The organism is Caulobacter endophyticus, from assembly GCF_003116815.1.
GTDB lineage: Bacteria > Pseudomonadota > Alphaproteobacteria > Caulobacterales > Caulobacteraceae > Caulobacter > Caulobacter endophyticus.
Window position 1 is genome coordinate 1 of sequence record NZ_QDKQ01000038.1, and the last position, 47,727, is coordinate 47,727.

Here is a 47,727-nt window from a genome sequence, read left to right on the forward strand (position 1 = left end):
GGGCCAAGGCCATCAAGCCCTGGACCGACGCCTACAACCTCGTGCGTCCACACTCCGGCATCAAAGGCCTCACCCCTTGGCAGCGCGTGAACAACCTTCTTGGAAACGACACCTAGAGGCCCAGCGCTTCCCGCGCCGCCGCGATCGTCGCCGCGCGCACGTCTTCGGGATAGGGGACCCCCGCGCTGTGACCCCAGACCGGACCCGGCCAGGCCGGATCGCCGGCGCGGCGGCCCAGGACGTGGACATGCAGCTGCGGGGTGACGTTGCCCAGGGCCCCGAGGTTCAGCTTGTCGACCTTCAGGCCCAGCACCCTGGCCACCGCCCGCACGGCCGCGCCGGCGGCGACGGCTTCCTCGGTCAGGGCCGCCCGGCCCTCGACCGACAGGTCCTCGATCTCCACCAGGCCATTCGCGCGGGGGATCAGCACCAGCCACGGATAGCGGGCGTCGTCGTGCAGGCGCACATGGCACAGTTCAAGCTCGCCGATCGCATGGGAACTGGCTGGGAAGGCCGGATGAAGATCGAAGTCAGCCACGCTTGGGAACCCCCGCCCAATAGTCGAAGTCGAGGATCACCGCCGGGTCGTAGGCGCCGTCGCCGTCCTTGTCGGGGAAATCCGTACACGGCCTGTCCCTGGTGGCAACCAGCCGCAATCGCAGGGCGCCGAGCGTTCCCCCAGACCCAGGCAGGTCCGCCTTGTCGAGCACCTCGCTCCAGGCGAACATGGTCGAGCCGGCGAAGAACGGGGCCACGTGCCGGCCGCCGTTGATCCCCAGGATCAGCCCGGCGTTCTGCAGGCCGTTGAACGACAGGGCCTTGGCCGTCGAGATCACCACCCCGCCATAGACCAGGCGCCGGCCCGACGGGTCTTTCGCGCGCTCGAACTGGTTGAAGTGGACCTTGGCGGTGTTCTGCCACAGGCGGGTGGCCATCTGGGCCTCGGCCTCCTCCACCGCCATGCCGTCGACATGGTCGATCTTCTCGCCGACCGCATAGTCCTCGAAGGCGTGCGGCGCGCCGGCCAGGGCGAAGTCGTAGTCCGAGAAGTCCAGGCCCGGCGGAACAACCAGGTCTTCAGGCGAGACCGCCCTGGCCAGGTCCGGAACCGACTGTCCCTCGACCACGGCGGCCGGGTCGCGCTTTCGCACCATCACCCAGCGCACGTAACTCAGCACCGGCTCGCCGCGCTGGTTGGTTCCGGTGGTGCGCACATAGACGACGCCGGTCCTGCCGTTGGAGTTCTCCTTGACCCCGATCACCTCCGACGTCGCCGCCAGGGTGTCGCCGGCGAACACCGGCGCCAGGAAGCGGCCCTCGGCGTAGCCCAGGTTGGCCACCGCGTTCAGGCTGATGTCCGGTACGGTCTTGCCGAACACCACATGGAAGGCGACCAGCGGGTCGACCGGGGCGGCGGCCAGGCCGCTGGCGCGCGCGAACTCGTCCGACGAGAAGAGAGAAAATCGTGGTCCGTAAAGCGCCGTGTACAGCGCGACGTCGCCCGCGCTCACCGTGCGCGGCGTGGCGTGGACCAGCACCCGACCGACGTGGAAGTCCTCGAAAAAGCTCCCCGGATCGGTCTTGCTCACGGCGCCTCTCCTTGTGTTTGTTGTGATCGTTTTGCCGCAGCGCAGCGAAACGGGAAAGGGGGCTTGAGACTGAGCCGCGAGGGGCGTAGACCGCGCCCCGACATTTCCTGTCCACAGCCTGATGGAGACCCCATGGCTCGCGCGAAGATCGCCCTTATCGGCGCCGGCATGATCGGCGGCACCCTGGCCCACATCGCCGCTCGCGAAGAGCTGGGCGACGTGATCCTGTTCGACATCGCCGAAGGCACCCCGCAGGGCAAGGCGCTCGACATCGCCGAAGCCTCGGCCGTGTTCGGCAAGGACGTGGCCCTGAAGGGCGCCAACGACTACGCCGACATCGCCGGCGCCGACGTCTGCATCGTGACCGCCGGCGTGCCGCGCAAGCCGGGCATGAGCCGCGACGACCTGCTGGGCATCAACCTGAAGGTCATGAAGGCCGTCGGCGAAGGCATCAAGGCCCACGCCCCGAACGCCTTCGTCATCTGCATCACCAACCCGCTCGACGCGATGGTCTGGGCCCTGCAGCAGTTCTCGGGCCTGCCGAAGGAAAAGGTCATCGGCATGGCCGGCGTCCTGGACTCGGCGCGCTTCGCCTACTTCCTGGCCGAAAAGACTGGCGTGTCGGTCGAGGACATCCACGCCTGGACCCTGGGCGGCCACGGCGACGACATGGTCCCGATGGTCCGTCACTCGACCGTCGGCGGCCTGCCGCTGCCGGACGCCGTGAAGGCCGGCTTCCTGACCCAGGAAGAGCTGGACGCCATCGTCGAGCGCACCCGCAAGGGCGGCGGCGAGATCGTCGCCCTGCTGAAGACCGGCTCGGCCTTCTACGCCCCGGCTGAATCGGCCATCGCCATGGCCACGTCCTACCTGAAGGACAAGAAGCGCGTCCTGCCGTGCGCCACCTTCCTGAACGGCGAGTACGGCCTGTCGGGCCTGTACGTCGGCGTGCCGGTGGTCATCGGCGCCGCCGGCGCCGAGAAGATCGTCGAGTTCGAAACCAACGACGCCGAGAAGGCGATGTTCGCCAAGTCGGTGGAGTCGGTTCAGGGCCTGATGGAAGCCTGCAAGGCCATCGACCCGACCCTGGTCTAAGACCGGTTCGATTGCTCGATACGACGAAGGGCGGCCCCTCGCGGGGCCGCCCTTTTTCTTTTTCCCCTCTCCCGGAGGGGAGAGGGAGGGGCCCAAGCGTGGCTTGGGAGGGTGAGGGGTGACGGCGTCAACCGGCCTGCCGGCACGCCGTCAGGCCTCGTAACCCCTCATCCGGCGCTTCGCGCCACCTTCTCCCTCTGGGAGAAGGGGACCAGATCAGTGCGCCGCCTCGCCGGGCTCCTGCGAGATCTCCTCCAGCGTCTTGCCGACCTGCTTGGCGCCGTAGTCCTTGGCCACGTCGCCCAGCGACAGGATGCCGGTCAGGCGGCCGGTGTCGTTGAGCACCACCAGGCGGCGGACCTGGTTGTTGGCCATCTTGGCGGTGGCGTCGGCCAGGATGTCGTCTTCCTTCACCGACAGCACTTCGCCGTCGCTCATCACTTCGGAGACAGGGCTGTCGAAGCTGCGGCCCTCGGCGACCACGCGCAGGACGATGTCGCGGTCGGTGACCAGGCCCAGCACCTTGCCGTCGTCGACGATCGGCACCACGCCGCTGTCGACCTTGGCCATAACCTCGGCGACCTTGCGGATGCTGTCGCTGGGACGGGCGACCGAGACCTGGCTGGTCATGGCGTCGCTGACTTTCATGGGTCTTCCTCCTGAGGGGGGAGTGGAATTGGACCCGCTAGAAACCCCGCGACGCCTAAGACTGTTCCGCTTGGCCGTCGGTGATGACCGCATGGCGACCCTCGGCGCAGAGCCCAGGAAGGCGCCCACCAGGAACCTCCCCCTGTTCCTGGTTATGGGGATAGAGCAGCGTGGATCCCCGGCGTTCGCCGAAAAGTTCTGAAGGTGATCAATCACTTGCAACTTTCTCAGTCTCGCCAATCAGACGCGCTGAAACCCGCCGCATAATCATTGGGTCCCGTCGCAGGGAGAGGGCGCAAGGATCCGGCCCGAAGCGTGCGACGTGGATGCGATCGAGCGGGGCTGAAGGAGCGGCGTGAGCCGGGCCTGAAGGCTTAAATGAGGATGGGGGACGTAAACCCATCCATCGGGAGCTTGCCTGACTAGGCTCCCGCCCGTCCAAGGGTTCGCGCCGCCATGCACGCCTGGCCGCCAAGAAACGGGGCGCACTGCATGGGGAAGGGGCACAGGGCGGAAGAGGCCCGCGCGCCTCGGCCTGAGGACAAACGATCGCGCGGGGCGTTCAAGCTTCGTCGAAACGGTACTTCAAACTCACACATCCGGGCGAAGCCCGGACGCCCCGCGCCCTCTCCACAAGCTCAGCGCAATCGCGCGAGAGGCGGAAGTCGCGCGCCCAAGATCCTCCCCCTGAAGGGGGAGGTGGCCCGAAGGGCCGGAGGGGGAAGTGACTGATGAGGTCAGTGCTCCCCCACGCCAGCAATCCCTTCCCCCTCAGTCGCTCCGCGACAGCTCCCCCTTCAGGGGGAGCATTTGATTGGCGAGGCGCCGGACAAGATCCTCCCCCTCTGGGGGAGGTGGCTCGGAGGGCCGGAGGGGGGCCGTTTTCAGCCGCCGCGACGTCGGAAAGTCATCACCCACTCCCCCACCGATCGCTCCGTGACGCCACAGGGCTGCGCTTGCCGCCGAACCACCCTACATCCAGCCCGCAAGCCTCACCGGAGCCCCCATGACCATCACCGCCCACCGCGTCAGCGTTCCCGTCTTCGTCCAGGGGCTGAAGGGCCTGTCGGGCGTGCTGGCCAAGGCCGCCGCCCACGTCGAGGAGCGCAAGCTCGACCCCGAGGCCCTGCTGAAGGCGCGGCTCTATCCCGACATGTTCCCGCTGATCCGCCAGGTGCAGATCGCCACCGACTTCGCCAAGGGCGCCAGCGCCCGCCTGGCCCAGGTCGAGGTTCCGGCCTGGGACGACAACGAGACCAGTTTCGAGGATCTGTCGGCCCGCGTCGATCGCGCTATCGCCTATGTCGAAGGCCTGGATCCGGCCGCCTTCGAGGGCGCCGAGGACCGCACCGTGGCCCTGACCCGTCGCGGCGAGACCACCGAGCACAACGCGCTCGACTACCTGACCACCCAGGCCCTGCCGAACTTCTACTTCCACCTGTCCACCGCCTACGCGATCCTGCGCGAGAACGGCGTCGTGCTGGGCAAGCGCGACTTCCTCGGCACGGCCTGAGGCCGACAAGGCGGCGGCCTCCTGCATCAGGGCCGCCGCCTGAACGCCCATACCAAGCCCGCCAGCGCGGTCAGCACCCCGCCCGCCGCCGACAGCACGACGGCCAGTTCCTTCAAAACCTCCGGTTCCATTCGCTCCACCCGTTACTCGCCCCGCATCGCGGTTACGGGTCAGCTTGGCGCAAGCCGACGTCGGGTTCGGACGTATGTTCTCTTTTTGTTCTCATTTGGCGAAGCGGCTCACGCCACCTCGCGGGTCGCCACGGCTTCGAGGCCCAGGATCGCGGCCTTGCGGGCCAGGCCCCAGTGATAGCCGGTGAGCCGGCCGTCCCTGGCGATGGCGCGGTGGCAGGGGATCAGCAGCGAGATCGGGTTGGCGCCGATGGCCCCGCCGGTGGCCTGGAAGGCCTTGGGCTTGCCGGCCCAGGCCGCGACCTGGCCGTAGGTGGCGGTTCCGCCGGCCGGGATGCGCAGCAGCGCCTTCCACACCTGCACCTGGTAGGGCGAGCCGATCAGCACCACGGGCAGGGGGCCTTCGCCGGCGCTGAACGCCTTCAGGGCCATGTCCTGCGCGGCCATGTCGTCGCGCACCCAGTCCGCGCCCGGCCAGCGGCGGTGCATGTCGGCGAAGCTGAAGTCGTCGTCGCCGTCCGAGAAGGCCAGTCCCGCCAGGCCGCGCTCGGCCAGCACGAACAGCCCGCGCCCGAACGGGGTGGGGGCCCAGCCCCAGCGCAGGGTCATGCCCGCCCCGCGCCGGCGCACGTCGCCCGGGGTGGCCGCCTCCTGGGCGATGAACAGGTCGTGCAGCCGCGAGGGTCCCGACAGGCCTGCGTCATAGGCCGCGTCGAGCACGCTGGCCCCGGCCTCCAGCGAGCGGCGGGCCTCGGCGTGGGCGATGGCGGCCACGAAGGTCTTAGGGCTCACCCCAGCCCAGCGGGTGAAGATCCGCTGGAAGTGGAACGGCGACAGGCCCACGGCGTCGGCGGCCTCGTCCAGCGACGGCCGGTCCATCCAGCGCTGGGCCAGCCAGTCCAGGGCCGTGGCCATGCGGTGGTAGTCGGCCGAGCGCTCGGCCAGGCGCGCCAGGATTTCGGACGCGGAAGGTTCGGACTGGACGAGATCGAGGGCCATCAGCGCACTCTACGCCGGCCGGGGCGGGGCGTCCGCCCGGTTCTTGCGCCGCCTGTTCTGGCTCAGGCGTGGCGTTCGGCCCGCGCCGCCTTGATCGCCCGCTCCAGCGCGCGGGCGAAAGCCACCCGCTCGTCGGGGCTGAGCGCCCGGGCCAGGGTCAGGCGGCGGCGCGACATGAACAGGCGCACGCGGCTCTCGTGCTCGCCTGGCTGGTCGAGGTCGACCCGGGTGAAGGCCGTGGGCGAGGTCCAGACCACCCTGGCGCCGCGTTCGTCCTCGCGGCTGACGACGATCGCCTCGGCCGTGACCTTCACCCGTTCCGAACGCGACAGGGCGCGGTTGCTGGCGCGCAGGGCCAGCCACAGGGCCAGGACGTCCAGGCCCAGGAACGGCAGCACCGGCGGCGCGCCGACCACCAGCAGGAACACCGCGACCATCAGGTTGAAGCCGATGGCCACGCCCAGCACCACGGCCATGCCGGCGCGGCTCAGCGACCGGTTGGGCCGGATGACGGCGTCCATGTAGAGGGCTGCGGCCATGCGAAAGCTCTACGCCCCTCGCGCCGCCTTGGCGAGCGGGCCGCATCACGGCATGGTCGCCGCCGATGGCCGCCCCCCAAAAGACCTCTAGATCCCTCGTCAAGAAACGCCCCGCCGGCAAGCGGATCACCGCCGCCGAGCGCGAGCGCGTGCGCATCCTGTTCGAGCGTTTCGAGAGCCTGGAACTGCGTCCCAAGACCGAGCTGAACTACTCAAACCCCTATGAGCTGGTCACCGCCGTCGCCCTGTCGGCCCAGGCTACCGACGTGCAGGTCAACAAGGCCACCGGCCCGCTGTTCCAGGTCGCCGACAGCGCCGAGAAGATGCTGGAGCTGGGCGAGGACGGCCTGATCTCCTACATTGCCTCGATCGGCCTCTTCCGCACCAAGGCCAAGAACGTCATCGCCGCCGCCCATATTCTGATGGAGCGCTACGGCGGGCAGGTGCCGCTCAATCGCGAGGCGCTGGAAAGCCTGCCGGGCGTGGGCCGCAAGACCGCCAGCGTGGTGCTGAACGAGCTGGACGTCGAGCCGGCCATCGCCGTCGACACCCACGTCTTCCGCGTCTCGCATCGCCTCAAGCTGTCGGCCGGCAAGACGCCCGACGCGGTCGAGGACGACCTGATGCGCGTGGTGCCCGGCCCTTACCAGACCCGCGCGCACCACTGGCTGATCCTGCACGGCCGCTATGTCTGCGTGGCGCGCAAGCCTAAGTGCGAGATCTGCAAGATCGCCGACCTCTGCCCGTCGCTGGGGCTGTTCTAGAGGCTCAGACCCGCGCGCCGGGCTTGAAGCGCGCGGCCATCGCCAGCATGGCCGCCACGCCGACGGCCATCAGCAGCCAGGCTGCCGAAAGGTCGGACGAGGCGTCGCGCACCCAGCCGGCGAAGAACGGCATGACGCTGGCCATGACGTAGCCGCCGCCCTGGACGAAGGCCATCAGGTCGCCGGCGCTTTCAGGATCGCTGGCGTGGTCCAGAGTGACGATCAGCGACAGCGGGAAGATCGCGCCGATGCCCGCGCCCAGCAGGCAGACGGTCGGCAGAACCAGCCACGGGGCCAGCAGCAGGCAGGCGATGCCGGCCAGCAGCGAGGCCAGGGCCGCCGCCAGCAGCGGACGGCGGTCGGGGCGGCGTGCGATGGCGGCCGAGACGGCAAGGCCCGCCAGGACCTCGCAGACGGTCAGGGCCGACAGGGCGTAGCCGGCCTGGTCGGCGGTCAGGCCCCGGCTGGCGTAGAACGGCGGGAACCAGGCCAGCACCAGGGTGTAGGCCCCGGTGCCGATGCCGAAGAAGGTCAGCAGCAGCCAGGCGCGCGGGTTCTTCCACAATGACGGGCGGCGCAGGACGACGGGACCGCCGGCCGGCGCGGCGGTCTCGCCCTTGGCGGCGCGCATCCACAGCAGCAGGGCCAGGATCGCGGGCGCGGCCCACAGGCCGAACATCACCTGCCAGCCGGCCAGACGGGTGAGGCCCGTGGCCATGGCGGCGGCCACGGCGGCGCCGGCCATGATGCCGGTGGTGTAGAGGCCCATCATCCGCGGCGCGCCGGCGCCGGAGGTCCGCTTGATGAAACCGGGCATCAGGGCTTGCACGGCCGCGACCCCGACGCCGACGACGGCGGCGCTGGCCAGCAGGCCCGCGGTGGTCGGCCAGATCGCGCGCAGGCCGCAGGCGACCGCGATGGCCAGGAGGCCCAGGGCCACGCCCATGCGCTCGCCCAGGCAGCGGCGCAGCGGCGCGGCCAGAAGGGCGCCCAGGCCCATCAGCAGGATCGGCAGGGTGGTCAAGAGGCCCGCCGCCGCCGAGGAGGCGCCGGTGGCGGCCTTCACCTGGTCGAGCACCGGTCCCAGCGCGGCCAGGGCCGGGCGCAGATTCAAGGCCGCCACGACGATCGCCGCGATGGTGAGCACGGCGCCGCTTTTGGCGGCACGGGCGGAAAGTGACGCGCTTTTACGCGCCTTGGCGTCTTCTTCGTAGGCGAGGACCACGATATATCTCGTCGCAAAGTATCTTGATGGCGAGATATATCCGATGGCGGCGAAAGCCAAGCGTCATGACCGCGCAGGTGCGGCCTCGATCCAGTGGCGGCGCGAGCGGCCGGACCTGGATCCGTTCCCGATGGAGCTGGTCGGCCGGCTCTGCGAGGTGGCCGAGATCGTGCTCAAGGACCGCTTGGCGCCGCTGTTTGCGGCCCACGGCCTGCAGCGAGGCGAGTTCGACGTGCTGGCCACCCTGCGACGGGCGGGGGAGCCCTACGCCCTGACCCCGACCGACCTCTACGAGACGGCCATGGTCTCATCGGGCGGCATGACCGCGCGGATAGACCGCCTGGAGAAGATGGATCTCGTCGAGCGCCGCCCGCATCCGTCCGATCGACGGGGCACGCTGGTGGCGCTGACGGAGGAGGGCAGGGGCCTGCTGGACAAGATCCTGCCCCTGCACATCGACAACGAGCGGGCGCTGCTGGCGTCCCTGGACGCCGACGAGCAGCAGGCGCTCAGCGGCTTGCTCGCCAAGCTGCTGGCGGGCCTGGAGCCGGCCTAGGGCGAAACCTCGCCCTTCGACAGGCTCAAGGTGAGGTTTTCCTCAGCCCGAAGCCTTGCCCTGGTCCTCATCCTGAGTTCGTCGAAGGACGAGGACCACGCAGGGGCGGCTGGGAGGGCGGAAGGCTTAAACCCCCAGTCCCAGGCCGCCGCGCGCTTTGGGCGGGTCGATGTGACCGGCCTCGCGGGTGCGGGTCCAGTTCAGCTTCTCGACGCCTTCACGGAAGGCGAAGCGCAGGATGTGGTCGGCGACCACCTGCTCCAGCCTGGCGAGGGCTTCGAGATCCCCGGCCTCGACGGTCATGTCCAGGCCTTCGGCGTCGGCGGTCATCCGGCACGGGCCCAGCGGCAGCGGGAAGAGGGCCGTCGTCTCGGTCAGTTCGACCTCGAACTTGTGGCCCCAGTGCTTGGCCAGCTGGGTCATGTAGCGAGCGGCCTTGTCGGTGACGAGGCGAGCGTGGCTCTGCATGATGGTGCTCCTCTGTTCCGGCCCGGTTCAGACAGCTTCGATCTGCGTTGCGGCGTCGTCCAAGGCCTTGGCGATGGCGGCGATCTGCTCGGAGCTTAGGCTTCCCGCGTGCAGTTTCAACCGCAGGGCCGTCTTCAGATTCTCGCGGGCCCGCAGGATCTGCGGCGCGAAGGCGGCGCTGCGCGAGGCGGCTTCGGCCATGCGCTCGAACAGGCCGCTCACCGGCTGGGCGTTGGTTTCCAGGAAGGCCTGGCCTTCGTCGGTGATCGTGTAGAGCTTCTTGCCGCCGCCGGCGTCGGTCGCGGCCACGTAGCCGAGTTCTTCCAGCAGGGTCAGGGTCGGGTAGATGACGCCGGGGCTAGGGCTGTAGGCGCCGCCGGCCGCGGTCTCGACCGCCTTGATCAGCTCGTAGCCGTGGCTGGGCTTGTCGGCGATCAGCTTCAGAACGACCAGGCGCAGGTCGCCATGGTCGAAGAAGCGGCCGCGCGGGCCGCCGCGGCCGAAGCCCCGTCCGCCCATGCCGCCGTGTTCGCGGCCGTCGAAGCCGAACGGATGGCGGCTGTGATGACCGCCGTGGCGGCCGTGGTGATGATGATGACGTCCAAACATGTGTGCTCTTTCGATGCAGTTTCGTTATATCGAAACGATAGATATATCGAAACCCGTCGGCGTCAAGAGCTATTTAGATATATCTGATGCTATCGGGATGCGACGGCCGCCGGAAAGGCCTGGGCGCACAGCTCCTCGCCAAAGGCGTCGCTGAGCTGTTCCTCGGCCTCGCCCATCTTGATGACCGCCAGGCGCGAGCCGACGATGGTCTTGCCGATGGCATAGTCGCCGACCGTCTTGCCGGTGCGCACGTCGACCAGCCGCGCCTGGCTGCGCAGCACGTTGGCGCCGCCGACCAGGGCGGTCATGGCCGGATTGGCCTTGTCGAAGCGATCCAGCTTCACCTCCAGCCGCAGCGGCCGCTGGCCCTTGGCGCAGCCGTCGAGCTTGGCCTGCACGCGTTGCTTGAACAGGGCGTCGAAGCCGTCGGTGACCTTAAGGTCGCCGCGCGTCAGCCGCACGTCGGCGACGCGGGCCTCTGTTTTCCAGTCCTTCGGCAGGTCCTCGACCGCGGCGCTGCGCGAAAGGCTGACACAGCCGGTCGCCATCGTCGCCAGGCCCAGCAGGGCCGCCATCTTCGCCACGTTCATCGCATCGTTCTCCCAATCCCCGGCCTCAACGCGCCGACAGGGAGAATGGTCGCAAAATCGCAGAACGACGGTATTGAAGGAAAGCGCTCAGGCCGCGCGCAGGGTCTCGGCCAGCAGGCGGCCCTCGGCGGCGCGGCTGGAGCCCGCCCGCCAGGCCACGACGATCTCGCGGCTGGACTGGGCGGTGGCCAGCGGGCGCACGGTCACCGGCGCGTTCTCGGCCAGGCCCGCCTGCACGGCCATGGCCGGCAGGAAGGATACGCCCAGCCCCGAGCCGATCATCTGCACCAGGGTCGGCAGCGAGGTCGCTGCGAAGCTCTCCTCCTCGCCCAGGCTCTTTGGCGGCTCCAGGCCGCAGGCGGCCAGGGCATGGTCGCGCAGGCAGTGGCCGTCCTCCAGCAGGATGACGTCCTGGCCGTCAAGGCTGGCCGGATCGACCCTGTCCTGCATGGCCATCGGATGGTTGGCGGGCGCGGCCGCCAGCAGCTCGTCGTGCTCCACATGGGCCCAGTCCAGGCCCGTCATGTCGTAGGGCAAGGCGATCAGGGCCGCGTCCAGCGAGCCGGCCTTCAGAGAGGCGATCAGCCGCTGGGTCAGGTCCTCGCGGAGGAACAGGCGCAGCTTGGGGAACTGGTCGCGCAGCAGCGGCAGGGCGCGCGGCAGCAGGTAGGGCGCTACGGTGGGGATCACCCCCAGCCGGAAGCGCCCGGCCAGCGGCTGGCCCGCCCCCCGCGCGGCCTGCACCAGGTCTTCGGTCTGGGCCAGGATCGAGGTGGCGCGGCGCACGGCCTCCTGGCCGGCGGCGGTCAGGATCACGCCCGAGCGGGCCCGGTCGACCACCGGCGCGCCGAGGATCTTCTCCAGTTCCTGGATCCCGGCCGACAGCGTGGGCTGGGTGACGTAGCAGGCCTCGGCCGCCCGGCTGAACGAGCCGTGCTCGGACAGGAGCTTCAGGTACTGCATCTGGCGAAGGGTCGGGAGCATGGGCCCGATATAGGCCGCCTCTATCGAAAATCCAAAAGCAATCGAGCAGGCCTCGATGGCGCCCGCGCTCTTGCCTCCGACCCTAGAGCGCCGCCTTCACCGCCGCCGCGAACGCCGCGCCGTGGTCGTGGGCGTGCTGCAGGAAGAGATCGGGCTCGATGATCTCCAGCTCCATCAGCTGCGGGGTGTGGTCGAGGCCCCGGATCAGGTCGATGCGGGCGTAGGTCAGCGGCTGGTCCAGCGCGTCCAGCACCATGCGGGCGGCATGCAGCGCCTCGGGCTCGGGCGCGATCTCGCTGACCTTGCCGCCGTACTGCGGCTGCACCCGGAAGTCGCCCGGCACGGCCACCTTCGTCACCGCGTGGCTGAAGGCGCCGTCGAAGAAGAACAGCGACAGCTCGCCCTCCTCGCCCACCGCCGGCAGGAACGGCTGGATCAGCGCCGGACCCGTCGGGGCGTGGGTCAGGTCCGGATCGCGGCCCAGTTTCACCGTCTGGTGCGAGCCGCCCGAGACCTGAGGCTTGGCGACGACCTGGTCGACCTGGAAGCGCTCGCGGGCCTCCGCGACGGCCTCGGGCGTCACCCTGTCCAGCGTGATGGTCGGCACGACCGGCGCGCCCTTGGCGGCCAGTTCCGACAGGTAGGTCTTGGCGGTGTTCCAGCGCAGCAGGCCCGGCGGATTGGCGGTGCGCATGCCGGCCGTTTCCAGGGCGTCCAGGCGGCGGTACCACTCCGGCTCGCGGTGGTGATAGCCCCAGCTGAGCAGCGGCAGAACGATCCCCTGCTCGCCGGCCGAGACCGGGTCGGTCCATGCGCGCGAGGCCACGGTCAGGCCAAGCGCCCGCAGCGGCGCGGCCAGGCGCTCGAACAGGGGCGGCCAGCTCTGCGCGAAGCGCGGCTCGTCGGCGGCGGGAACCAGGATCAGGACGTCGGGCCGGTGCGTGCTCATGCCCCTGGCGGTAGACCCGCGGCGCGCCAGCGGCAAGGCCTGCGTTGCCAGCGCCCTCCCCTTCCTTTACTTGCGGTCGGTCAATCCTCCCGGAACACACGAGCCGCCATGACCGCCCTCTACGACGTCGCCGCCATCGGTAACGCCATCGTCGACGTGATCGCCCAGTGCGACGACGCCTTCCTCGACGCCCAAGGGCTGGTCAAGGGCTCGATGGCCCTGATCGACACAACGCGCGCGGCCAGCCTGTACGACGCCATGGCGGCCGGCATCGAGGCCTCGGGCGGCAGCGCCGCCAACACCCTGGCCGGCGTGGCCAGCTTCGGCGGCAAGGCCGCCTTTATCGGCAAGGTCGCCGACGACCAGCTGGGCCGGGTGTTCACCCATGACATGCGCGCCATCGGCGGCGTCTTCACCACCCCGCCGCTGGCCGAAGGCCCGGCCACCGCCCAGTGCCTGATCAACGTCACCCCCGACGCCCAGCGCACCATGTCGACCTATCTGGGCGCCTGCGTCGAGCTGACCGCCGCCGACGTCGACCAAGCCATCATCGAGGGCGCCCAGTACGCCTATCTCGAGGGCTACCTGTTCGACCCGCTGGAAGCCCGCCGCGCCTTCGCCAAGGCCGCCGCCCTGTCGCACGGCGCCGGGCGCAAGATCGCCATCACCCTGTCGGACAGCTTCGTTGTCGACCGTCACCGCGAGGCCCTGCTGGGCTTCGTCGAGACCCAGTGCGACATCGTCTTCGCCAACGCCTCGGAAGTCTGCGCCCTGTTCCAGACCGACGACTTCGACGCCGCCGTCAAGGAACTGTCCAAGCGCGTCGAGATCGCCGCCGTCACCCGGAGCGAGAAGGGCTCGGTGGTCGCCTCCGGCGAGCGCTTCCACGAAATCTCGGCCTTCCCCGTGGAAAAAGTCGTGGACACGACGGGCGCGGGCGACCAATACGCCGCAGGTTTCCTCTACGGCCTCTCCCAGGGGCGCTCGCTGGCCGACTGCGGCAAGCTGGGCTCGCTGGCCGCCGCCGAGGTCATCGCCCACTACGGTCCGCGTCCGCAGGTCAAGCTGCGCGACCTGGCCGCCCAGAACGGACTCTAACATCCCTGGTCCCCGACCGGACCTTCAAGGACGAAGCATGGCCCGCACCGCTGAAGTGGTCCGCGAGACGAAGGAGACCCAGATCCGGGTCTGGATCGATCTTGACGGGACCGGCGCCTCGACGATCTCCACCGGCATTGGTTTCTACGACCATATGCTGGAGAGCTTCGCGCGCCACGGCGGCTTCGACCTGAAGATCGAGACCAAGGGCGACCTGCACATCGACATGCACCACACGGTGGAAGACACCGGCATCGTGCTGGGTCAGGCGATCAACAAGGCGCTGGATGGCTTCAAGGGCATCCGGCGCTTTGGCCATGCCTATATCCCGATGGACGAGACGCTGACGCGTTGCGCCATCGACCTGTCCAATCGCCCGTATCTGATCTGGAAGGTCGAGTTCAAGCGCCCCAAGGTCGGCGAGATGGACACCGAACTCTTCAAGGAGTTCCACCACGCCTTCGCCATGAACTGCGGCGCCTGCGTGCATCTGGAAACGCTCTACGGCGACAACACCCACCACGTGGCGGAAAGCGGCTTCAAGGCCCTTGCCCGCGCCCTGCGCCAGGCGGTGGAGTTCGATCCGAAGACCGGCGGCCTCGCGCCGTCGACCAAGGGCGTGCTGTAGGCTCCATGCAAACTCTCGCCCTGATCGACTACGGGTCGGGCAACCTGCGATCTGCGGAAAAGGCCTTGAACGAGGCCGCCCGCCGACGTGGCGTCGCCGCCGATATCGTCGTCACCGCCGATCCCGCCATCGTGGCCAAGGCCGACCGGGTGTTCCTGCCCGGCGTCGGCGCCTTCGCCTCGTGCCGTGCGGGCCTCGACGCCTCGGGCGTGTTCGAGGCCATGAACGAGGCCGTGCACGGGCGCGGCGCGCCGTTCATGGGCATCTGCGTCGGCCACCAGCTGCTGGCCACGGAAGGTCTGGAGTTCGGCGTCACGCCGGGTCTCGACTGGATCGGCGGCCAGGTGAAGAAGCTTGCCCCGTCCGACCCGTCGCTGACCATCCCGCACATGGGCTGGAACGCGATCGCCTTCTCGCGCGCTCACGCCCTGTTCCAGGGCATCGAGGACGGCGCCCACATGTACTACGCCAATTCATTCGCGCTCGACGCGGCCGATCGCGCCGACATCGTGGCGACCAGCGATCACGGCGGCGCGTTCGTCGCGGCTGTGGCCAAGGGGAATGTCGCGGGCGTACAATTCCACCCTGAAAAATCACAAGCCGCGGGGCTTACCCTGCTCGCCAACTTCCTGGAATGGCGCCCATGATCCTCTATCCCGCCATCGACCTGAAGGATGGCCAGTGCGTGCGCCTGCTGCACGGCGACATGGACAAGGCCACGGTCTTCAACAACAGCCCGGCCGACCAGGCCCAGCGCTTCGTCAAGGACGGCTTCTCGTGGCTGCACGTCGTTGACCTGAACGGCGCCATCGAGGGCAAGTCGGTCAACACCGCCGCCGTGCAGTCGATCCTGGAGTCGATCTCGATCCCGGTGCAGCTGGGCGGCGGCATCCGCACGCTCGAAGGCATCGAAGCCTGGATCGAGGCCGGCGTGTCGCGCGTCATCCTCGGCACCGTCGCCGTCCACGACCCGGAACTGGTCCGCAAGGCCGCCCGCCTGTGGCCCGAGCAGATCGCCGTGGCCGTCGACGTGCGTGACGGCAAGGTCGCCATCGACGGCTGGACCGGTCTGTCCGACATCGACGCCATCACGCTTGGCAAGCGCTTCGAGGACGTGGGCGTGGCCGCCCTGATCGTCACCGACATCAGCCGCGACGGCGCCCTCACCGGCGTCAATGTCGAGGGCGTGGGCGAACTGGCCGACGCCGTCTCGATTCCCGTGATCGCCTCGGGCGGCGTTGCGGCGGTGGCCGACATCGAGCGCCTGAAGGCTCGCAAGGGCGTCGAGATCGCCGGCGCCATCCTGGGCCGCTCGCTCTACGCCGGCACGATCAAGCCGGCCGAAGCGCTGGTCGCGGCGGCCGCCTGATGCTGAAGACCCGGATCATCCCTTGCCTCGACGTCAAGGACGGCCGGGTCGTCAAGGGCGTCAACTTCGTCGACCTGCGCGACGCCGGTGATCCGGTCGAACAGGCCGCCGCCTATGACGCGGCCGGCGCCGACGAGCTGATGTTCCTCGACATCACCGCGTCCAGCGAGGGCCGCGGCCTGATCCTGGACGTGATCTCGCGCACCGCCGAGGTCTGCTTCATGCCCGTCTCGGTGGGCGGCGGCGTGCGCCAGGTGGCCGACATGCGCCGCCTGCTGCTGGCCGGGGCCGACAAGGTCTCGACCAACACCGCCGCCGTCGAGAACCCCGACCTGATCGCCGCCGGCGCCGATGCTTTCGGGGCCCAGTGCGTGGTGGTGGCCATCGACGCCAAGGCCCGCCCCGACGGCTCGGGCTGGAACGTCTGGACCTATGGCGGCCGCAAGGACACCGGCCTCGACGTCGTCGACTGGGCCGCCAAGGTGGTCGAGCGCGGCGCGGGCGAGATCCTGCTGACCTCGATGGACCGCGACGGCGCCAAGATCGGCTACGACATCCCCCTCCTCCAGGCGGTGACGGGCGCGGTCAACGTGCCGGTGATCGCCTCGGGCGGCGCGGGCAAGACCGAACATCTGGTGGAAGCCGCCCGCGACGGCCACGCCGCCGCCGTTCTGGCCGCCTCGATCTTCCACTTCGGCGAGATCTCGATCGGTGAGGCCAAGTCCGCCATGGCCGCCGCCGGCGTGCCGGTGCGCCTGGATCCCGCGAAGGCCGTCGCATGAGCCGCCTGTTCGAGGTCCTCGAGCGCCTGGCCGCCACGGTCGAGAGCCGCAAGGGCGGCGATCCGTGCGCGTCCTACACCGCCAAGCTGCTGAGCGATCCGGCCCTGGCCGCCAAGAAGCTGGGCGAGGAAGCTGTCGAGACGGTCATCGCCGCCGTGGCGCAGGGTCCGGAAGCGCTGGCGTCCGAGAGCGCAGACCTGCTCTATCACTGGCTGGCCCTGATGGCCGCGACAGGCGTGTCGCTGGACGCCGTGGCCGAGAAGCTGGAGGCCCGCGAGGGAACGTCCGGCCACGCCGAGAAGGCTTCGCGGGGCGGCTGATCCTGATCCCCTCTCCCAAAGGGAGAGGGAGGGGCCCGCCGCGAAGCGGTGGGAGGGTGAGGGGTTACGAGGTCGGACGGCGTGCCGGCGCTCCGTCAAACGCCGTAACCCCTCACCCCAACCCTCTCCCTATGGGAGAGGGAGCATTCCGAACTACCCCTTCCGCTTCAGCGCCACGTAGAGCGCCCCCTCGCCGCCGTGCCGCTGGTCGGCGGTCGAGACCCCCGCGATTATCTCGCGCAGCGCCGGATCGGCCAGCCATTCGGGGGTGCGCTGGCGCAGGACGCCGTGGCCGACCTTGCCCTTGCCGGTGATCACCAGCACCGCGCGGTGACCCTCGTCCCAGGCGCGGCTGATGAAGCGCTCCAGCGTGGCGCGGGCCTGGTCCTGGTCGAGGCCGTGCATGTCCAGCCGCGCGCCGATCGGGTCATGGGCCTTGACGATGCGGCGGCGACGGTTGGGCTCGATGCCCTCGGGCGGCGGCTTGGGCGCGGGCTTGGGCTTGAGGGCCGGAATCTCGTTGGGATCGATGCGCAGCGGGGCCACCGAGGCCAGGTGCGTGGGCGGCTCGACGTCGGCGGCATGGGCCAGCAGGTCGGCTTTGCCGGGACGGATGCGGGCCTTGTCGCGCATCTTCAGCGCCTTTTCGGGCGCGCGACCCGTCACCGTCGAGGCCACCAGTCGCCAGAGGCGCTGGCCATCGTCTTCCGGCGGCCGCCGCTTGCTCATCGGATCAGGGCTGGAGCTGGGGGACCAGCCGCCACAGGCGCAGGTCGTGGCGCACGCGGCCGGCCTCGGTTCCGGCCGTCTGGCCGGTTCCCATATAGAGGTCGGCGCGCACCTGGCCCTTGATCGCCCCGCCGGTGTCCAGCGCCACCACGGCGCGGCGATAGGTCGGGAAGGCGCCGGCCAGCTTGGGAGCGCTGGCGTCGATCCAGAAGAGGCCGCCCATGGCGTGCTGGCTGGGGTCGACGGCGATGGCGCGGCCGGCCGGCAGCGGCACGTTGGCCGCGCCCGTGGCCTGGCGGCCGTCGTCCGGCAGGGTCTGGAAGAACACGTAGCGCGGGTTCAGCTGCATGATCCCGTCGGCCCTGGGCCCGCGATTGGCCGCCAGCCAGCTACGGATCGCCTCGCCCGAGGTGTTGCCGTCGGCCAGCAGGCCCTGGTCGCGCATGACGGTGGCGATGCCGACGAAGGTCTTGCCGTTGTGGGCGGCGAAGGCGGCGCGCACGCGGCGGCCGTCCGGCAGGGTCAGCATGCCCGACCCCTGGATCTGCAGGAAGAACAGGTCCTCGGGCCGCATCCAGGCCAGGGGGCGATCCAGCGGCGAGGCCTCGATGGCGGCGCGGTCGTCATAGGGCACGAAGCCGCCGCCAGCGACGCGGCCGACCACGGTCTTGCCCTTCAAGCTCGGGTCGAAGGCGCCGAGATCGAGCATGGCCAAGTCGGCCGGCCGACCGCGCATCGGCGCGCTGAATTCGGCCGACCGCGACATCCGCGCCTCGTATTCGGGGGCGAAATAGGCGGTCAGCAGGCCCTGGCCGGGGACGACCTCGGGGCGGAAGTTGGTTTCCAGGAACTGGCGGGCCCGTGCGTCGTCCACGGGACCGGCGGTCTTGGCCCGGCGGCAGACCTCGGCCGTGGCCGGGTCCTTGGCGACGCCGCAGGTCTCGCGGAAGGCCTGCAGGGCGGCGGCGTGGTCTTCCTCGTTCCAGCCCTGCAGCGCCGAGAAGCTGGCCGGCGACGGGGTGGCTGGGGTCGTGGGGCGCGGCGGCGCCGGGTCGGTCGGCGGCGCCGGCGTGGTCGGCGTGACCGGAGGCGGCGGCGCGGTCGTCGTACAGGCGGCCAGCACCAGGGCGGCCGCCGCGATCGTCAGGACGGAACGCAGCATCAGGCTTCGGCGACCGCGACGCGCACCAGGGTCCAGTTGGGGTCGCGGCTCTTGAGGTCGCGCTCGAAGGTCCACAGGTCGGCCGTGCGGCGGTCGTCGACCGCCTCGCCGGCGGCGCTGGTCGAGCGCGTGCGCACCTCGGCCAGGATCCGCACCACGGCGCGGGCGGTGTCGCCCTGCACCTCGGCGCTGTCGAGATCCATGCGGGGGGCGGCCAGCAGTTCGACGCTCTCGGTGCGTCCTTCGGCCTCGCGAGCGGCCATGGCGCCTTCGAAATTGGCCATCACGTCGGCGGCCAGCAGCGGCTTCAGGGTTTCGCGATCACCCGCGGCGAAGGCCTTGAGGATCATCTCGTAGGCGTAGCGGGCGCCCGACAGGAAGCGGGCCGGGTCGAAGTCGGGCTGGCGCGCGCGCAGGGCGGCCAGGCCGGTGGCGTTGACCGGAATCGCCGTCTCGGCGTTCTCGGGCTGGCGGGCTCCGGCCGGTGCGGCCACGGGGGCGGGCGTATCCTCGGGCTGACGCCCCACCCGGCGACCGAGAGTGGCGTAGAGCTGGTAGAGGACGACGGCGGCGAGCACCGCGAAGACGATCAGTTCAAGCACGACAAGTTCCGCATCGGGGCCGTCGATTGAGACGACAGCCTTCCTATATAGGCCAAGCGACCGCCCGCGTCAGGCGCCTGACGTTGCACGGCGTTCTCCCGCATGTTAGCAGCGCCGCTCACGCCTAACGGCCGATATGCCGCGCCGAGTATGGAAAAACCCTTCATGACCGATACCAACGGCGCTCCGCCCGCCGCCCAGGACGACAACGAAGCGGCCGCCACTGGCATCCGCATCGTCGCCCAGTTCGTTCGCGACCTCTCGTTCGAAAACCCGCTGGCGCCGGACTCGCTCCGCGCGGCCGCCGAACAACCGGCGATCGACATGGGCGTCGAGATGAACGCCCGCGGCCGCAACGACGGCCTGTTCGAGGTGGACCTGAAGCTGTCGGCCCGCGCCACGCGCGGCGACCAGGCCGTGTTCCACGTCGAAGTCGTCTATGGCGGCCTGTTCCACATCGCCGGCGTGCCGGAAGAGGCCCTCGAGCAGGTGCTGCTGATCGAGTGCCCGCGCTTCCTGTTCCCGTTCGCCCGTCGCCTGATCGCCGACGTCACCAGCGAAGGCGGCTTCCCGCCCTTCCTGATCGACCCGATCGACTTCGCCGGCGTCTACGCCGCGCGCAAGGCCCAGGCCGAAGGCGCGACGATCGGCAACGCCTGATCCCAGGTCGACCACCCGAAAACGAAGAAGGCCCGGGGCAGCGATGCCCCGGGCCTTTCTTTTTGTTCTTCCGGGCTGGCTAAGGCTGCAGCCGGTAGCCGCCCGCCTCGGTGATCAGGATCCGCGCCGTGGCCGGATCGGGCTCGATCTTCTGGCGCAGGCGATAGACGTGGGTCTCCAGCGTGTGGGTGGTGACGCCGGCGTTGTAGCCCCAGACCTCGGTCAGCAGCTCCTCGCGCGACACCGGCTTGGAGCCGGCGCGGTAGAGGTACTTGAGGATGTTGGTTTCCTTCTCGGTCAGCCGCACCTTCTTCTGCTTGTCGTCGACGAGCAGCTTGGCCGAGGGGCGGAACTCGTAGGGACCGATGCGGAACAGCGCGTCTTCCGAGGCCTCGTAGCTGCGCAGCTGGGCACGGATGCGGGCCAGCAGCACGCCGAAGCGGAAGGGCTTGGTGACGTAGTCGTTGGCGCCCGATTCCAGGCCCAGGATCGTGTCGCTGTCGCTGGCGGCGGCCGTGAGCATGATCACCGGCGCGGTGACGCCGTTCTTGCGCATCAGCCGGCAGGCCTCGCGGCCGTCCATGTCGGGCAGGTCGACGTCGAGCAGGATCAGGTCCGGCTTGATCTCGCGGGCCTGGCGCACGCCCTCGCCCGCGGTCGGGCACTCAGCCACGGCGAATTCCTCGTGCAGGGCCAGCTGTTCGGCCAAGGCGCCGCGCAGGTCGTCGTCGTCGTCGATGAGAAGCAGGGTCTTGCGTTGCGCCATGAGGCGGAACATGACCGCTACGAGGCCCGGCGCCAAGGGGCGCGGCTTGCGGGAGCGGGGTTTGCGATGATCTTCCAGGCGCATTCTGACGGAACCATCGACCTGGGCGACGGCCGGATCGTGCGCTGCGCCCTGGGCAAGGCCGGCGTCGTCGCCGCCGCCGACAAGCGCGAGGGCGACAACCGGAGCCCTCTGGGGGCCTGGGCGATCCGCCAGGTGCTCTATCGCCCCGAGGTCTATCCGAACGGGCCGAAGACGGCCCTGCCGACCGCTCCGATCGCCCCCGACGACGGCTGGTGCGACGCCCCGGGCGATGCGAACTACAATCGCCCCGTGAAGCTGCCCTATCCGGCCAGCGCCGAGCGCATGTGGCGCGACGACGGCGTCTACGACCTCGTCGGGATCCTGGCCCACAACGACGACCCGCCGGTCCCGGGTCTGGGCTCGGCGATCTTTTTGCACCTGGCGCGGGAGGGCTATCCCGGCACCGAGGGCTGCGTGGCCTTGGCGCGGGCCGATATCGAGGCCCTGCTGGAGAAGGCCCGGCCCGGGGATGCGATCGGGATCGCCGAGGTCTGACTTTCTCCCGACCTCCAAGATGCTCCCCCTGAAGGGGGAGCTGTCGCGAAGCGACTGAGGGGGAAGTATCCGCTTACCTCGGTGACGGCTTGAAAGTCATCAGGACCTTCCCCCTCCGGCCCTCCGGGCCACCTCCCCCTTCAGGGGGAGGATCTTGGGGCGCCCTCTCAAGCGGCTACCGCGCCCCGAACAGCGCCGAGCCCACCCTCACCGAGGTCGCGCCGCACGCGATGGCCGTCTCGAAGTCGTCGCTCATGCCCATCGACAACCTCGCCACGCCATTGCGGGCGGCGATATCGGCCAGCAGGCGGAAGTGCGGCGCGGGGTCCTTGTCGGCGGGCGGGATGCACATCAGGCCCTCGATGGTCAGGCCGTAGGTTCCCCGGCACGTCGCCACGAAGGCGTCGGCCTCGCCCGGCGTCACCCCGGCCTTCTGGGGCTCCTCGCCCGTATTGACCTGGACGTAGAGGCGCGGAGCCTTCCCCAGCGCCTGGATCTCGTCGGCCAGCACCCTGGCCAGCTTCTCGCGGTCGAGGGTCTCGATCACGTCGAAGAGGCCCGCCGCGTCGCGAGCCTTGTTGGTCTGCAGCGGCCCGATCAGCCGCAGTTCGATCTGCTCGCGCAGCGGCGTCCAGCGCTCCTTGGCTTCCTGCACGCGGTTCTCGCCGAAAACCCGCTGGCCTGCGTCGAACACAGGGGCGATATGCTCCCAGGGCTGCAGCTTCGACACCGCCACCAGCTGGACGGCGTCGGCGGGGCGGCCGGCGGCCTCCACGGCGGCGGCGATGCGGGAACGGATGGAGTTCAGGGCTTCGGACATGGCGAACCAGGAAACAGGCAGTCTGGAAGCCCTCTCTAGAACGGCCGCGCGGCTTCGCCCATGGGCCTTTCCGGGCGAACCCCTGCCGCGCCTGCTGTTTTTCACCGATCCGGTCCGGGTTCCCGATCCCGAAGCTGTCGCCGAGCGCCTGCCGGCCGGCGCGGGGATCGTCTACCGCCCCTTCGATGCGCGCGATGCGGTCGAGCGCGGCCTGCGCCTGGCGCGGATCGCTCACCGTCGCGGCCTGCTGCTGCTGGCGGGCGCAGATCCGCTCCTGGCCGAGGCGATCGGCGCGGGCGGCGTCCACCTGCCCCAGCGCCTGGCGCCCGGCGCGCCCGGCATTCGCAGCGCCCACTCCTCATGGCGGATCACGGCGGCGGCGCACGATGAAGAGGCGGTGCGGGCGGCGGAAGTCGCCGGAGTCGAGGCGGTGGTCGTCTCGCCGGCTTTTCCCAGCAGCAGCCCCTCGGCCGGCGCGCCGCTGGGCGTGGCGGGGCTGGCCGCGATCACGGCGGGCGCCGCCCTGCCCGTCTACGCCTTGGGCGGCGTCAACGCGAAAACCGCCGACGCGCTGATCGGCGCGGGCGTCTATGGCCTGGCGGGGATCGAGGGGTTCGGCGCCTGAGCCCGAGGATCAGAACTTGAACGCCGTTTCCAGCTTCACGCGCGGGGCGGGCTCGCGGGTTTCGTTCTTGCGGGCGGCGGCGACCGGATTGTTCTCGCCCAGGGCCACGGCGCCGCCGACGCGGATCGACGGGGTGACCTTGTAGTAGGCCCCGGCCTGGACGTCCTTCAGCTCCATCTCGCGGCCAACCGGCTGGTCGAGGTCGAGCTTGAGGCCCCACTTGCCCTTGCGGGCGTCGAATTCGAGGGTCTTCTTGGGGTTCTGCGGGCTGAACGGCGCGCCCTGTGAGGCGGTGAAGTCGTTCTTGACGGTGAAGTCGGCGGTGGCCGGCGCGGTGCGTGTCTTGGTCTGGGCGTGAGCCATCGAGGCCGATCCGGTAAGGATCAGCGCGGCGGCGCCCGCCAAGACGAAATGCGTCGCGACCTTCGTCACTCGACACCTATTCCCCAAAATATCCCCTGCCCGAACCTGATATAGGTACGGACACCCTGAAAGCCGAATAAAGGCCTTGGTGCAACGCGGTCAACAGGGCTTGGATCACGCTGATCGTCGCAGGTTACGATTCAAGCGGCGCCTGTGGCGGTCATGTCACGCGATTCCTGTTTTGACGCAGCGCGGCCATGCTATAGACGCGTTCCGGCTGCGGGGGCGCGCCTGGGCTGCGCGCACGCGCCGGCAGATTTTTGGAGCGAGGTACTATGGCGTTTGAGCGTGGGTCCATGTTGCGCGGCGTCGCCGCCGGCGTGCTGGCGCTGTCGGTTCTCGGCGTGGGCGCGTGCAGCAGCAACAAGCCGCCCAAGACCTTCACCAGCCAGAGCGAAGAGCCCGGTTTCCGACCCTTCGGCCTGTTCAAGAAGGCCCCGAAGGCGGCCGCGAGCGAAGGTTCGATCGGCGTCAACGGCTTCCTGTGGCGCGCGTCGCTGGACACCCTGGCCTTCATGCCGCTGGCCTCGGCCGACCCGTACGGCGGCGTGATCGTCACCGACTGGTACATCAACCCGGAAAAGCCGGACGAGCGCTTCAAGGCCACCGTCTACATCCTCGATACGCGCCTGCGCGCCGACGGCCTGAACGTCACGATCTTCAAGCAGGCCAAGGACGCCTCGGGCGCCTGGGCCGACGTGGCCGCCTCCGATCAGACGGCGACCGACATCGAGAACGCCATCCTGACCCGCGCGCGTCAGCTTCGCCTCTCGAACATCCGGAACTAAGGGCTCCAGTCCCGTAGGATCCGCGCGGGAGCCCCTCGTCTGGCGACAAGGGGCTCCCGTTCGCATATTTAGACGCGCCCCGGCCGCGAAACCGCTTATGCATTGCGGAACGCGCCCATTTTGTTGGAGCGCGCCCGGGCGGGTTGACCGCTCACACTTAACCCTGGCGCGCTCTCGCGCATCGACCGCAAGCACCTGTCTGGTTTCCATGGCCCGCTACAACCCCAAAGACACCGAGCCGAAGTGGCGCGCCGCCTGGGCGAACGCCAACACCTTCCTGACGCCGATCGCCCCCGACGCGCGTCCGAAGTACTACGTGCTCGAGATGTTCCCCTATCCGTCGGGGCGCATCCACATGGGCCATGTGCGCAACTACGCCATGGGCGACGTCGTGGCCCGCTACAAGCGCGCCCAAGGCTTCAACGTGCTGCACCCGATGGGCTGGGACGCCTTTGGCATGCCCGCCGAGAACGCGGCCATGGAGCGCGGCGTCCACCCCAAGGGCTGGACCTACGACAACATCGCCGCCATGCGCGAGCAGCTGAAGGCCCTGGGCCTGTCGGTCGACTGGTCGCGCGAGTTCGCCACCTGCGACCCGGAATACTATGGCAAGCAGCAGGCCTGGTTCCTGCGCCTGCTGAAGCGCGGCCTGGTCTATCGCAAGGAAGCCTCGGTCAACTGGGACCCGGTCGACATGACCGTCCTGGCCAACGAGCAGGTCATCGACGGCAAGGGCTGGCGCTCGGGCGCGGTCGTGGAGAAGCGCAAGCTGACCCAGTGGTTCCTACGAATCACCGACTACGCCGACGCCCTGATCGACGGCCTGAAGACCCTGGATCGCTGGCCCGAGAAGGTCCGCATCATGCAGGAGAACTGGATCGGCCGGTCCACGGGCCTGCGGTTCAAGTTCCAGTTCGACGGCGAGGCGCCTGACGGCCTGGCCGATGGGCTGGAGGTCTACACCACCCGTCCCGACACCCTGTTCGGCGCCAGCTTCGTGGGCATCGCCCCCGAGCACCCGCTGGCCGAGCAGCTGGCGGTCGAGAACCCCGACCTGCAGGCCTTCATCGCCGAATGCCGCAAGGGCGGCACCTCGGAGGCCGATATCGAGGGCGCCGAGAAGCTGGGCCGCGACACCGGCCTGCGCGTGAAGCACCCGCTGGACCCGTCGATCACCCTGCCGGTGTGGATCGCAAACTTCATCCTGATGGACTACGGCACGGGCGCGATCTTCGCCTGTCCGGCCCACGATCAGCGCGACCTGGACTTCGCCCGCAAGTACGACCTGCCGGTCAAGCCGGTGGTGCTGCCCAATGGCGAGGATCCGGCGACCTTCACGATCGGCAAGGACGCCTATGTCGGCCCCGGCAAGATCTTCAACTCCGAGTTCCTGGACGGGATGGAGGTCGAGGCCGCCAAGACCGAGGCCGTGGCCCGCATCGAGGCCGCCGGCCAGGGCCAGGGCGCGACCGTCTATCGCCTGCGCGACTGGGGCGTAAGCCGCCAGCGCTACTGGGGCTGCCCGATCCCGGTCATCCACTGCGAGGCCTGCGGTCCGGTCGGCGTGCCCGAGGACCAGCTGCCCGTGGTGCTGCCCGAGGACGTCACCTTCGACCCGAACAAGCCGGGCAACCCGCTGGTGCGGCACCCGACCTGGAAGCATGTCGCCTGTCCGTCCTGCGGCGCCTCGGCCGAGCGCGAGACCGACACGCTGGACACCTTCGTCGACAGCAGCTGGTACTTCGCCCGCTTCACCGACCCGACCGCCGCCGAGCCGATCGACAAGGCCTGCGCCGACCACTGGATGCCGGTCGACCAGTACATCGGCGGCGTCGAGCACGCGGTGCTGCACCTGCTGTATGCGCGCTTCATCACCAAGGCCCTGAAGGACGAGGGCCTGCTGTCGGTGGATGAGCCGTTCGCCGGCCTGTTCACGCAGGGCATGGTCACCCACGAGGCCTACAAGGACGAGGCCGGCGACTGGGTCGAGCCGTCCGACGTGGTGATCACCGCCGAAGGCAACGTCCGCAGCGCCAGGCACGCCAAGACCGGCGCGCCGATCGTCATCGGCGACATCGAGAAGATGTCGAAGTCCAAGAAGAACGTCGTCGCGCCCGAGGACATCTTCGAGGCCTACGGCGTCGACGCCGCGCGCCTGTTCGTGATGAGCGACAGCCCGCCCGAGCGCGACGTGCAGTGGAGCAACGCCGGCGTCGAGGGCTCCTGGCGCTTCACCCACCGCCTGTGGAACGAGTTCGACAGCCAGCCGGCCGGCGACTTCGCCCATGACGACGCCGACGAGGCGGCCCTGGCCCTGCGCAAGGCGGCCCACAAGCTGATCGGCTTCGTCACCGACAGCATCGAGGGTTTCCGCTTCAACAGCGGCGTGGCGCGCCTTTACGAGTTCCTGAACGCCCTGAAGGCCGCTCCGGCCGTCAATGGGGATGGGACTCCCGCGAGCCAGGGCGTGCTGGCCGCCCGCGCCGAGGCGCTGGACATCCTGGCCCGCCTGGTGGCCCCGTTCACGCCCCACCTGGCCGAAGAGGCCTGGGCGCGCCTGGGCCGCGAAGGCATGGCGGTCGATGCTCCCTGGCCCAAGGCCGATCCGGCCCTGGCCGCCGACGACGAGCGCGTGCTGCCGATCCAGATCAACGGCAAGCGCCGCGGCGAGATCAAGGTCAAGGCCGGCGCGCCGGACGACGAGGTGCAGAAAATCGCTCTGGCGGATCCCGCCGTCATGGCCCACCTTGAGGGCGTCACGGTCCGCAAGGTGATCGTGGTCAAAGACCGCATCGTCAACATCGTGGCGAACTGATCCATGAAGCGTCTCCTGGCGGCTGCCGCCGTACTCTCGACCCTGGCCCTGTCGGCCTGCGGCTTCACCCCGCTCTACGGCCAGCAGGGCGTGACCGGCGGTCTGGGCGCGATCGAGGTGGTGGCGGCCGACGGCCGCGCCGGCTACCTGCTGCGCGAGCAGCTGGAAGACGCCCTGGCGCGCAATCCCAACGTGCTGCCGTCGCACCGCCTGACCTACAAGGTCGAGGAGCGCCGCTTCGCCCGCGGCGTCCGCATCGACAACGTGGCCAACCGCTACGAGCTCAACATGAAGGTCGAGTGGAAGCTCACCGACACGACGACGGGCTCGGAAGTGCGCAAGGGCGCGGCGACGGCGGTGGTCACCTACGACTCCGCCGACCAGCCCTACGCCGCCATCTCCGCCCAGCAGGACGGCCAGGAGCGCGCCGCCGCCGAGGTGGCCCGCAAGATTCAGCTGGACCTGGCCGCGTGGCTGGCCGGCAAGGCGCCCGCCTGATCACGTGGCCATTCTTTCCAAGCGGCAGGAGGTCGAGCGGTTCCTGAAGGAGCCGACGCCCGACATCCGCGCCGTCGTCATCTATGGCAAGGACTGGGGCGTGGTGCGCGACCGCGCCCTGCAGCTCGCCCACAAGGTGGTCGAGCGGCCCGATGATCCCTTCGACACCGCTCAGCTGACCGAGGGCGACCTCGACAGCCAGCCCGGTCGGCTGGAGGAAGAACTGGCGGCCCTGTCGATGATGGGCGGCAAGCGCCTGGTGCGGCTGAGGCTGATGGGCGAGAAGGCCGGTCCCGACAAGCAGGCCGCCGAAGCCCTGACCGCCCACGTCGAGGGCCGCCTCAATCCCGAGGCCTTCTTCCTGGTCGAGGCCGGGGCTCTCGGCCGCGACTCCGCCCTGCGCAAGACGGCCGAAAAGGCCAATGGCTGCTACGTCATCCCCTGCTACGAGGACGAGGTCGGCGACATGGCGCGCCTGACCCGCGACGCCCTCTCGCGCGACGGGGTCAGCCTGAACGGCGAAGCCCTGGACCTGTTCGTCAACCGCCTGCCCAAGGAGCGCGGCGTGGCCCGCGCCGAGATCGAGCGGCTGGCGCTGTACCTCGGCCCCAACAGCGGCGTGGTGGCCACGCCTGCCGACCTCACCGACTTTCTCGGCGTCGAGCCGGAGGCCTCGCTCAGCGACGCGGCCGCCGACGCCTTTGGAGGCAAGATCGGTGCGGCCCATGCCGGCCTGCGCCGCGCGGCCCAGGAAGGCGAGGGCGGTCCCGCCGCCGTCCGGGCCATGGGCTATTATCTGGGCCGCCTGCGCCGCACCCTGACCCTGCACAAGAACGGCGTCGACCTGGGCGCGGCCGCCAAGGCCTCGGGCGTTTTCTGGAAGACCGAACGCGAATTTCTCCGCCAGGCCCGCGCCTGGACGCTCGAAACGCTGCTGATCGTCCAGCAGGACATCCTGACCGCGGACAAGGCCTGCAAGACCTCCGGCTCGCCCGACCAGCTGATCGCCGAGCGCCTGGCCCTGCAGATCGCGGGACGCGCGAGGCGGCTGGGGTTGTAGGTAAAGGCCCTCTCCCCGAAGGGGGAGGTGGACCGAACGGCCGGAGGGGGGAAGCATCCCACAATCGCGCCGGTTAGAGGGCCGTAGTCACGTCCCCCTCCGTCGGCTTCGCCGACACCTTCCCCTTGAGGGGGCGGGTCTAGAATGCACTTTCCGTCAAACCTCGGTGCAGTTCCCGCACCTCCGCTTGACGCCCTCTCGCGCAGCGCCCAGAAGCCGGACGTGACCGACACCGCCGCGCCCGAACCGACGTCCGCTCCGCCCGCCAAGAAGGGCGGGGGACTGCTCAAGTCGTCGATGATCTATTCCGGCCTGACCCTGGTCAGCCGGTTCATGGGCTTCGTGCGCGACCTGGCCATGTCGTACCGCATGGGGGCCAGCGCCACGCCGGCCGCCGACGCTTTCGCCACGGCCCTGGCCTTCCCCAACCTCTTCCGCCGCTTCTTCGCCGAAGGCGCCTTCGCGGCCGCCTTCGTGCCGGCCTACGCCAAGTCGCTGCAGGACGACGGCGAGGAGAAGGCCGATGTCATGGCCGCCGACGCCATGGCCACCCTGGCGGCGGCCACCATCATCATCACCGTGATCTGCCAGCTGGCCATGCCGTGGCTGATGATGCTGATCAGCCCCGGCTTCGCCGCCGACCCGGCCAAGTACAAGCTGGCCGTGCTTCTGACCCAGATCACCATGCCCTACCTGCCGTGCATGGCCATCGTCGCCCACCTGTCGGGCGTTCTGAACGCCCGCGACAGGTTCATCCTGTCGGCCGGCGCGCCGGTGCTGCTGAACATCGCCACCCTGGCCTTCATCCTGCCCCAGAGCGATCCGATCGATGCGGCGGTCTGGGGCTCGGCCGGCGTGGTCGTGGCGGGCGTGGCCCAGGCGGCCCTGCTCGTCTGGGGCGTCAACAAGTCCGGCGCCAAGGTCCACTGGCGGCTGCCGCGCCTGACCCCCGAGGTGAAGGCCCTGATCGGCAAGGCCATCCCCGGCGCCCTGGCGGCCAGCGCCACCCAGGTCAACATCTTCATCTCCGGCAACCTGGCCAGCCACGTTCCCGGCGGCCGCACCTGGCTCGCCACCGCCGACCGGCTGTATCAGCTGCCGCTGGGGCTGGTGGGCGTGGCCATCGGCGTGGCTTTGCTGCCGCGCCTGTCGCGCGCCGTGAACACCGGCGACGGCGACGACGCCCAGAGCGCCATGGATCAGGCCATCGCCCTTGCGCTCGCCTTCACCCTGCCGGCCGCCGCGGCCCTGGTGGCCATGCCCGGCTTCCTGTCGGACGGCCTCTACACCCGCGGCGAGTTCACCGCCTTCGACGCCAGCCAGACGGCCTCGGCTCTGTTCTTCTACGGCCTGGGCACCCCCGCCTTCGTGCTGCAGCAGCTCTATTCGCGGGCCTTCTTCGCGCGTGGCGACACCAAGACGCCGATGCGCTTCGCCCTGATCTCGGTGGCGGTGAACATCGTCTTCGGCATCGTGCTGTTCCGTATGGTGGGCGTGAAGGGCATCGCCGCGGCCACCGCCATCGCCTCTTGGCTCAATGTCGGCCAGATGGCCTTCACACTCTGGCGCAAGGGGCACTACGGCCCCTCGGGCCAGACCTGGTCGCGGGTGGCGCGCATCCTGCTGGCCAGCCTCGGCATGGGCCTGATCCTGGCGGCGGCCTCGCACTGGCGGCCGCTCATCGAGGCGCCGCTGGAGGCGATGGGCCTGCGCGGCCGCGTGATCGGGGCCAAGGAACTGGCGCTCGTCCTGACCGTCCTGGTCGGCGGCGGCCTCTATTTCCCGCTGCTGTTCCTGTTCGGCGGCGTCAAGCCCAGTGAGCTGAAGGCCGCCCTGCGGCGCGGCAAGGCAACCTAGAGCCTTGTCCGAGGCGCTCGGGGACGGTAACGAGCATGCCCATGGCTCCGATCGGTTCCCCCGCGCCGCGATGGCGCAGCTTCCGCTGAACCCGATCGCCGCGTCCCCGGACGCGGCCCGCGCTTCCGTGCGCGCCGCCATCCTGACCGTTTCCGACATCCAAGGCTGAAGCCATGACCGACCAAGCTCCCGTTCCGTACGCGGGTCCCAAGCGCATCCTGTCCGGGATCCAGGCCTCCGGGGCCCTGCACCTGGGCAACTATCTCGGCGCCCTCAAGCGCTTCGTCGACATCCAGGACGAAGAGCCCTTCATCTTCGTCGCCGACATGCACGCCATCACCGTCTGGCAGGACCCGGCGGTGCTGGCCCAGCAGACCCGCGAGATCGCCTGCGCCTACATCGCCGCGGGCCTGGATCCCAGGAAGGCGACGATCTTCCCGCAGTCGGCCGTGCCGGCCCACGCCGAGCTGGCCTGGATCTTCAACTGCGTTGCGCGTCTGGGCTGGCTCGACCGCATGACCCAGTTCAAGGAAAAGAGCGGCAAGCACAAGGAGCGCAGCTCGGTGGGCCTCTACACCTACCCGGTGCTGCAGGCGGCCGACATCCTGCTCTACAAGGCCACTCACGTGCCGGTGGGCGAGGACCAGAAGCAGCACCTGGAACTGACCCGCGACATCGCCCAGAAGTTCAACAACGACTTCGGCGCCCCGGGCGGCCAGCCGGCCTTCTTCCCGGTCACCGAGCCGGTGATCGAGGGGCCGGCCACCCGCGTCATGAGCCTGCGCGACGGCACGGCCAAGATGAGCAAGTCCGACCCGTCGGACGCCTCGCGCATCAACCTGATGGATGACGCCGACGCCATCGCCGCCAAGATCCGCAAGGCCAAGACTGATCCCGAGCCGCTGCCCGAGACCGTCGAGGGCCTGGCAGAGCGTCCGGAAGCCCGCAACCTGGTGGACATCTATGCGGCCCTGTCCAGCACCACCCGCGCCAAGGTCATCGAGGACTTCGGCGGCAAGGGCTTTGGCACGTTCAAGCCGGCCCTGGCCGAGCTGGCGGTCGAGGTCATGAGCCCGATCGGCGCGCGCATGCGCGAACTGACGGCCGATCCGGCCCAGATCGACGCCATTCTCAAGGACGGCGCCGAACGCGCCCGCGCCGTGGCGGAGCCGGTCGTGGCCGAGACCAAGAAGCTTGTCGGCTTCTGGGGCGCCTGATCCAATAGAGGGGGCGCGGCGTCGCGCCCCCTTGTTCTCCGCATCTCAAAACGCCACATCTCGCCCATGTTCATCCAGACCGAAACCACGCCCAATCCCGACGTGCTGAAGTTCCTCCCCGGCCGCGAGGTCCTGGTGGACGGCGCGCGGGAGTTCCGCACTCCCGAGGAGGGCGAGGCTTCGCCGCTGGCCGACGCCCTGTTCCGCCTCGGCGACGTCACGCGGGTGTTCTTCGGCCCGGACTTCCTGACGGTGACCAAGGGCGAGGACGCCCAGTGGCCGCACCTGAAGGCCCCGATCCTGGCGGCGATCATGGACCACTTCACCAGCGGCCGCCCGCTGCTGCTCAGCGAGGACGCCGCCGGCGGCCACGACGAGGACGGCGTCTATGACGACGAGGCCGCCCAGATCGTCTCCGAGATCAAGGAACTGCTCGACACCCGCATCCGCCCGGCCGTGGCCCAGGACGGCGGCGACATCGTCTTCAGCCGCTTCGAGCCGGCCACGGGCGTGGTCTGGCTGCACATGCGCGGCGCCTGCTCGGGCTGCCCCTCGTCCTCGGCGACGCTGAAGTCGGGCGTCGAGAACATGCTCAAGCACTATGTGCCCGAAGTGACCCGGGTCGAGCAGACGCTCTAGAAGCGACGGCTTTTTCCGGCCGGCGACCTTGCGAAACGCGGCGGGAACCCCATACTGTAACTCTATAAGTTGCTGTTATGGCTCCCTATGAGGATCGCTTGATGTCCAAGCTCGACACCGCCGCCCTGGCCCAACTGTTCACCGAGGCGCGCACGCGTAACGGCTGGAAGTCCGATCCCGTCCCGGAACCGGTGCTGCGTGAGCTCTACGACCTGGTGAAGTTCGGCCCGACCGCCGCCAACTCGACCCCGGCCCGCTTCGTCTTCGTGACCAGCCCGGAAGCCAAGGAAAAGCTGGCGGCCCTGTCGTCGGGTTCGAACGGCCCGAAGATCCTGGCCGCGCCGGTCACCGTCATCGTCGGCTACGACCTCGACTTCCCCGAGACCCTCGACAAGCTGTTCCCGCACGCCCCGGGCGCCAAGAACTGGTTCAACGACCCGGTGGCCAAGGAGTGGGGCGCGCTGCGCAACAGCTCGCTGCAGGGCGGCTATTTCATCCTGGCGGCCCGGGCGCTGGGCCTCGACACCGGCCCGATGTCGGGCTTCGACAACGCCGGCGTCGACGCTGCCTTCTTCGCGGGCACCAACATCAAGAGCAATTTCATCGCCACCATCGGCTACGGCACCGACGAGGGCCTGTTCCCGCGCAGCCCGCGCCTGGACTTCGAGGAAGCCGCCCAGATCGTCTGACGTGCGATCCAAGGTGCGAAAGTCGTACGATTGCGTGCGATTTTCGCACTTCGGCGCTAGAACATCGCACATGACCCTCCGTCTCGTGCTCCTCGCCGCGCCGCTGGCCCTGCTGGCCGCCTGCGGTCCCGCCGAAAAGACCCCCGCCCAGTCCTCGGGCAAGCCCGATGCGGCCCAGCCGGCCGCGCCGGAAGCGACCAGGCCGGCCGACGGCCACGCCGTGGTGAAGATCACCCCCTATGTCGGCGGACCGCTGCAGGTGGCCGCCGCAGGCGTCGGCCCCATCACCGCCGCCACCGCCTTCGACCAGCCGACGATCCAGGCCCTGTTCCCCAAGGCCGTGGTCAAGAGCGCCTTCATCCACGTGGGCGACGGCCCGCCCGGGCCGATCATCACCGTCGAGCAGGACAACGTCCCGCTGCTGGAGATCGGCAAGGGTCCCGACGGCGGCATCGCCGAGATCCGCCTGGCGGCCGGCGACGTGCGCGGTCCCAAGGGCGAGAGCCTGCTGGCCAAGTGGGCGGCGCTGGGCTTCACCCGCGACCAGTGCCGAGCCGGCGAGGGCCGCACCGTCAACCAGACGATCTGCGTGCGCCCCGAGGCCCCGACCGTGGCCTATGTCTTCGGCGTGCCCGGCTGGACCAAGGGCGGCATGGCCGACGAGGCGACGCTGAAAGCCAAGGGCCAGCTCAACGAGTTCGTCTGGCGCCCGGCCGAGACCGCCCAGGTCGGGGCCGCCTGATCTTGCGCATTCTTTCCGTCGACACCTGCCTGGCGGCCTCGTCGGTCGCCGTGATCGAGGACGGCCGCTGCCTGGCCGCCCGCAGCGAACCCATGACCCGCGGCCACCAGGAGCGTATCGCGCCCCTGGCCAGGGAGATCGCCGGCGAGGCCGGGATCGTCTTTTCCGTCCTCGACCGCATCGCCGTCACCGTCGGCCCCGGCTCGTTCACCGGCCTGCGGGTGGGTCTGTCCTTCGCCAAGGGCCTCGCCGAGGCCCTGTCGATCCCCTGCGTAGGGATCAACAGCCTGGAGGCCCTGGCGGCCTCCTCTGGGGCTTCCGGCTTCGTCGCCGCGGTCCTCGACGCCAAGATGGGCCAGGTCTACCTGCAGGTCTTCGACGGCGGGAAGGCCTTGATGGCCCCCGACGCCCTCGACATCGGCTCGGCGACCGCACGCCTGGCCGAACTCTATTCGGGCGGCCCGGCGACCCTCGTGGGGTCCGGGGCGGCGCTGCTCGAGGGCGTGCTGCCCGAGGCGGTCCGCGTCGATCTTTCCGTCGCCGATCCCGTCGCCGTCGCTCGCCTGGCCGCCGCGCGGCCCGCCCCGACCCATTCGCCCCGGCCGCTCTATCTGCGCGCGCCCTACGCCACGATGCCGGCCGCATGAACCTGCGTCCTGTTGGATTGGAAGCGTGCTGGGACCTGGCCGACCTGCACGAGAAGGCCTTCGACCGGCCCTGGGCCCCGACCGAGTTCGAGACCCTGCTGAACTCGCCCGGCGTCTTCGCCGTGCTCGGCTCCTCGGGCGAGCCTGACGAGGCGCGGGGCTTCATCCTGTGCCGGGCTATCGCCGGCGAGGCCGAGATCCTGACCATCGCCGTCGACCCGGCCGCCCGTCGGCGCGGCTGGGGCGCGGCCCTGGTCGAGATGGCCGCCGGGGTCGCCGCCGAGGCCAAGGCCTTCGACCTCTTCCTGGAGGTGGCGGCCGACAACGCGGCGGCCATCGGCCTCTACGGGGCGACCGGCTTTTCGCAAGTCGGTCTCAGGAAGGGCTATTATCCCCATCCGGACGGCGCGAAGGACGCCGTCGTCATGCGGCGGGCGCTTAACACTTAGGTGCCTATTGCCTATTGTGCCCGCGAATCCCCGACGGAGACGCCGCCTTGGACCGCCTCGAAAAGCTCTGCATCGAAAAAGGCATGCGCATGACCGACCAGCGTCGGGTCATCGCGCGCGTACTGTCGTCGGCCGACGACCATCCGGACGTCGAGGAGCTGCACCGTCGCGCCCACGCCATTGACCCGCACATCTCGATCGCCACGGTCTACCGCACCGTCCGCCTGTTCGAGGAAAGCGGCATCATCGAGCGCCACGACTTCCGTGACGGCCGCTCGCGCTATGAAGAGACCCCGACCCATCACCACGACCACCTGATCGACATGAAGACCGGCAAGGTCGTCGAGTTCGTGGACGAGGAGATCGAGGCCCTGCAGCACGCGATCGCCAGGAAGCTTGGCTACAAGCTGATCGATCACCGCCTGGAACTGTATGGCGTTCCGATCGAAGAGTGATTGACAGAGATCAAGACAAAGGGCGCGGGGATCACTCCCCGCGCCCTTTCTTTTTGGCCTCGCAAGGCGGCGTCAGGCCCGCACGAAGTCGAGGAACACCGGGGCGCAGTCGCCCAGCTTCTTTTCCTCGTAGCGCGTCGTGACGTGGTCGGCCGGAATGGCCTGGCGGTCGATCCCTTCCTCGGCGAAGCGGAAGGCGGGGCTGGCCAGCACCCGCTCGATCGTCCACTCGGCGTAGTCGGCCCAGTCGGTGGCGAAGCGGAAGGCCGCGCCGGGCTTCAGCACGCGGGCCAGCTCGGCCACGAACTCCGGCTGGATGATCCGGCGCTTGTTGTGCCGGGCCTTGTGCCAGGGGTCGGGGAACATCACGAAGAGGCGGTCGATGCTGGCGTCGGGCAGCCAGCCCACCACGTCGCGGGCGTCGCCCTCGTGGATGCGGACGTTCGAAAGGGCCTGTTCCTCGACGTGGCGCACGGCGCTGGCCACGCCGTTGACGAAGGGTTCGGCCCCGATCACCAGCACGTCGGGCCGGCGGCCGGCCTGGGCGGCCATGTGCTCGCCGCCGCCGAAGCCGATCTCCAGCCAGACTTCCATGGCCTGCGGCATCAGGTCGAGCGGCTGGAAGGCCTCATGCGGCACGGCGATGGTCGGCAGCAGGGTGTCGAGCAGGGCCTGCTGGCGCGGCTTCACCGGTCGCGACTTCAGGCGGCCAAACGAGCGCAGCGGCCCGTGGGGCTGTTGGGGATTGGTCATGGGGCGGGTCTTTAGCGGTGATGAGGGCCGGAAGCCAGCGGCTCGGCGGTGCGTCCTTCGAGGCTCAAAAAGGAAGGGCCCCGGCTTGCGCCGAGGCCCTTCCGAAATCCCGAAGGATGCGAGGCTTACGCCAGGCCCTTCAGCTCCGACACCAGGTCGGTCTTCTCCCACGAGAAGCCGCCTTCGTTGTCCGGCGTACGGCCGAAGTGGCCGTAGGCCGCGGTGCGGGCGTAGATCGGACGGTTCAGCTTCAGGTGCTCGCGGATGGCGCGCGGGGTGGCGCCGCCGATCAGCTGCGGCAGGGTCTTTTCCAGGATCGCCGGATCCACCTTGCCGGTGCCGTGCAGGTCGACGTGGAACGAGACCGGCTGGGCCACGCCGATCGCATAGGCGATCTGGATGGTGCAGCGCTCGGCCAGGCCCGAGGCGACGACGTTCTTGGCCAGGTAGCGGCAGGCGTAGGCGGCCGAACGGTCGACCTTGGTCGGATCCTTGCCCGAGAACGCGCCGCCGCCGTGCGGCGAAGCGCCGCCGTAGGTGTCGACGATGATCTTGCGGCCGGTCAGGCCGGCGTCGCCATCCGGGCCGCCGATCTCGAAGCGGCCGGTCGGGTTGACCAGCCACTGGGTCTTCTTGGTGATCAGGCCTTCCGGGAAGATCGGCAGGATATGCGGCTTGATCAGGTCGAGCACGCGCTTGGACGTGGCGGCCTTGCCGTCGATCTTCTTCTTGTGCTGGTGCGACACGACGATCGAGACGACGCGCTGCGGCACGCCGTTGCCGTCGTATTCCAGGGTCACCTGGCTCTTGGCGTCGGGCTCCAGCTCATGCAGCTCGCCCGAGTGGCGCAGCTCGGCCAGGCGCTTGAGGATGTTGTGGCTGTACTGCAGCGTGGCCGGCATCAGCTCCGGGGTCTCGGTGCTGGCGTAGCCGAACATGATGCCCTGGTCGCCGGCGCCTTCGTCCTTCTTGTCGTTGGCGTCCACGCCCTGGGCGATGTGAGCCGACTGGCCGTGCAGGTAGCAGGCGTACTTGGCCTTCTCCCAGTGGAAGCCCTTCTGCTCGTAGCCGATGTCCTTGATGGCCGCGCGGACCTTGGGCTCCAGGGACTTGATGATGTCCTTGGTCAGCTGCTTGTTGGCGGCCTTGTCGCCGTCCGGCTTGCCGGCGCGGACTTCGCCCGCCAGCACGATGCGGTTGGTGGTGACCAGGGTTTCGCAGGCGACCCGGGCTTCCGGATCGGCGCTCAGGAACGCGTCGACGACGGTGTCGCTGATCCGGTCGGCGACCTTGTCGGGATGGCCTTCGGAGACGCTTTCACTGGTGAAGATGTAGGACGAACGGCTCAAGTGGACGTCTCCGGCTTAGAATCCAGCGCCCACGTGGCGACCGGCCCCGCGAGCTAGGGCCGGAACATATAAAGATATGTTTATGTCCGCAAGGCGGCCGGACGCGCTTTCGCACTCTTGGCGAGAGGACGGCCCGGCCTGAAAGCCTTCGACGGTCGATTCAGACCTCTTCCTCGGCCATCGAGCGGACGAGATCGAGGATGCGGCGGCGCACGGGGGCGCGGTTCAGGCGGGGGAACAGCGAGGCCAGTTCCAGGCCCTCGGGGGTCATCAGGAACTCGTGCACCTGATGGTCGTTGCGCGGCTCGCCGTCGCCCGGCTCGGACGGATCGGCCAGGCCCTCGAAGAAGTAGGCCACGGGGGCCTGCAGGCTGCGGGCGATTTCATAGAGCTTGCTGGCGCTGACGCGGTTGGCGCCGCGCTCGTACTTCTGCACCTGCTGGAAGGTCAGGCCCAGGCTCTCGGCCAGCTTCTCCTGGCTGACGCCCAGGATCTTACGGCGCATGCGGATGCGGGCGCCGACGTGCAGGTCGACGGGGTTGGGCGAGCGCTCGATTTCGGCGGGGGATTCGATGGCGACGGTCATGCTTAGGCATAGACCTGAGATTACGGTTTTAGTTCAGCCCATATCTTTCAGGGCGGCAAACTTCTGACCCGTGATACGTGAAATCGCGATACAGATCGCCACCGAGGCGAGAAGCATGAGCATGAACGCCCAGTCTCCCACGCGAGAGGCCAGGGTCGCCGAGCCGACGGCCGGCAGGGGGGCGTCGATGACCCCGCGGGCGCCCAGGTCCAGGCGCTGGCCCGCGACCACCCGGCCCTTGGCGTCGACCATCGCCGAGACGCCAGTGGGCGTGGCGCGGATCATCGGCCGGCCGGCCTCGATGGCGCGATAGCTGGCCAGGTTCAGGTGCTGCAGGGGTCCGGAAGTCACCCCGAACCAGGCGTCGTTGGAGACGTTGACCAGCGCCCGCACGCCGGGATCGCTCCGGGCCAGGCCCGGGAACAGGCTCTCGTAGCAGATCAGCGGCTGCACCGTCAGGCCCGGCGCGACGCTCAGGGGCGCCGGGCGCGGGCCGATGGCGAAGCCGTCGCCCAGGTGGGCCATGCTCTTGAAGCCGATGGCGGTCAGGAAACCCTCGGCCGGCAGGTACTCGCCGAACGGCACCAGGCGGTGCTTGTCGTAGACCCCGACCATGACCAGGTCGCCGGGCTCGCGGCGCAGGGCGACCAGGCTGTTGTAGTAGACCGGGCGCTCGACCGCGCCCTCGTAGCGGTAGCCGCCGATCAGCAGCAGCTGGCCTGGCTGCAGCGAGTCCATGACCGCCTGCCGCACCCAGGTTCCGGGAGCCAGGTAGTCGTTGATGGCGGCGGGCAGGGCGCCTTCGGGCCAGACCACGATGTCGGCCGGCTTGCCGTCGGCGTAGGGCTGGGCGGTGAGGGCCGCATAGTCCTGGACGATCGCCTGGAAGCTGGCGGCGTCCCACTTGGCCGACTGCTTCACGTCGGCCTGGACGATCCGGACCTTGGGAGCGGAAGGCTGGACGGCCGGCGGCGGGGCGTTCAGCGCCAGCAGGCCGCCGCCATAGAGGCCGGCCAGCAGAAGCGCGGCCGCGCCGACGGCGATCCGGCCAGAGCGGCCCTGCCGCCAGACGGCCGGGGCGGCGGCGATCGCCACGGTCACGAAGGTCAGGCCGTAGGCGCCGACCACGGCGGCCGCCTGCGAGGGGGCCGAACCGGCCCGCCAGGTCTCGCCCGGCAGGTTCCACGGAAAGCCCGTCAGCACGTGGCCGCGCACCCACTCCAGCGCCGACAGGGCGGCGGCGAAGGCCAGCACGCGCACCGCGCCGGCCGGGCGGAAGCGGCGATAGAGCAGGGCGCCCGCGCCCCAGAACAGCGCCAGGCCCGCGGCCATGGCGGTCACCGCGAACGGGGCCATCCAGCCCTGGTTGGCGGCGTCGACCATGAAGGCCTCGCCAATCCACCAGGTGCCCAGGCCGAAATAGGCCAGGCCCGCCAGCCAGCCGCGCAGGAAGGTCGAGCGCATGGGCCTTGGGCCGTCGATCCCGTCCAGCAGCCATAGCAGGAGGGCGTAGCCCAGCAGGCCCGGCAGGATCCCGAACGGCGGATGGGCCAAGGCGGCGGCCAGGCCGGCGACGAGCGCCAGCACGCGGTCGCGCCAAGGCGAGACGCTGGTCAGGAAACGCAGGTTCAAGGAACGTCCACCGGGTCCAGAGAGATCTGGGCCTCGGCCGGCTCCGGCGCGCGGCGCACCCGCACCCTCAGCACCCGGCGGGCGTCGGCCTCGACCACCTCGACCTCGAACCCGGCCGGGTGGCGCACGACCTGCCCCGGCTCGGGCACCTGGCCGGCTAGGGCCGCGACGAGGCCGCCGACGGTGTCCACCTCTTCCTCGTGCTCGGGCGGGGCCAGGGTCTCGCCTAGGGCGGCCTCCAGGTCCTCCAGCGGCGTGCGACCCTCGGTCTCGAAAACGCCGCCCGGCCGGGCGATCACGGTCGCGACCTGGGCGTCGTCGTGCTCGTCGTCGATGTCGCCGACCACGCTCTCGATCAGGTCTTCCATGGTGACCAGGCCGTCGACCCCGCCGAACTCGTCGATGACCATCGCCATGTGGACGCGCTTGGTGCGCATGCGCTGCAGCAGGTCGGCGGCCCGCATCGAGGCCGGCACCAGGAACATGTCGCGGCGCAGGGTCTCCAGGACGCGGTCCTCGGGCTCGGGCCGCAGGTCGCCGTCGGCCAGCAGCCGGAAGACGTCCTTGACGTGGACCACGCCGATCGGATGGTCCAGGGCCTCGCGGTAGATCGGCATGCGCGAGTGGCCGGACTCGACGAACTGGGCCACCACAACGGCGAAGGGGGTCTCGACCTCGACCGCCACCAGGTCGGGGCGGGGGGTCATCAGGTCGCCGACCTTCAGCGTCTTGAAGGCCTCGGCCTGGTCGACGAAGTCCGGCGCGGGCGCGTGGTCGGGATCGACCGGGCGCGGGCGCTTGACCGGCGCGGCGCGGCGCAGCTCACGGAAGAACGCCCGCAGGCCCCGGCTCAATCGAGCCGGACCGGCGGGCGTGGAACTCTGGTCGTCGTCGGGCATGCCTTTAGGCCTTCACCTCTCGTCGGCGTAGGGGTCGGGCACGTCCAGCCCGGCCAGGATCTCACGTTCCAGCGCTTCCATGGCCTCGGCCTCGTCGTCGCCTTCGTGATCGTATCCTAGAAGATGCAGCACGCCGTGCGCCACAAGATGTTGCAGGTGGTGGGCCAGGGGCTTGCCCTGCTCGGCCGCCTCGCGCGCGCAGACGCCGTAAGCCAGGGCGATGTCGCCGATCTGGCCTTCCGGGTTGCTCGCCGGATCCTGGGCCGCGGGGAAGGACAGCACGTTGGTGGCGTAGTCCTTGTGGCGGAAGTCGCGATTCAGCGCCTGGACGCTGTCGTCGTCGGCCAGCAGGATGACGATGGCCTTGCCCTCGACGTCCTCGTGGGCGTCCAGCACGGCCTGGGCGGCGCGCCAGACCAAGGCTTCGGTTTCAGGCTCGGCCCTGGTCCAAGCCTCGTCCTCGATCTCGATATCGACGGTGATCATCGCGGGGTCGCCACCAGGGCCGCGTCGGCGTCGTAGGCCTTGACGATGCGCTCCACCAGCGGGTGGCGAACGACGTCGGTCGAGGTGAAGCGGGCCACGGCCACGCCCTCGACGCCGTCCAGGATCGAGACGGCGTGGGCCAGGCCCGAGTCCCGCGGGTTCAGCAGGTCGATCTGCGTCGGGTCGCCGGTGACGACCATGCGGGCGCCTTCGCCCAGGCGGGTCAGCACCATCTTCATCTGCAGGCGCGAGCAGTTCTGGGCCTCGTCGACGATGACGAAGGCGTGCGCCAGCGTGCGGCCGCGCATGAAGGCGATCGGGGCGACCTCGATCTCGCCCTTGTCGCGGCGGCGGCGCAGCTGCTCGGCGCCCATGATGTCGGTCAGGGCCTCCCAGACCGGCGCCATGTAGGGGTCGACCTTCTCGTTCAGGTCGCCCGGCAGGAAGCCGAGCTTCTCGCCGGCCTCGACGGCGGGCCGGGTGACGATCAGGCGGTCGACTTCGCCGCGCAGCAGCATGCCCGCGCCCTGGGCCACGGCCAGGAAGGTCTTGCCGGTGCCGGCCGGACCCAGGCCGAAGACCAGCGGGTGCCGGGCCATCTGCTCCATGTAGGCGGCCTGGTTCTTGGTCTTGGGCGAGACCGCGCCCCGGCGCACGGCGCGCGGCGAGGCCTGGCCGCCGGCGCTGTGGGCCTCGCCCACGGCCACGCGGATGTCGGCCTCGACCACCTCATGGCCGGCGTCGGCGCGCTCGGCCAGGGCCAGCAGCGCGCGCTTGGCCGACGAGCGGCCCTTGACGTCGCCGGTGATCTTGACGCCGCCGCCGGGCGTCTCGAGCAACACCTTGAAGGCGTCCTCGATCAGGGCGGCATGGCGGCCGGACGGGCCGGTGACGGCGACGACGGCGTCGTCGGAAAGCGGCAGGAACTCGGGCGTGCGGCTCACGCGGTCTCCAGAACAGGTTCGTTGGCGAGCACGCCGGCCAGGCTCATCTTGGCGGCGCTCTCGATACGGACGGGAACGATCGTCCCGATCAGATGCTCCCCGCCCGAAACGTGGACGGCTTGCAGATAGGGGCTGCGGCCGACGATCTGGCCGGGGTGGCGGCCGGCCTTCTCGAACAGCACCGGCAGCGTCTTGCCCACCTGGCTGGCGTTGAAGGCCCGCTGCTGGTCGTCGAGCAGCTGGTTCAGGCGATCCAGGCGTTCGGCCTTGACGGCCTCGTCGACCTGACCGGGCATGGCCGAGGCAGGCGTGCCGGGGCGGCGCGAATACTTGAACGAGAAGGCGCTGGCGAAGCCGACCTCGCGCACCAGCTCCAGCGTCTTCTCGAAGTCGCCGTCGCGCTCGCCGGGGAAGCCGACGATGAAGTCGCCGCTCATGGCGATGTCGGGCCGGGCGGCGCGGATGCGCTCGATCAGCCTCACATAGCTTTCGGCCGTGTGGTCGCGGTTCATCGCCTTGAGGATCTTGTCCGATCCCGCCTGCACCGGCAGGTGCAGATAGGGCATCAGCTGCGGCAGCTCGCCGTGGGCCTCGATCAGGTCCTCGCCCATGTCGCGCGGGTGGCTGGTGGTGTAGCGGATGCGGTCCAGGCCATCGATCTTCGCCAGCTGGCGCACCAGCTTGGCCAGGGTCGAGCCGTCGCCGTCATAGGCGTTGACGTTCTGGCCCAGCAGGGTGACCTCGCGCACGCCCGCGCCGGCCAGGCGCTTGGCTTCCTCGACGATGTCGTTCACCGGCCGCGACCACTCGCCGCCGCGGGTGTAGGGCACCACGCAGAAGGTGCAGAACTTGTCGCAGCCCTCCTGCACGGTCAGGAAGGCGGTGACGCCGGTGACGTGGCGCTCGGCCGGCAGGGCGTCGAACTTCTCGTCGGCCGCGAAGTCGGCGGCCAGGCGCTCGCCGGAGGCGCGGTGGGCGCGGGCGATCAGCTCGGGCAGCTGGTGATAGGCCTGCGGGCCGACGACCAGGTCCACCGCCCGCTGGCGGTTCATGATCTCCTGGCCCTCGGCCTGGGCCACGCACCCGGCCACGGCGATGGTCATCTTGCCGCCGGTCTGGGCCTTGCGATCCTTCATCTGCTTGATCAGGCCAAGCTCGGAATAGACCTTTTCGGTCGCCTTCTCGCGGATGTGGCAGGTGTTGAGCACCACGAGATCCGCGCCCTCGGGATCATCGACCACGCCATAGCCCAGCGGACGCAGGACGTCGGTCATGCGCTCGCTGTCGTAGACGTTCATCTGACAGCCGTAGGTCTTGATATAGAGGCGCTTTTGCGGGGTCTCGCTCATCCGGCGAGGTTATGGGGTCGAGCGGCCGCGCGCGCAAGGTCGCGGAGGTCACACCCAGGGCCCGAAGCGGCAAAAGAAAACGGCGCCGGGAGGCCCGGCGCCGCTGTCTGATCTCAGTAGTTCTCGTCGTGACGCTTGATCGCCGCGCGGATCAGCTCGGCGGTCTCGTCCGGATCGGCCCAGCCGGTGATCTTGGTCGACTTGCCCTTTTCCAGGTCCTTGTAGTGCTGGAAGAAGTGGGCGATCTGCTCGGTCAGGATCGTCGGCAGGTCGCGCCAGCTGTTCACGCCCGTATAGAAGGGGTGCAGCTTGTCGACCGGCACGGCCAGAATCTTTTCGTCAGACCCTGCTTCGTCGACCATCATCAGGGCGCCGATCGGGCGGCAGCGGATGATCGCGCCGGGCACCACCGGGGTCGGGCCCACGACCATGATGTCGGCCGGGTCGCCGTCGTCGGCCAGGGTGTGCGGGATGAAGCCGTAGTTGGCCGGATAGAACATCGCCGTGTGCAGGAAGCGGTCCACCATCAGGGCGCCGCTTTCCTTGTCGATCTCGTACTTCACCGGCTCGCCGCCCTGCGGGATCTCGATGACGGCGTTCAGGTCGTAGGGCGGGTTCACGCCGACGGCGATCTTGGAGAGGTCCATAGTCACTCTTCGTTGTGGTGAAGGCTCCCGCGGGGAGGCGGGCCTCAAGCGGCCGCCTGTATAGGCCACAAGTGTTGCAATGCGAAAGAGGGGGCGTGTCCGCCCCTCGACTTGCGCCCGTAAAAGCATCTTCGATCTATGGTCCAGCTTGTCGAGTGACCGCCAGAACAGCTTTCGCCGCTGGGCTTGCGGCGCTTGCGGATGTCTCTCGCGCCTCGCGCGAGCCGGCGTGCCGCTGGGGGCTTCCACCCGTCGGCCTATCGCGCTATATAGCTCCTACATCGTCCGTTAGCGCTGATTGGCGCTTTCGAGCGGCGGCCCGAAAGGCTGCCGCTTTTTCTTTGGTCGCTCGCCAGCTGGGCCTTCACGGTCTGGGCGGACGCCACGAAACCGAGAAGAGAACCGTGCGCGGCAAGACGCGAGAAGACCTGGACCTGATCGAGATGCTCGATCCCGTCGCCGAGACCGTCGGCTACGAGATCGTTCGCCTGCGCCTGATGGGCGGCGCCGAACAGCGCCGGCTGCAGATCATGGCCGAGCGCCCGCTCCTGGAGGACGGGACGGGCGGCGACATGAACGTCGAGGACTGCGCCAAGCTGTCCCGCGCCATCTCCGAGGTGATGGACGCCGCCGATCCGATCGCCGGCGAATACACCCTTGAGGTCTCCAGCCCCGGCGTCGACCGCCCGCTGACCCGCCTGAAGGACTTCGAGACCTACGCGGGTCTGGAGGTGCGCATCGAGCTCGACCGCGTGGCCGAGGGGCGCAAGCGCTTCAAGGGCGAACTCGCGGGTGTCGAGGACGACCAGGTCGGCCTCAACATCGAGGGCGAGGACGACGTCACCGTCTATTTCCCGTTCGCCTGGATCGTCGACGCCAAGCTCGTCCTCACCGACGAGTTGATGAAGCGGGGCGCGGACGCCCGCGCCGCGCGCGTCGACGCCGAGAACGACAACGATTTGTCCGAAAGTGAAGAGGACTGACCATGGCCATCGGCATCGCCGCCAACCGGCTTGAACTGCTCCAGATCGCCGACGCGGTCGCCCGTGAAAAGGGCATCGAGAAGGAAGTCGTCATCGAGGCCATCGAGGACGCCCTGCAGAAGGCCGCCCGCGCCCGCTACGGCGCCGAGCACGACATCCGCGTCAAGATCGACCCGCGCACGGGCGAGACGACGCAGAAGCGCGTGATCGAGGTCGTGGCCGACGACGCCGACCTGGAAGGCGAGATCGGCAAGGTCCACCTGACCTCGGCCAAGCGCACCTGGCGCGACGCCGAGATCGGCAAGGTCTACGAAGAAGCCCTGCCGCCGTTCGAGATCGGCCGCGTGCAGACCCAGATGGCCCGCCAGGTCGTCATGCACAAGGTTCGCGAAGCCGAGCGCGAGCGCCAGTACGAAGAGTACAAGGACCGCTCGGGCGAGATCGTCAACGGCAGCGTCAAGCGCGTCGAATACGGCAACGTCATCGTCGACCTGGGCCGTGGCGAAGGCATCATGCGCCGCGACCAGTCGATCCCGCGCGAGAACTTCAACGTCGGCGACCGCATCCGCGCCTACATCTACGACGTCCGTCGCGAGACCAAGGGCCCGCAGATCATGCTGTCGCGCGCCCACGGCGGCTTCATGGCCAAGCTGTTCGCGCAGGAAGTGCCGGAAGTCTACGACGGCGTCATCGAGATCCGCGCCGTGGCCCGCGATCCGGGCTCGCGCGCCAAGATGGCCGTGATCTCCAACGACAGCTCGATCGACCCCGTCGGCGCTTGCGTCGGCATGCGCGGTTCGCGCGTGCAGGCGGTGGTCGCCGAGCTGCAGGGCGAGAAGATCGACATCATCCAGTGGTCGGAAGATGAAGCCACCTTCATCGTCAACGCCCTGGCTCCGGCCGAAGTCTCCAAGGTCGTCATGGACGAGGAAGACGAGCGCGTCGAAGTCGTGGTGCCCGACGAGCAGCTGTCGCTGGCCATCGGCCGCCGCGGCCAGAACGTCCGCCTGGCCTCGCAGCTGACCGGCTGGCAGATCGACATCATGACCGAAAGCCAGGAGAGCGAGCGCCGTCAGAAGCAGTTCGCCGAGGCCACCGCCCTGTTCCAGGAAGCCCTGGACGTCGATGAGGTCATCGCCCAGCTGCTGGTCACCGAAGGCTTCACCGCCGTGGAGGACGTCGCCTATGTCGACACCCACGAGATCGGTTCGATCGAAGGCTTCGACGACGAGACCGCCGAGGAACTGCAGGCCCGTGCCCGCGAATTCCTCGAGAAGGAAGCCGCCGCCCTCGACGCCAAGCGCGTCGAGCTGGGCGTTCAGGACGAAGTGCTCGGCATCGAGGGCGTGACCCTGGCCATGGCCGTGGCCCTGGGCGAAGGCGACGTCAAGACGATTGAAGACCTCGCCGGCCTGGTGCCCGACGACATGCGCGGCTGGTTCGAGAGCAAGAACGGCGAGCGCGTGCGCGAGCCGGGCATCCTCGAAAGCTTCAACCTGTCGCCCGACGACGCCGAAGCCCTGATCATGCGCGCTCGTATCGCCATGGGCTGGGTCGAGGCTCCGCCGGAGCCCGAGTACGAAGAGATCGAAGGCGAAGAGATCGAGGGCGAGGTCGAAGACGCCGCCCCGGTCGAAGGCGAGGAAGCCCCCGCCGAAGACGCCGCCGAAGAGCAGTAAGAGACAGAGAGCCGGCCCTTCCGAACCTCGGAGGGGCCGCTTCCTTTGAAGACAGAGATGACCGACCAGGCCGCTCCCAGAACTCACGCCGAAGCCAACCGCGCGCGCAAGGACATCGTCCTTGGCGAGGCGGTCGACGAGGCGCGCCTGGTGCGGTTCGTGGCCGGACCCGACGGCGTGGTGGTGCCCGACGTGGCCCGCAAGCTGCCGGGGCGCGGCATGTGGGTGGCGGCCGACCGGGAGTCGATCGCCGCCGCGGTCAAGAAGAACGCCTTCTCCCGCTCGGCCAAGGCCAAGCTGTCGGCGCCGGCCGACCTTGCCGACCAGGTGGAACAGCTGCTGGCCAGGCGGGTTCTGGACGGCCTGGGCCTTGCACGGCGCTCGGGGAGCATTATCTCCGGGTTCGAAAAGGTTCTGGCGGCCCTGGCCTCGGGCAAGACCGCCTGGCTGATCGAAGCCGCCGACGGCGCCGATGACGGCCGCCGCAAGGTCTTTTCAGCCGCTCGCAAAGCGCCGAACGCCCCAAGAATCCTCGGGATGTTCACATCCGACGAATTGGGTTTGGCCTTGGGCGGGGAGAATGTGATACACACGGCGCTCCTCGCGGGGCGAGGCACGGATCGCTGGACTTTGGACGTCGAGCGGTTATCAGGCTTCCGTCCTTTCACGCCGCCGGACTGGGTGGCGCGGCAGAACGAGGAGCCCTAGGCTTCGATACGTCCTCGGATGGCTTCATTCGGTGGCGAAAATAGCCTAGAACCTGAATGTTGGAGCAAGCCGCCGCAGGCGTCGCGCTCTTGAGCGAAGGGCCGGGAAACGCGCCTCCTGTTGGAGGTACGTCCAGGCCCCTTTCTCGTATGGATTGATCGGTTTTTTGGGCCGGGAACCCGCCCGGCGGAAGTACAAGCGAGCGCATGAGCGACGAGAACGATAACGGTCGGCCTGGTTCCAACCCCGGTGGGCGCGCGCCCATCACCCTGAAGCCCCGCCAGGGCTCGGTGAGCGCCGGCGTTGTGAAGCAGAGCTTCAGCCACGGCCGGACCAAGACGGTGGTTGTCGAGACGAAGCGCACGCGCCCGCATGCGCCGGCTTCCGGCAATCTCGCCGCCCCGTCCCAGGCCGAGCGTCGCCACGACGCGCCCCGTCCGCAAGGCGGTGGCGGTGGCGGTGGTGCGGCCGGCGGCCTGTCGCAGGACGAGATGCGCGCTCGCCAGCGCGCCATCGAGGCCGCTCGCGAAAACCAGGAGCGCCAGGCCGCCGAGCGTCGCGCCGCTGACGCCCGCGCCGCCGCCGAGGCCGCCGCGGCTCGCGAGGCCGCCGCCAAGGCTGCAGCCGCCAAGGC

Annotated in this window: 56 protein-coding genes and 2 pseudogenes; 31 read left to right on the forward strand and 27 right to left on the reverse strand. The window is 69.5% G+C overall.

Annotated elements, in window-relative coordinates; all coding sequences use genetic code 11:
- A pseudogene (locus tag DDF67_RS26475) lies at positions 1 to 116 on the forward strand (IS481 family transposase); the annotation flags it as partial.
- Here DDF67_RS26475 and DDF67_RS11380 read toward each other — a convergent pair.
- Complete coding sequence (locus DDF67_RS11380) at positions 113 to 538, reverse strand: HIT domain-containing protein (RefSeq protein WP_109101020.1); 426 nt, start codon at positions 536 to 538, stop codon at positions 113 to 115. The pseudogene DDF67_RS26475 and the gene DDF67_RS11380 sit on opposite strands and share 4 nt — an antisense overlap.
- Positions 531 to 1,589, reverse strand: coding sequence for a MaoC family dehydratase (locus tag DDF67_RS11385; RefSeq protein WP_109101021.1), 1,059 nt, complete (start codon positions 1,587 to 1,589; stop codon positions 531 to 533). Before DDF67_RS11385 ends, DDF67_RS11380 begins: the two co-directional genes overlap by 8 nt.
- 132 nt (positions 1,590 to 1,721) lie before the next feature.
- Between DDF67_RS11385 and mdh the strand changes: the two genes are divergently transcribed.
- The gene (mdh, locus tag DDF67_RS11390) at positions 1,722 to 2,684 is read left to right on the forward strand and encodes a malate dehydrogenase (protein WP_109101022.1); all 963 of its coding nucleotides are present in this window, start codon (positions 1,722 to 1,724) and stop codon (positions 2,682 to 2,684) included.
- A 216-nt stretch (positions 2,685 to 2,900) separates the two neighbouring features.
- On the opposite strand, the gene DDF67_RS11395 is transcribed toward mdh, so the two are convergent.
- Positions 2,901 to 3,332, reverse strand: a complete 432-nt coding sequence (locus tag DDF67_RS11395; RefSeq protein ID WP_109101023.1) for a CBS domain-containing protein — start codon at positions 3,330 to 3,332, stop codon at positions 2,901 to 2,903.
- 1,006 nt (positions 3,333 to 4,338) lie between these two features.
- Between DDF67_RS11395 and DDF67_RS11405 the strand changes: the two genes are divergently transcribed.
- Positions 4,339 to 4,845, forward strand: a complete 507-nt coding sequence (locus DDF67_RS11405; RefSeq protein ID WP_109101025.1) for a DUF1993 domain-containing protein — start codon at positions 4,339 to 4,341, stop codon at positions 4,843 to 4,845.
- A 239-nt stretch (positions 4,846 to 5,084) separates the two neighbouring features.
- Here the strand turns inward: DDF67_RS11405 and DDF67_RS11410 are convergent, their stop codons facing one another.
- Positions 5,085 to 5,975 (reverse strand): methylated-DNA--[protein]-cysteine S-methyltransferase, encoded by an 891-nt coding sequence (locus DDF67_RS11410; protein ID WP_109101026.1) that lies wholly within the window; start codon positions 5,973 to 5,975, stop codon positions 5,085 to 5,087.
- A 62-nt stretch (positions 5,976 to 6,037) separates the two neighbouring features.
- Positions 6,038 to 6,514: a DUF2244 domain-containing protein gene (locus DDF67_RS11415; RefSeq protein ID WP_109101027.1), complete on the reverse strand. Its 477-nt coding sequence runs from the start codon at positions 6,512 to 6,514 to the stop codon at positions 6,038 to 6,040.
- Positions 6,515 to 6,579: 65 nt separating this feature from the next.
- Here DDF67_RS11415 and nth point away from each other — a divergent pair, with 65 nt between their 5' ends.
- Entirely contained in the window at positions 6,580 to 7,278 is a 699-nt protein-coding gene (nth, locus tag DDF67_RS11420; RefSeq protein ID WP_109101028.1) for an endonuclease III, read from the forward strand.
- 4 nt (positions 7,279 to 7,282) lie between these two features.
- On the opposite strand, the gene DDF67_RS11425 is transcribed toward nth, so the two are convergent.
- Positions 7,283 to 8,425, reverse strand: coding sequence for an MFS transporter (locus DDF67_RS11425; protein ID WP_199229212.1), 1,143 nt, complete (start codon positions 8,423 to 8,425; stop codon positions 7,283 to 7,285).
- Positions 8,426 to 8,546: 121 nt separating this feature from the next.
- Between DDF67_RS11425 and DDF67_RS11430 the strand changes: the two genes are divergently transcribed.
- A complete protein-coding gene (locus DDF67_RS11430) occupies positions 8,547 to 9,059 on the forward strand; it encodes a MarR family winged helix-turn-helix transcriptional regulator (RefSeq protein ID WP_109101029.1) in 513 nt (170 codons plus the stop codon).
- Positions 9,060 to 9,185: 126 nt separating this feature from the next.
- On the opposite strand, the gene DDF67_RS11435 is transcribed toward DDF67_RS11430, so the two are convergent.
- The 5 genes from DDF67_RS11435 to DDF67_RS11455 form a co-directional block, all read right to left on the reverse strand.
- Entirely contained in the window at positions 9,186 to 9,527 is a 342-nt protein-coding gene (locus DDF67_RS11435) for a DUF2218 domain-containing protein (protein WP_109101030.1), read from the reverse strand.
- Between the two features lie 27 nt (positions 9,528 to 9,554).
- Positions 9,555 to 10,136 carry a PadR family transcriptional regulator gene (locus DDF67_RS11440; protein WP_109101031.1) on the reverse strand — a complete coding sequence of 194 codons (582 nt, stop codon included), beginning with the start codon at positions 10,134 to 10,136 and terminating at the stop codon, positions 9,555 to 9,557.
- An 89-nt stretch (positions 10,137 to 10,225) separates the two neighbouring features.
- Positions 10,226 to 10,726, reverse strand: a complete 501-nt coding sequence (locus DDF67_RS11445; RefSeq protein WP_109101032.1) for a hypothetical protein — start codon at positions 10,724 to 10,726, stop codon at positions 10,226 to 10,228.
- A gap of 87 nt (positions 10,727 to 10,813) precedes the next feature.
- The gene (locus tag DDF67_RS11450; RefSeq protein WP_109101033.1) at positions 10,814 to 11,710 is read right to left on the reverse strand and encodes a hydrogen peroxide-inducible genes activator; all 897 of its coding nucleotides are present in this window, start codon (positions 11,708 to 11,710) and stop codon (positions 10,814 to 10,816) included.
- 82 nt (positions 11,711 to 11,792) lie between these two features.
- Positions 11,793 to 12,659, reverse strand: a complete 867-nt coding sequence (locus DDF67_RS11455; RefSeq protein ID WP_109101034.1) for an ATP-grasp domain-containing protein — start codon at positions 12,657 to 12,659, stop codon at positions 11,793 to 11,795.
- A gap of 108 nt (positions 12,660 to 12,767) precedes the next feature.
- Here DDF67_RS11455 and DDF67_RS11460 point away from each other — a divergent pair, with 108 nt between their 5' ends.
- From DDF67_RS11460 to DDF67_RS11485, 6 genes are read left to right on the forward strand one after another with little or no spacing between them, the layout of a single operon-like run.
- Positions 12,768 to 13,757 (forward strand): adenosine kinase, encoded by a 990-nt coding sequence (locus tag DDF67_RS11460; RefSeq protein WP_109101035.1) that lies wholly within the window; start codon positions 12,768 to 12,770, stop codon positions 13,755 to 13,757.
- 37 nt (positions 13,758 to 13,794) lie between these two features.
- Positions 13,795 to 14,385: an imidazoleglycerol-phosphate dehydratase HisB gene (gene hisB / locus DDF67_RS11465; protein WP_109101036.1), complete on the forward strand. Its 591-nt coding sequence runs from the start codon at positions 13,795 to 13,797 to the stop codon at positions 14,383 to 14,385.
- A gap of 5 nt (positions 14,386 to 14,390) precedes the next feature.
- Entirely contained in the window at positions 14,391 to 15,032 is a 642-nt protein-coding gene (hisH, locus tag DDF67_RS11470) for an imidazole glycerol phosphate synthase subunit HisH (protein WP_109101037.1), read from the forward strand.
- Positions 15,020 to 15,754, forward strand: a complete 735-nt coding sequence (hisA, locus tag DDF67_RS11475) for a 1-(5-phosphoribosyl)-5-[(5-phosphoribosylamino)methylideneamino]imidazole-4-carboxamide isomerase (protein ID WP_161934944.1) — start codon at positions 15,020 to 15,022, stop codon at positions 15,752 to 15,754. The genes hisH and hisA overlap by 13 nt, the downstream gene beginning before the upstream one ends.
- Complete coding sequence (hisF, locus tag DDF67_RS11480) at positions 15,754 to 16,536, forward strand: imidazole glycerol phosphate synthase subunit HisF (protein ID WP_109101038.1); 783 nt, start codon at positions 15,754 to 15,756, stop codon at positions 16,534 to 16,536. Before hisA ends, hisF begins: the two co-directional genes overlap by 1 nt.
- Entirely contained in the window at positions 16,533 to 16,856 is a 324-nt protein-coding gene (locus DDF67_RS11485) for a phosphoribosyl-ATP diphosphatase (RefSeq protein WP_109101039.1), read from the forward strand. Before hisF ends, DDF67_RS11485 begins: the two co-directional genes overlap by 4 nt.
- A gap of 8 nt (positions 16,857 to 16,864) precedes the next feature.
- Here the strand turns inward: DDF67_RS11485 and DDF67_RS26035 are convergent.
- The 4 genes and pseudogenes from DDF67_RS26035 to timA all read right to left on the reverse strand — a co-directional run.
- Positions 16,865 to 16,972: pseudogene (locus tag DDF67_RS26035) on the reverse strand (hypothetical protein); the annotation flags it as partial.
- Between the two features lie 37 nt (positions 16,973 to 17,009).
- Complete coding sequence (locus DDF67_RS11490; RefSeq protein WP_109101040.1) at positions 17,010 to 17,585, reverse strand: Smr/MutS family protein; 576 nt, start codon at positions 17,583 to 17,585, stop codon at positions 17,010 to 17,012.
- 4 nt (positions 17,586 to 17,589) lie between these two features.
- Positions 17,590 to 18,747: a murein transglycosylase A gene (mltA, locus tag DDF67_RS11495; RefSeq protein ID WP_109101041.1), complete on the reverse strand. Its 1,158-nt coding sequence runs from the start codon at positions 18,745 to 18,747 to the stop codon at positions 17,590 to 17,592.
- Positions 18,747 to 19,349, reverse strand: coding sequence for a TIM44-related membrane protein TimA (timA, locus tag DDF67_RS11500; RefSeq protein WP_109101042.1), 603 nt, complete (start codon positions 19,347 to 19,349; stop codon positions 18,747 to 18,749). Before timA ends, mltA begins: the two co-directional genes overlap by 1 nt.
- Positions 19,350 to 19,514: 165 nt before the next feature.
- Here timA and secB point away from each other — a divergent pair, with 165 nt between their 5' ends.
- Positions 19,515 to 20,009 (forward strand): protein-export chaperone SecB, encoded by a 495-nt coding sequence (gene secB / locus DDF67_RS11505; RefSeq protein ID WP_109101043.1) that lies wholly within the window; start codon positions 19,515 to 19,517, stop codon positions 20,007 to 20,009.
- Between the two features lie 79 nt (positions 20,010 to 20,088).
- Here secB and DDF67_RS11510 read toward each other — a convergent pair whose 3' ends face one another.
- Positions 20,089 to 20,775, reverse strand: a complete 687-nt coding sequence (locus DDF67_RS11510; RefSeq protein ID WP_058347127.1) for a response regulator transcription factor — start codon at positions 20,773 to 20,775, stop codon at positions 20,089 to 20,091.
- A gap of 66 nt (positions 20,776 to 20,841) precedes the next feature.
- On the opposite strand from DDF67_RS11510, the gene DDF67_RS11515 reads away from it, so the two are divergent.
- Positions 20,842 to 21,354 (forward strand): L,D-transpeptidase family protein, encoded by a 513-nt coding sequence (locus tag DDF67_RS11515; protein WP_109101044.1) that lies wholly within the window; start codon positions 20,842 to 20,844, stop codon positions 21,352 to 21,354.
- 175 nt (positions 21,355 to 21,529) lie between these two features.
- Here the strand turns inward: DDF67_RS11515 and DDF67_RS11520 are convergent, their stop codons facing one another.
- Positions 21,530 to 22,174 carry a YggS family pyridoxal phosphate-dependent enzyme gene (locus DDF67_RS11520; protein WP_109101045.1) on the reverse strand — a complete coding sequence of 215 codons (645 nt, stop codon included), beginning with the start codon at positions 22,172 to 22,174 and terminating at the stop codon, positions 21,530 to 21,532.
- On the opposite strand from DDF67_RS11520, the gene DDF67_RS11525 reads away from it, so the two are divergent.
- Positions 22,173 to 22,799, forward strand: coding sequence for a thiamine phosphate synthase (locus DDF67_RS11525; protein WP_109101046.1), 627 nt, complete (start codon positions 22,173 to 22,175; stop codon positions 22,797 to 22,799). The genes DDF67_RS11520 and DDF67_RS11525 overlap by 2 nt on opposite strands.
- A 9-nt stretch (positions 22,800 to 22,808) precedes the next feature.
- On the opposite strand, the gene DDF67_RS11530 is transcribed toward DDF67_RS11525, so the two are convergent.
- Positions 22,809 to 23,231 carry an NtrZ family periplasmic regulatory protein gene (locus tag DDF67_RS11530; protein ID WP_199229213.1) on the reverse strand — a complete coding sequence of 141 codons (423 nt, stop codon included), beginning with the start codon at positions 23,229 to 23,231 and terminating at the stop codon, positions 22,809 to 22,811.
- A gap of 251 nt (positions 23,232 to 23,482) precedes the next feature.
- On the opposite strand from DDF67_RS11530, the gene DDF67_RS11535 reads away from it, so the two are divergent.
- The 13 genes from DDF67_RS11535 (at position 23,483) to DDF67_RS11590 (ending at position 35,078) form a co-directional block, all read left to right on the forward strand.
- Positions 23,483 to 24,010 carry a DUF3576 domain-containing protein gene (locus DDF67_RS11535; protein ID WP_109101047.1) on the forward strand — a complete coding sequence of 176 codons (528 nt, stop codon included), beginning with the start codon at positions 23,483 to 23,485 and terminating at the stop codon, positions 24,008 to 24,010.
- A 208-nt stretch (positions 24,011 to 24,218) separates the two neighbouring features.
- A complete protein-coding gene (gene leuS, locus DDF67_RS11540; RefSeq protein WP_109101048.1) occupies positions 24,219 to 26,825 on the forward strand; it encodes a leucine--tRNA ligase in 2,607 nt (868 codons plus the stop codon).
- Positions 26,826 to 26,828: 3 nt separating this feature from the next.
- Complete coding sequence (gene lptE, locus DDF67_RS11545; RefSeq protein WP_109101049.1) at positions 26,829 to 27,323, forward strand: LPS assembly lipoprotein LptE; 495 nt, start codon at positions 26,829 to 26,831, stop codon at positions 27,321 to 27,323.
- A gap of 10 nt (positions 27,324 to 27,333) precedes the next feature.
- Positions 27,334 to 28,383, forward strand: coding sequence for a DNA polymerase III subunit delta (gene holA / locus DDF67_RS11550; protein WP_109101065.1), 1,050 nt, complete (start codon positions 27,334 to 27,336; stop codon positions 28,381 to 28,383).
- A 222-nt stretch (positions 28,384 to 28,605) separates the two neighbouring features.
- Positions 28,606 to 30,240 carry a murein biosynthesis integral membrane protein MurJ gene (gene murJ / locus DDF67_RS11555; protein WP_109101050.1) on the forward strand — a complete coding sequence of 545 codons (1,635 nt, stop codon included), beginning with the start codon at positions 28,606 to 28,608 and terminating at the stop codon, positions 30,238 to 30,240.
- Positions 30,241 to 30,244: 4 nt separating this feature from the next.
- A complete protein-coding gene (locus DDF67_RS25535) occupies positions 30,245 to 30,409 on the forward strand; it encodes a hypothetical protein (protein WP_158278035.1) in 165 nt (54 codons plus the stop codon).
- A 4-nt stretch (positions 30,410 to 30,413) separates the two neighbouring features.
- The gene (gene trpS, locus DDF67_RS11560; RefSeq protein ID WP_109101051.1) at positions 30,414 to 31,457 is read left to right on the forward strand and encodes a tryptophan--tRNA ligase; all 1,044 of its coding nucleotides are present in this window, start codon (positions 30,414 to 30,416) and stop codon (positions 31,455 to 31,457) included.
- A gap of 66 nt (positions 31,458 to 31,523) precedes the next feature.
- Positions 31,524 to 32,096: a NifU family protein gene (locus DDF67_RS11565; protein ID WP_058347163.1), complete on the forward strand. Its 573-nt coding sequence runs from the start codon at positions 31,524 to 31,526 to the stop codon at positions 32,094 to 32,096.
- Between the two features lie 101 nt (positions 32,097 to 32,197).
- Complete coding sequence (locus DDF67_RS11570; protein ID WP_109101066.1) at positions 32,198 to 32,785, forward strand: malonic semialdehyde reductase; 588 nt, start codon at positions 32,198 to 32,200, stop codon at positions 32,783 to 32,785.
- Between the two features lie 70 nt (positions 32,786 to 32,855).
- The gene (locus tag DDF67_RS11575) at positions 32,856 to 33,527 is read left to right on the forward strand and encodes a DUF1131 family protein (RefSeq protein WP_109101052.1); all 672 of its coding nucleotides are present in this window, start codon (positions 32,856 to 32,858) and stop codon (positions 33,525 to 33,527) included.
- A 2-nt stretch (positions 33,528 to 33,529) separates the two neighbouring features.
- Positions 33,530 to 34,174: a tRNA (adenosine(37)-N6)-threonylcarbamoyltransferase complex dimerization subunit type 1 TsaB gene (gene tsaB / locus DDF67_RS11580; RefSeq protein ID WP_109101053.1), complete on the forward strand. Its 645-nt coding sequence runs from the start codon at positions 33,530 to 33,532 to the stop codon at positions 34,172 to 34,174.
- Positions 34,171 to 34,623, forward strand: a complete 453-nt coding sequence (locus tag DDF67_RS11585) for a GNAT family N-acetyltransferase (protein ID WP_109101054.1) — start codon at positions 34,171 to 34,173, stop codon at positions 34,621 to 34,623. Before tsaB ends, DDF67_RS11585 begins: the two co-directional genes overlap by 4 nt.
- 47 nt (positions 34,624 to 34,670) lie before the next feature.
- Entirely contained in the window at positions 34,671 to 35,078 is a 408-nt protein-coding gene (locus DDF67_RS11590) for a Fur family transcriptional regulator (protein ID WP_109101055.1), read from the forward strand.
- Between the two features lie 72 nt (positions 35,079 to 35,150).
- Here DDF67_RS11590 and trmB read toward each other — a convergent pair whose 3' ends face one another.
- The 9 genes from trmB to ppa all read right to left on the reverse strand — a co-directional run bounded on the left by trmB (position 35,151) and on the right by ppa (position 43,723).
- On the reverse strand, positions 35,151 to 35,831 hold the full coding sequence (gene trmB / locus DDF67_RS11595) for a tRNA (guanosine(46)-N7)-methyltransferase TrmB (RefSeq protein WP_109101056.1): 681 nt from the start codon (positions 35,829 to 35,831) through the stop codon (positions 35,151 to 35,153).
- Positions 35,832 to 35,956: 125 nt separating this feature from the next.
- Positions 35,957 to 37,180, reverse strand: a complete 1,224-nt coding sequence (gene metK / locus DDF67_RS11600; RefSeq protein WP_109101057.1) for a methionine adenosyltransferase — start codon at positions 37,178 to 37,180, stop codon at positions 35,957 to 35,959.
- Positions 37,181 to 37,340: 160 nt separating this feature from the next.
- On the reverse strand, positions 37,341 to 37,766 hold the full coding sequence (locus DDF67_RS11605; RefSeq protein ID WP_109101058.1) for a helix-turn-helix domain-containing protein: 426 nt from the start codon (positions 37,764 to 37,766) through the stop codon (positions 37,341 to 37,343).
- A gap of 33 nt (positions 37,767 to 37,799) precedes the next feature.
- Complete coding sequence (gene lnt / locus DDF67_RS11610) at positions 37,800 to 39,398, reverse strand: apolipoprotein N-acyltransferase (protein WP_109101059.1); 1,599 nt, start codon at positions 39,396 to 39,398, stop codon at positions 37,800 to 37,802.
- Positions 39,395 to 40,297, reverse strand: coding sequence for a hemolysin family protein (locus DDF67_RS11615; RefSeq protein ID WP_109101060.1), 903 nt, complete (start codon positions 40,295 to 40,297; stop codon positions 39,395 to 39,397). The genes lnt and DDF67_RS11615 overlap by 4 nt, the downstream gene beginning before the upstream one ends.
- A gap of 12 nt (positions 40,298 to 40,309) precedes the next feature.
- Positions 40,310 to 40,768, reverse strand: a complete 459-nt coding sequence (ybeY, locus tag DDF67_RS11620; RefSeq protein ID WP_109101067.1) for an rRNA maturation RNase YbeY — start codon at positions 40,766 to 40,768, stop codon at positions 40,310 to 40,312.
- A gap of 11 nt (positions 40,769 to 40,779) precedes the next feature.
- Positions 40,780 to 41,727: a PhoH family protein gene (locus DDF67_RS11625; RefSeq protein ID WP_101713117.1), complete on the reverse strand. Its 948-nt coding sequence runs from the start codon at positions 41,725 to 41,727 to the stop codon at positions 40,780 to 40,782.
- Positions 41,724 to 43,076, reverse strand: coding sequence for a tRNA (N6-isopentenyl adenosine(37)-C2)-methylthiotransferase MiaB (gene miaB / locus DDF67_RS11630; RefSeq protein WP_109101061.1), 1,353 nt, complete (start codon positions 43,074 to 43,076; stop codon positions 41,724 to 41,726). The genes DDF67_RS11625 and miaB overlap by 4 nt, the downstream gene beginning before the upstream one ends.
- Positions 43,077 to 43,189: 113 nt before the next feature.
- Complete coding sequence (gene ppa / locus DDF67_RS11635) at positions 43,190 to 43,723, reverse strand: inorganic diphosphatase (RefSeq protein ID WP_058347149.1); 534 nt, start codon at positions 43,721 to 43,723, stop codon at positions 43,190 to 43,192.
- A 371-nt stretch (positions 43,724 to 44,094) separates the two neighbouring features.
- Here ppa and rimP point away from each other — a divergent pair, with 371 nt between their 5' ends.
- The 4 genes from rimP to DDF67_RS11655 all read left to right on the forward strand — a co-directional run.
- The gene (rimP, locus tag DDF67_RS11640; RefSeq protein ID WP_269845446.1) at positions 44,095 to 44,706 is read left to right on the forward strand and encodes a ribosome maturation factor RimP; all 612 of its coding nucleotides are present in this window, start codon (positions 44,095 to 44,097) and stop codon (positions 44,704 to 44,706) included.
- Between the two features lie 2 nt (positions 44,707 to 44,708).
- Entirely contained in the window at positions 44,709 to 46,385 is a 1,677-nt protein-coding gene (nusA, locus tag DDF67_RS11645) for a transcription termination factor NusA (protein WP_109101062.1), read from the forward strand.
- 57 nt (positions 46,386 to 46,442) lie between these two features.
- Entirely contained in the window at positions 46,443 to 47,093 is a 651-nt protein-coding gene (locus DDF67_RS11650; RefSeq protein WP_109101063.1) for an RNA-binding protein, read from the forward strand.
- A 206-nt stretch (positions 47,094 to 47,299) separates the two neighbouring features.
- Positions 47,300 to 47,727 (forward strand): translation initiation factor IF-2 associated domain-containing protein (locus DDF67_RS11655; RefSeq protein ID WP_199229214.1); only part of this gene is annotated, 428 nt, incomplete at its 3' end.

Excerpts from the sequence above, each read along its gene's own strand:
- lptE (WP_109101049.1), top strand. The coding sequence starts at position 26,829 with ATGAAGCGTCTCCTGGCGGCTGCCGCCGTACTCTCGACCCTGGCCCTG.
- DDF67_RS11525 (WP_109101046.1), top strand. The coding sequence starts at position 22,173 with ATGGCGAACCAGGAAACAGGCAGTCTGGAAGCCCTCTCTAGAACGGCC.
- DDF67_RS11575 (WP_109101052.1), top strand. The coding sequence starts at position 32,856 with ATGACCCTCCGTCTCGTGCTCCTCGCCGCGCCGCTGGCCCTGCTGGCC.
- DDF67_RS11520 (WP_109101045.1), bottom strand. The coding sequence starts at position 22,174 with ATGTCCGAAGCCCTGAACTCCATCCGTTCCCGCATCGCCGCCGCCGTG.
- DDF67_RS11515 (WP_109101044.1), top strand. The coding sequence starts at position 20,842 with ATGATCTTCCAGGCGCATTCTGACGGAACCATCGACCTGGGCGACGGC.
- DDF67_RS11455 (WP_109101034.1), bottom strand. The coding sequence starts at position 12,659 with ATGAGCACGCACCGGCCCGACGTCCTGATCCTGGTTCCCGCCGCCGAC.
- nth (WP_109101028.1), top strand. The coding sequence starts at position 6,580 with ATGGCCGCCCCCCAAAAGACCTCTAGATCCCTCGTCAAGAAACGCCCC.
- nusA (WP_109101062.1), top strand. The coding sequence starts at position 44,709 with ATGGCCATCGGCATCGCCGCCAACCGGCTTGAACTGCTCCAGATCGCC.
- hisA (WP_161934944.1), top strand. The coding sequence starts at position 15,020 with ATGGCGCCCATGATCCTCTATCCCGCCATCGACCTGAAGGATGGCCAG.
- DDF67_RS11445 (WP_109101032.1), bottom strand. The coding sequence starts at position 10,726 with ATGAACGTGGCGAAGATGGCGGCCCTGCTGGGCCTGGCGACGATGGCG.
- trmB (WP_109101056.1), bottom strand. The coding sequence starts at position 35,831 with ATGACCAATCCCCAACAGCCCCACGGGCCGCTGCGCTCGTTTGGCCGC.
- leuS (WP_109101048.1), top strand. The coding sequence starts at position 24,219 with ATGGCCCGCTACAACCCCAAAGACACCGAGCCGAAGTGGCGCGCCGCC.
- DDF67_RS11565 (WP_058347163.1), top strand. The coding sequence starts at position 31,524 with ATGTTCATCCAGACCGAAACCACGCCCAATCCCGACGTGCTGAAGTTC.
- DDF67_RS11605 (WP_109101058.1), bottom strand. The coding sequence starts at position 37,766 with ATGACCGTCGCCATCGAATCCCCCGCCGAAATCGAGCGCTCGCCCAAC.
- mdh (WP_109101022.1), top strand. The coding sequence starts at position 1,722 with ATGGCTCGCGCGAAGATCGCCCTTATCGGCGCCGGCATGATCGGCGGC.
- DDF67_RS11585 (WP_109101054.1), top strand. The coding sequence starts at position 34,171 with ATGAACCTGCGTCCTGTTGGATTGGAAGCGTGCTGGGACCTGGCCGAC.
- DDF67_RS11485 (WP_109101039.1), top strand. The coding sequence starts at position 16,533 with ATGAGCCGCCTGTTCGAGGTCCTCGAGCGCCTGGCCGCCACGGTCGAG.
- mltA (WP_109101041.1), bottom strand. The coding sequence starts at position 18,747 with ATGCTGCGTTCCGTCCTGACGATCGCGGCGGCCGCCCTGGTGCTGGCC.
- DDF67_RS11490 (WP_109101040.1), bottom strand. The coding sequence starts at position 17,585 with ATGAGCAAGCGGCGGCCGCCGGAAGACGATGGCCAGCGCCTCTGGCGA.
- DDF67_RS11615 (WP_109101060.1), bottom strand. The coding sequence starts at position 40,297 with ATGCCCGACGACGACCAGAGTTCCACGCCCGCCGGTCCGGCTCGATTG.
- DDF67_RS11450 (WP_109101033.1), bottom strand. The coding sequence starts at position 11,710 with ATGCTCCCGACCCTTCGCCAGATGCAGTACCTGAAGCTCCTGTCCGAG.
- hisH (WP_109101037.1), top strand. The coding sequence starts at position 14,391 with ATGCAAACTCTCGCCCTGATCGACTACGGGTCGGGCAACCTGCGATCT.
- DDF67_RS11410 (WP_109101026.1), bottom strand. The coding sequence starts at position 5,975 with ATGGCCCTCGATCTCGTCCAGTCCGAACCTTCCGCGTCCGAAATCCTG.
- DDF67_RS11460 (WP_109101035.1), top strand. The coding sequence starts at position 12,768 with ATGACCGCCCTCTACGACGTCGCCGCCATCGGTAACGCCATCGTCGAC.
- miaB (WP_109101061.1), bottom strand. The coding sequence starts at position 43,076 with ATGAGCGAGACCCCGCAAAAGCGCCTCTATATCAAGACCTACGGCTGT.
- trpS (WP_109101051.1), top strand. The coding sequence starts at position 30,414 with ATGACCGACCAAGCTCCCGTTCCGTACGCGGGTCCCAAGCGCATCCTG.
- DDF67_RS11415 (WP_109101027.1), bottom strand. The coding sequence starts at position 6,514 with ATGGCCGCAGCCCTCTACATGGACGCCGTCATCCGGCCCAACCGGTCG.
- hisF (WP_109101038.1), top strand. The coding sequence starts at position 15,754 with ATGCTGAAGACCCGGATCATCCCTTGCCTCGACGTCAAGGACGGCCGG.
- DDF67_RS11650 (WP_109101063.1), top strand. The coding sequence starts at position 46,443 with ATGACCGACCAGGCCGCTCCCAGAACTCACGCCGAAGCCAACCGCGCG.
- DDF67_RS11430 (WP_109101029.1), top strand. The coding sequence starts at position 8,547 with ATGGCGGCGAAAGCCAAGCGTCATGACCGCGCAGGTGCGGCCTCGATC.
- DDF67_RS11395 (WP_109101023.1), bottom strand. The coding sequence starts at position 3,332 with ATGAAAGTCAGCGACGCCATGACCAGCCAGGTCTCGGTCGCCCGTCCC.
- DDF67_RS11570 (WP_109101066.1), top strand. The coding sequence starts at position 32,198 with ATGTCCAAGCTCGACACCGCCGCCCTGGCCCAACTGTTCACCGAGGCG.
- DDF67_RS11435 (WP_109101030.1), bottom strand. The coding sequence starts at position 9,527 with ATGCAGAGCCACGCTCGCCTCGTCACCGACAAGGCCGCTCGCTACATG.
- hisB (WP_109101036.1), top strand. The coding sequence starts at position 13,795 with ATGGCCCGCACCGCTGAAGTGGTCCGCGAGACGAAGGAGACCCAGATC.
- ppa (WP_058347149.1), bottom strand. The coding sequence starts at position 43,723 with ATGGACCTCTCCAAGATCGCCGTCGGCGTGAACCCGCCCTACGACCTG.
- DDF67_RS11405 (WP_109101025.1), top strand. The coding sequence starts at position 4,339 with ATGACCATCACCGCCCACCGCGTCAGCGTTCCCGTCTTCGTCCAGGGG.
- secB (WP_109101043.1), top strand. The coding sequence starts at position 19,515 with ATGACCGATACCAACGGCGCTCCGCCCGCCGCCCAGGACGACAACGAA.
- DDF67_RS11510 (WP_058347127.1), bottom strand. The coding sequence starts at position 20,775 with ATGGCGCAACGCAAGACCCTGCTTCTCATCGACGACGACGACGACCTG.
- DDF67_RS11440 (WP_109101031.1), bottom strand. The coding sequence starts at position 10,136 with ATGTTTGGACGTCATCATCATCACCACGGCCGCCACGGCGGTCATCAC.